This is a genomic window from Kitasatospora sp. NPDC059577 (assembly GCF_042735475.1).
In the GTDB taxonomy this organism is placed as follows: domain Bacteria; phylum Actinomycetota; class Actinomycetes; order Streptomycetales; family Streptomycetaceae; genus Kitasatospora.
The window spans coordinates 6044-63398 of sequence record NZ_JBHWBZ010000050.1; the positions used below are offsets into that span (position 1 = coordinate 6044).

The 57355-nt window shown below is 74.0% G+C and carries 48 protein-coding genes, 1 tRNA gene and 1 pseudogene (1 of these 50 only partly in view); 31 read left to right on the forward strand and 19 right to left on the reverse strand.

What is annotated here, in order from left to right; translation table 11 throughout:
* Positions 1-104: 104 nt before the first annotated feature.
* Positions 105-740 (reverse strand): TetR/AcrR family transcriptional regulator, encoded by a 636-nt coding sequence (locus ACFV0O_RS30020; RefSeq protein WP_380346791.1) that lies wholly within the window; start codon positions 738-740, stop codon positions 105-107.
* Between the two features lie 131 nt (positions 741-871).
* On the opposite strand from ACFV0O_RS30020, the gene ACFV0O_RS30025 reads away from it, so the two are divergent.
* A complete protein-coding gene (locus ACFV0O_RS30025) occupies positions 872-3070 on the forward strand; it encodes an MMPL family transporter (protein WP_380346793.1) in 2199 nt (732 codons plus the stop codon).
* Between the two features lie 889 nt (positions 3071-3959).
* Here the strand turns inward: ACFV0O_RS30025 and ACFV0O_RS30030 are convergent.
* The 5 genes from ACFV0O_RS30030 to ACFV0O_RS30050 form a co-directional block, all read right to left on the reverse strand.
* The gene (locus ACFV0O_RS30030; RefSeq protein ID WP_380346794.1) at positions 3960-6191 is read right to left on the reverse strand and encodes an MMPL family transporter; all 2232 of its coding nucleotides are present in this window, start codon (positions 6189-6191) and stop codon (positions 3960-3962) included.
* A gap of 154 nt (positions 6192-6345) precedes the next feature.
* Positions 6346-8382, reverse strand: a complete 2037-nt coding sequence (locus tag ACFV0O_RS30035; RefSeq protein WP_380346796.1) for an NHL repeat-containing protein — start codon at positions 8380-8382, stop codon at positions 6346-6348.
* A gap of 205 nt (positions 8383-8587) precedes the next feature.
* Positions 8588-9010, reverse strand: a complete 423-nt coding sequence (locus ACFV0O_RS30040) for a heme-binding protein (protein ID WP_380346797.1) — start codon at positions 9008-9010, stop codon at positions 8588-8590.
* Positions 9011-9108: 98 nt separating this feature from the next.
* Positions 9109-10311 (reverse strand): MFS transporter, encoded by a 1203-nt coding sequence (locus ACFV0O_RS30045; protein ID WP_380346798.1) that lies wholly within the window; start codon positions 10309-10311, stop codon positions 9109-9111.
* Positions 10312-10634: 323 nt separating this feature from the next.
* Positions 10635-11102 carry a MarR family winged helix-turn-helix transcriptional regulator gene (locus tag ACFV0O_RS30050; protein WP_380346800.1) on the reverse strand — a complete coding sequence of 156 codons (468 nt, stop codon included), beginning with the start codon at positions 11100-11102 and terminating at the stop codon, positions 10635-10637.
* 340 nt (positions 11103-11442) lie between these two features.
* Between ACFV0O_RS30050 and ACFV0O_RS30055 the strand changes: the two genes are divergently transcribed.
* The 7 genes from ACFV0O_RS30055 to ACFV0O_RS30085 all read left to right on the forward strand — a co-directional run bounded on the left by ACFV0O_RS30055 (position 11443) and on the right by ACFV0O_RS30085 (position 18273).
* Positions 11443-12033, forward strand: a complete 591-nt coding sequence (locus ACFV0O_RS30055; RefSeq protein WP_380346801.1) for a lytic polysaccharide monooxygenase — start codon at positions 11443-11445, stop codon at positions 12031-12033.
* Positions 12034-12263: 230 nt separating this feature from the next.
* Positions 12264-13361: a chemotaxis protein gene (locus tag ACFV0O_RS30060; protein ID WP_380346803.1), complete on the forward strand. Its 1098-nt coding sequence runs from the start codon at positions 12264-12266 to the stop codon at positions 13359-13361.
* Between the two features lie 136 nt (positions 13362-13497).
* On the forward strand, positions 13498-14064 hold the full coding sequence (locus ACFV0O_RS30065; protein ID WP_380346805.1) for a TetR/AcrR family transcriptional regulator: 567 nt from the start codon (positions 13498-13500) through the stop codon (positions 14062-14064).
* 134 nt (positions 14065-14198) lie between these two features.
* Entirely contained in the window at positions 14199-14639 is a 441-nt protein-coding gene (locus ACFV0O_RS30070) for an SRPBCC family protein (protein WP_380346806.1), read from the forward strand.
* Between the two features lie 85 nt (positions 14640-14724).
* Positions 14725-16083, forward strand: coding sequence for a carotenoid oxygenase family protein (locus ACFV0O_RS30075; RefSeq protein WP_380346807.1), 1359 nt, complete (start codon positions 14725-14727; stop codon positions 16081-16083).
* Positions 16084-16444: 361 nt separating this feature from the next.
* The gene (locus ACFV0O_RS30080; RefSeq protein ID WP_360249357.1) at positions 16445-17023 is read left to right on the forward strand and encodes a TerD family protein; all 579 of its coding nucleotides are present in this window, start codon (positions 16445-16447) and stop codon (positions 17021-17023) included.
* A 146-nt stretch (positions 17024-17169) separates the two neighbouring features.
* Entirely contained in the window at positions 17170-18273 is a 1104-nt protein-coding gene (locus ACFV0O_RS30085) for a DUF475 domain-containing protein (protein ID WP_380346808.1), read from the forward strand.
* 119 nt (positions 18274-18392) lie between these two features.
* Here ACFV0O_RS30085 and ACFV0O_RS30090 read toward each other — a convergent pair whose 3' ends face one another.
* On the reverse strand, positions 18393-19607 hold the full coding sequence (locus tag ACFV0O_RS30090) for a DUF2637 domain-containing protein (RefSeq protein WP_380346809.1): 1215 nt from the start codon (positions 19605-19607) through the stop codon (positions 18393-18395).
* Between the two features lie 506 nt (positions 19608-20113).
* On the opposite strand from ACFV0O_RS30090, the gene ACFV0O_RS30095 reads away from it, so the two are divergent.
* Entirely contained in the window at positions 20114-20863 is a 750-nt protein-coding gene (locus ACFV0O_RS30095; protein ID WP_360249366.1) for a Tellurium resistance, read from the forward strand.
* A 224-nt stretch (positions 20864-21087) separates the two neighbouring features.
* Here the strand turns inward: ACFV0O_RS30095 and ACFV0O_RS30100 are convergent, their stop codons facing one another.
* Complete coding sequence (locus tag ACFV0O_RS30100; protein ID WP_380346811.1) at positions 21088-22266, reverse strand: TerD family protein; 1179 nt, start codon at positions 22264-22266, stop codon at positions 21088-21090.
* Between the two features lie 357 nt (positions 22267-22623).
* Between ACFV0O_RS30100 and ACFV0O_RS30105 the strand changes: the two genes are divergently transcribed.
* The 3 genes from ACFV0O_RS30105 (at position 22624) to ACFV0O_RS30115 (ending at position 27691) form a co-directional block, all read left to right on the forward strand.
* A complete protein-coding gene (locus ACFV0O_RS30105) occupies positions 22624-23862 on the forward strand; it encodes an HpcH/HpaI aldolase/citrate lyase family protein (protein ID WP_380346813.1) in 1239 nt (412 codons plus the stop codon).
* 245 nt (positions 23863-24107) lie between these two features.
* The gene (locus ACFV0O_RS30110; protein WP_380346815.1) at positions 24108-26870 is read left to right on the forward strand and encodes a phosphoribosyltransferase domain-containing protein; all 2763 of its coding nucleotides are present in this window, start codon (positions 24108-24110) and stop codon (positions 26868-26870) included.
* Complete coding sequence (locus ACFV0O_RS30115) at positions 26870-27691, forward strand: HAD family hydrolase (RefSeq protein WP_380346816.1); 822 nt, start codon at positions 26870-26872, stop codon at positions 27689-27691. The genes ACFV0O_RS30110 and ACFV0O_RS30115 overlap by 1 nt, the downstream gene beginning before the upstream one ends.
* A 193-nt stretch (positions 27692-27884) precedes the next feature.
* On the opposite strand, the gene ACFV0O_RS30120 is transcribed toward ACFV0O_RS30115, so the two are convergent.
* On the reverse strand, positions 27885-28106 hold the full coding sequence (locus tag ACFV0O_RS30120; RefSeq protein ID WP_360249381.1) for a zinc ribbon domain-containing protein: 222 nt from the start codon (positions 28104-28106) through the stop codon (positions 27885-27887).
* A gap of 38 nt (positions 28107-28144) precedes the next feature.
* Complete coding sequence (locus ACFV0O_RS30125; protein WP_380346818.1) at positions 28145-29515, reverse strand: hypothetical protein; 1371 nt, start codon at positions 29513-29515, stop codon at positions 28145-28147.
* A gap of 206 nt (positions 29516-29721) precedes the next feature.
* Here ACFV0O_RS30125 and ACFV0O_RS30130 point away from each other — a divergent pair.
* Positions 29722-29793 (forward strand) — tRNA-Val (locus tag ACFV0O_RS30130).
* Between the two features lie 224 nt (positions 29794-30017).
* On the opposite strand, the pseudogene ACFV0O_RS30135 reads toward ACFV0O_RS30130, so the two are convergent.
* Positions 30018-30179 (reverse strand): annotated as a pseudogene (locus tag ACFV0O_RS30135) (site-specific integrase); the annotation flags it as partial.
* 1422 nt (positions 30180-31601) lie between these two features.
* Here ACFV0O_RS30135 and ACFV0O_RS30140 point away from each other — a divergent pair.
* From ACFV0O_RS30140 to ACFV0O_RS30185, 10 genes are all read left to right on the forward strand, one after another.
* Positions 31602-32177, forward strand: a complete 576-nt coding sequence (locus tag ACFV0O_RS30140) for a hypothetical protein (protein WP_380346819.1) — start codon at positions 31602-31604, stop codon at positions 32175-32177.
* Between the two features lie 310 nt (positions 32178-32487).
* Positions 32488-32736 (forward strand): hypothetical protein, encoded by a 249-nt coding sequence (locus tag ACFV0O_RS30145; RefSeq protein ID WP_380346820.1) that lies wholly within the window; start codon positions 32488-32490, stop codon positions 32734-32736.
* A 138-nt stretch (positions 32737-32874) separates the two neighbouring features.
* A complete protein-coding gene (locus tag ACFV0O_RS30150; RefSeq protein WP_380346821.1) occupies positions 32875-33489 on the forward strand; it encodes an HAD family hydrolase in 615 nt (204 codons plus the stop codon).
* A gap of 126 nt (positions 33490-33615) precedes the next feature.
* On the forward strand, positions 33616-34320 hold the full coding sequence (locus ACFV0O_RS30155) for a VIT family protein (RefSeq protein ID WP_380346823.1): 705 nt from the start codon (positions 33616-33618) through the stop codon (positions 34318-34320).
* A gap of 295 nt (positions 34321-34615) precedes the next feature.
* Complete coding sequence (locus tag ACFV0O_RS30160) at positions 34616-37150, forward strand: ATP-dependent Clp protease ATP-binding subunit (protein ID WP_380346869.1); 2535 nt, start codon at positions 34616-34618, stop codon at positions 37148-37150.
* Positions 37151-37248: 98 nt separating this feature from the next.
* The gene (locus ACFV0O_RS30165; protein ID WP_380346825.1) at positions 37249-38478 is read left to right on the forward strand and encodes a sensor histidine kinase; all 1230 of its coding nucleotides are present in this window, start codon (positions 37249-37251) and stop codon (positions 38476-38478) included.
* Positions 38475-39152 carry a response regulator gene (locus ACFV0O_RS30170; RefSeq protein WP_380346827.1) on the forward strand — a complete coding sequence of 226 codons (678 nt, stop codon included), beginning with the start codon at positions 38475-38477 and terminating at the stop codon, positions 39150-39152. Before ACFV0O_RS30165 ends, ACFV0O_RS30170 begins: the two co-directional genes overlap by 4 nt.
* A 376-nt stretch (positions 39153-39528) precedes the next feature.
* The gene (locus ACFV0O_RS30175; protein WP_380346829.1) at positions 39529-39816 is read left to right on the forward strand and encodes an SHOCT domain-containing protein; all 288 of its coding nucleotides are present in this window, start codon (positions 39529-39531) and stop codon (positions 39814-39816) included.
* Positions 39813-40568, forward strand: a complete 756-nt coding sequence (locus ACFV0O_RS30180) for an ABC transporter ATP-binding protein (protein WP_380346830.1) — start codon at positions 39813-39815, stop codon at positions 40566-40568. Before ACFV0O_RS30175 ends, ACFV0O_RS30180 begins: the two co-directional genes overlap by 4 nt.
* A complete protein-coding gene (locus ACFV0O_RS30185; protein WP_380346832.1) occupies positions 40565-43138 on the forward strand; it encodes an FtsX-like permease family protein in 2574 nt (857 codons plus the stop codon). Before ACFV0O_RS30180 ends, ACFV0O_RS30185 begins: the two co-directional genes overlap by 4 nt.
* A 120-nt stretch (positions 43139-43258) precedes the next feature.
* Here the strand turns inward: ACFV0O_RS30185 and ACFV0O_RS30190 are convergent, their stop codons facing one another.
* The 3 genes from ACFV0O_RS30190 to ACFV0O_RS30200 form a co-directional block, all read right to left on the reverse strand.
* Positions 43259-44143 (reverse strand): metallophosphoesterase family protein, encoded by an 885-nt coding sequence (locus ACFV0O_RS30190; protein WP_380346833.1) that lies wholly within the window; start codon positions 44141-44143, stop codon positions 43259-43261.
* Between the two features lie 139 nt (positions 44144-44282).
* Positions 44283-44633 carry a DUF4190 domain-containing protein gene (locus ACFV0O_RS30195; protein WP_380346835.1) on the reverse strand — a complete coding sequence of 117 codons (351 nt, stop codon included), beginning with the start codon at positions 44631-44633 and terminating at the stop codon, positions 44283-44285.
* A gap of 56 nt (positions 44634-44689) precedes the next feature.
* Positions 44690-44845, reverse strand: coding sequence for a hypothetical protein (locus ACFV0O_RS30200; RefSeq protein WP_360249413.1), 156 nt, complete (start codon positions 44843-44845; stop codon positions 44690-44692).
* A 112-nt stretch (positions 44846-44957) separates the two neighbouring features.
* On the opposite strand from ACFV0O_RS30200, the gene ACFV0O_RS30205 reads away from it, so the two are divergent.
* From ACFV0O_RS30205 to ACFV0O_RS30230, 6 genes are all read left to right on the forward strand, one after another.
* The gene (locus ACFV0O_RS30205) at positions 44958-45587 is read left to right on the forward strand and encodes a TetR family transcriptional regulator (protein ID WP_360249416.1); all 630 of its coding nucleotides are present in this window, start codon (positions 44958-44960) and stop codon (positions 45585-45587) included.
* A 153-nt stretch (positions 45588-45740) separates the two neighbouring features.
* Positions 45741-46568: a serine protease gene (locus ACFV0O_RS30210; protein WP_380346837.1), complete on the forward strand. Its 828-nt coding sequence runs from the start codon at positions 45741-45743 to the stop codon at positions 46566-46568.
* A gap of 245 nt (positions 46569-46813) precedes the next feature.
* Positions 46814-48307 (forward strand): S28 family serine protease, encoded by a 1494-nt coding sequence (locus ACFV0O_RS30215; RefSeq protein ID WP_380346839.1) that lies wholly within the window; start codon positions 46814-46816, stop codon positions 48305-48307.
* Positions 48308-48561: 254 nt separating this feature from the next.
* On the forward strand, positions 48562-49203 hold the full coding sequence (locus ACFV0O_RS30220; RefSeq protein WP_380346840.1) for a TetR/AcrR family transcriptional regulator: 642 nt from the start codon (positions 48562-48564) through the stop codon (positions 49201-49203).
* Positions 49187-50821: an acyl-CoA dehydrogenase family protein gene (locus ACFV0O_RS30225; RefSeq protein WP_380346841.1), complete on the forward strand. Its 1635-nt coding sequence runs from the start codon at positions 49187-49189 to the stop codon at positions 50819-50821. The genes ACFV0O_RS30220 and ACFV0O_RS30225 overlap by 17 nt, the downstream gene beginning before the upstream one ends.
* Complete coding sequence (locus ACFV0O_RS30230) at positions 50818-51738, forward strand: amidohydrolase family protein (protein ID WP_380346842.1); 921 nt, start codon at positions 50818-50820, stop codon at positions 51736-51738. Before ACFV0O_RS30225 ends, ACFV0O_RS30230 begins: the two co-directional genes overlap by 4 nt.
* Here the strand turns inward: ACFV0O_RS30230 and ACFV0O_RS30235 are convergent, their stop codons facing one another.
* Positions 51739-52545, reverse strand: a complete 807-nt coding sequence (locus ACFV0O_RS30235) for an inositol monophosphatase family protein (RefSeq protein WP_380346844.1) — start codon at positions 52543-52545, stop codon at positions 51739-51741.
* A 115-nt stretch (positions 52546-52660) separates the two neighbouring features.
* Between ACFV0O_RS30235 and ACFV0O_RS30240 the strand changes: the two genes are divergently transcribed.
* Together ACFV0O_RS30240 and ACFV0O_RS30245 are read left to right on the forward strand one after the other, a co-directional pair.
* Positions 52661-53653, forward strand: coding sequence for an Lrp/AsnC family transcriptional regulator (locus ACFV0O_RS30240; RefSeq protein ID WP_380346845.1), 993 nt, complete (start codon positions 52661-52663; stop codon positions 53651-53653).
* Positions 53654-53792: 139 nt separating this feature from the next.
* A complete protein-coding gene (locus tag ACFV0O_RS30245) occupies positions 53793-54224 on the forward strand; it encodes a hypothetical protein (RefSeq protein WP_380346846.1) in 432 nt (143 codons plus the stop codon).
* Here the strand turns inward: ACFV0O_RS30245 and ACFV0O_RS30250 are convergent.
* From ACFV0O_RS30250 to ACFV0O_RS30265, 4 genes are all read right to left on the reverse strand, one after another.
* Positions 54215-55105 (reverse strand): helix-turn-helix domain-containing protein, encoded by an 891-nt coding sequence (locus tag ACFV0O_RS30250; RefSeq protein WP_380346847.1) that lies wholly within the window; start codon positions 55103-55105, stop codon positions 54215-54217. The two genes, ACFV0O_RS30245 and ACFV0O_RS30250, sit on opposite strands and share 10 nt — an antisense overlap.
* A 95-nt stretch (positions 55106-55200) precedes the next feature.
* Positions 55201-55683, reverse strand: coding sequence for a hypothetical protein (locus ACFV0O_RS30255; RefSeq protein WP_380346849.1), 483 nt, complete (start codon positions 55681-55683; stop codon positions 55201-55203).
* 120 nt (positions 55684-55803) lie between these two features.
* Complete coding sequence (locus tag ACFV0O_RS30260) at positions 55804-56511, reverse strand: 4'-phosphopantetheinyl transferase family protein (RefSeq protein WP_380346851.1); 708 nt, start codon at positions 56509-56511, stop codon at positions 55804-55806.
* Between the two features lie 417 nt (positions 56512-56928).
* Positions 56929-57355, reverse strand: the 3' portion of a protein-coding gene (locus ACFV0O_RS30265; RefSeq protein WP_380346852.1) for a TetR/AcrR family transcriptional regulator. The gene runs 209 nt beyond the window's last position; the window shows 427 of its 636 coding nt (coding positions 210-636); the start codon falls outside the window, past its right edge — the gene reads right to left on this strand; the stop codon is at positions 56929-56931.

Sequence of the window (57355 nt, forward strand, 5' to 3'; positions counted from 1 at the left end):
TGGTTGCAGCGATAGCCCATTCAAACTTTTTCCTTCCGCGGAGCCCCCCCCCCCGCCGGCCCCCGGCCCGGGTGTAGGCGCCCCCCCCCGGCGGGGGCCGGGGTTCATCCCCGTCCGTCCGCCCCCTCCGCCCCGACGGCGCCGGTGAGGAGCGCGTGCACGGCGGCGGCCATGGTGTGCCGCGCCTGTTCGACGCTCAGGCCGCTGTCGCGCCAGTGGTGCCAGGCGCTCCAGGTGGTCACCGCGTCCAGGGCGTTGAGCAGGTCCGTGCGGGCGGGCCCGGGGAGCGGGTCGAGTTCCGCCGCGAAGACCTGTGCGAGCCGCAGGCGGGCGAAGTCCAGCATCTGCCGGACGGCCTCCAGGACCCGGGGGGACGGGTTCTCCAACCGCATGACGGCGAGCCTGGCCGGGGTGACGCCCTCCAGGATGCGCGCGCGCTGTTCGGTGATGGCCGCCACCCGCACTTCGCGCGGCCCCTCGGTGGGCAACGGCCTGATCTGGGCCGCGAGTTGTTCCAGGCGCCGGTCGACGGCGACTTCGGCCAGTTCGGCCATGTCCGCGAAGTGGTGGAACACCAGCCGGCGCGAGACGCCCGCCCGTTCGGCCACCTTGTCGGCGGGGAAGTGCGCCTGGTTCTCGTCGAGCAGCGACAGCACGGCGTCGGCGATCTTCTCGCGGGTCTGGCGCCCGCGTTCCGTGCGCCCGTCAGGGACGGGCGCGGCGGCCTCGGTCCGTTTCACGTGGGCTCCTCGCCCTCTCGTTGACATTGTTGCACCGTGAGTGCAAGTGTACGCGTTGCACTGAGAGTGCAATGAGTTTGGCGGGGGCCCGATCGCGCCTCCCGCCGCACGAGAAGGGCTGTCCGTCGCCGATGTTCACCACTGTGGGGCGCTGGTGCGCCCGCAGGCCCAAGCGGGTCGTCGCGGCCTGGCTGCTGCTGGCGGCCGCCGCGCTCACCGCCCTCGCGACGTTCGGGCGCGTCACCAGCGAGGCCGTCTCCATTCCCGGCAGCGACAGCCAGGCCGCGCGGGACCTCGCCGACCGCGCGTTCCCCGCCCCGGCCTCCGGCAAGCAGCCCGTCCTGCTCCACACCCCGGCCGGCGGCCCCGCCCTCACCGACCCGGCCACCGCCGCCGCGGTGCGCAGCGCGGCCGCGGCCGTCGCCGCCGTCCCGCACGTCGCCGCCGTCACCACGCCCTACGACCCGGCGGGCGCGGGCGCCATGAGCGCCGACGGCCACACCGCCTACCTCTCGGTCGAACTCGACGTCACCGGACGGGAGGTGACGCCCGCGACGACCGCTGCCGTGCTCGCCGCGGCGGCCCCGGCCACCGCGGCCGGCGTCGAGGTCACCCCCGGCGGCTACCTGGCCGCCGCGGTCGACAAGGGGAGCACCGGGCGCAGCGAGGCCATCGGCCTCGGCGCCGCCCTGGTGATCCTCACCCTCACCCTCGGTAGCCCCGTCGCCGCCGCACTGCCGCTGCTCGCCGGTGTGATCGGGCTCGGCATCGCGCTGCCCGTCCTCGGCCTGGCCGGGCACCTGATGGACGTGCCCGAGGCCGGCGAGACCATCGCCGCCATGATCGGCCTGGGTGTCGGCATCGACTACACCCTCTTCGGCCTCACCCGCTTCCGGGACCTGCGTGCCGCCGGGGCCGGCATCGAGGACGCCGCCGTGCGCACCACCGCCGGCTCCGGCAAGTCCGTCGCCTTCGCCGGCAGTGCCGTCGTCGCCGCGCTCGCCGGACTGGCCCTGGGCGGACTGCCGCTGCTGTACGCCCTGGCGCTCGCCCCCGCGATCGCCGTGGTCACGGCGCTGGGCGTGAACCTCACCCTCCTGCCCGCGACCCTCGTCCTGCTCGGCCGGCGGCTGACCCCCCGCGCGGCCGCCCCGGCCCCCGGCGGGCGCCCGCGCGGCTGGGGGAGGATCGCCGCCCTGGTCGCGGCCCGGCCCTGGCCCCTGCTGCTGGCCGGCCTGGCCCTGCTCGGCGCCCTCGCCGTCCCGGCCGCCCGCCTGCACCTCGGCCAGCTGGACGCCGCCAGCAAGCCCGCCGGGAGCATGAGCCGCACCGCCTACGACCGGATGGCCGAAGCCTTCGGCCCGGGCGCCAACGGCGTGCTCCAGGTCGTCGACGTCCTGCCCGCCCCGGCGCCCGCGGGCACCGCCGACCCCCGGACCGCGGCCGTGACCACCGCGCTGCGCGGGGCGGAGGGCGTCGCCGCCGTCAGCCCGCCCGCGCCCGCCGCCGACGGCCGCACCGTCCGCTGGCAGGTCACCCCGGCCACCGCCCCCGCCGACCCCGCCACCACCGCCCTGGTCCACCGCCTGCGCGCGCAGGTGCTGCCCGCCGCCACCGCGGGAAGCGGCCAGGTGCTGCACGTCGGCGGCACCCCCGCCGCCCAGGCGGACCTCAACGCGCGGATCGCGCAGCGCATGCCGCTCGTCGTCGGCTTCGTCCTCACCGTCGCGGGCCTGCTCCTGCTGCTGGCCTTCCGCTCGCCGGTCGTCGCGCTGAAGGCCGCCGTGATGAACCTGGTCTCGGTCGCCGCCGCCTACGGCGTGCTCACCGCGGTCTTCCAGCAGGGCCACGGCGCCCGGCTGATCGGCCTGGAGGGCGCCGTGCCCGTGCCCGGCTACGTGCCGCTGCTGATGTTCGCCGTGCTCTTCGGCCTGTCGATGGACTACGAGGTCTTCCTGCTCAGCGCCGTGCGGGAGGGCTACCTGAAGGAACGGGACAACCGCCGCGCCGTGGTGGCCGGACTCGCCGGCACCGGACGGATCATCAGTTCGGCCGCCCTGATCATGGTCGCCGTCTTCCTCGGCTACCTGCTCTCCGACGACCCGGTCGTCAAGATGTTCGGCATCGGCCTGGCGACCGCCGTCGCCCTGGACGCCACCGTCGTCCGCGGCCTGCTGGTCCCCTCCACCATGGTCCTGCTCGGCGACGGGAACTGGTGGCTGCCCCGGTGGCTCGACCGCCTCCTGCCGCACATCGACATCGAGGGCGACGGCTCCGGGGAGCACCCCGCCGCGCCGCACCCCGCCGACCCGTCACCCGCGACCCGGTGAGCCCCGCGGGCCGACGCCCGCCGGACCGCCCGGGCCCGCAGCCCCACCCTTCCCCGACCCGATCCACCCGCCAGGAGCAGTTCCCGATGCACCCGCACCCGCGCCGCCTGCCGGCGCTCACCGCCGTCGCCCTCACCGCCCTCACTGCCGGCGGCGCCGCCCTCGCGGCGCCCGCCGCCCACGCCGCCCCCGACTGCGGGCGCGCACCGCTCCAGTACTCCGTCGACGGCGGCGCCCACTGGACGAACAGCGCGACGATGCCCGCCGAGTCCGCCACCGTCCAGGTCCGACTGGCCGGAGAACCGGCCGCCGGCTGCGACTACCACGTCTCGCTGGGCTCCTACGAGGCCCAGGGCCCGACCTGGGCCACCTCGGGCCGCCAGACCTTCCTCGGCTGGGCGACCACGACGCTCACCCGCGAGCACTACCGCGACACCCTCGACGTCACCGGCCACCTGCCGCGCTGCTACGGCGAACTGGCCCTCTACGCGGTCGGTGAGAAGTACGACGGGAGCGACAGCGACCACCCGCTGCCGCACTACCCGGACGAGCCGTTCTCCGGCCTGGCGATCGCCTCCTGGAACGGCGGCACCGCCTGCGCCCCCACGCCCACGGCCGGCCCGACGTCCACCCCGACGACCCCCGCCCCGGTGCCGTCCACCCCGACGACCGCCCCGACCACCGCAGCCCCGACCACCGCGGCCCCGACGACGGCCGCCCCCGCCCCCGCGCCGTCCCCGACCGGGCCGGGCACACCGTCCCGGACCCCGACACCCGCCCCGACGCTGGCCGCCACCGGATCGGACGACGGCCTGCTGACCGCCGCCGCCCGGCGCGGGGCCGACGGCTCAGCCGGCGTCCGCAGCGGCGTCCACGGCCTGCCCGGCCGCTACGCCCGCTCGCCCTCGCCCTCGGTGTCGAGGTGCGGCAGGACCCGGTCCAGCCAGCGCGGCGTCCACCACGCCTTCGCCCCCAGCAGCGTCATCACCGCCGGCACCAGCAGCAGCCGCACGACCGTCGCGTCCACCAGCACGCTCACCGCCAGGCCCAGCCCCATCATCTTGATCACGATGTTGTCGCTGACGATGAACGCGGCGAACACACTGACCATGATCAACGCCGCGCAGGTGATCACCCGCGCCGTGATCTCCAGCGCGTGCGCCACCGCGTCCCGGCTGCGTCCCGTGCGCAGCCAGGCCTCGTGCACCCGCGACAGCAGGAAGATCTCGTAGTCCATGCTCAGCCCGAAGACGATCGCGAACATCATCATCGGCACGTAGCTCTCGATCGGCACCTTCCCCGAGACCCCCAGCGCCTGCCCGCCCCAGCCCCACTGGAACACCGCCACCACCACCCCGTACGAGGCCGCGATCGACAACAGGTTGAGCACCGCCGCCTTGACCGCGACCAGCAGGCCCCGGAAGACCACCAGGATGACCAGGAAGGCCAGCCCGACCACCACCGCGATGATCAGGGCCAGCCGGCTCGCCACGATGTCCAGGAAGTCGACCTGGGCCGCGGTGTTCCCGGTCACGTACGTCCTCGCCCCGGTGCCCGCCACCGCGTCCGGCAGCACCGTGTCCGACAGACGGTTGACCAGGTCGGTGGTGGCCCGGTCCTGCGGCCGGTCGGCCGGGACGACGGTGCCGAACAGCACCGCGCCGTCCGGACTGGTCTGCAACGGCGTGCTGCTCGCGGCGCCCGGCACACCCGTGAGCGACTGCTGCACCGCGGCCAGCACGGCCGGCCGCGACCCGGCGGGCACCGCGCTCTGGTCGACGACCACGGTCAGCGGCCCGTTCGACCCCGGACCGAACGCCGCGGACATCAGGTCGTAGGCACGCCGGTCGGTGAAGGAGGTGGAGTCCGCGCCGTCGTCGATGTGACCCAGCTGGATGGAGAACAACGGGATCGACAGCACCGCCAGCACCGCCACCCCCACGGCCAGGTACCGCCACGGGTTCGCCTCCACCCGCCGGGCGTAGCGGTGCCAGCTCCCGCCCTCCACACCCCCGTCACCGCCGGCCTCGGCGATCGGACGGCGCACGCACACCCGGTCCATCCGGCGCCCGATCGACCCCATCAGCGCCGGCAGCAGGGTCAGCGCCCCGAGCACCGCCGACACCACCGTCACCGCCGCCGCCGCACCCAGCTTGGCGATGAAGGAGATCCCCGACACCGACAGCCCGGACAACGCGATGATCACCGTGCAGCCGGAGACCAGCACCGCCCGCCCGCTGGTGGCCACCGCCTGCCCCGCGGAGGCCACCGGATCCACCCCGTCCATCAGGTTCTGCCGGTGACGGGTCAGCAGGAACAGCGCGTAGTCGATGCCCACCCCGATGCCGATCATCGTCGCCAGCGTCGGCGCGACCGTCGCGAAGGTGGACAGCGCCGCGATCAGCCCCAGCACCCCCAGCCCCACCACCGCCGCGAACAACGCCGTCAACAGCGGCAGCCCGGCCGCGACGACACTGCCGAACCCCACCAGCAGCACCACGATCGCCACCGCGAACCCGATCGCCTCACTGGCCCGGTCGTCCGGCGCCGGCCGGGCCAGCTCGCCCAGCGGCCCCCCGTACTCCACCTGCACCCCGGCCTCCCGCAGCGGCGCCACCGCCTCGTCCACCCCGGCCAGGTACTCGGTGCCCAGCAGCGTCGGCGCGGTGTCGAACCGGACGGTGATGTACCCGGTCGTCCCGTCGGCGGACAGCGGACCGCCCGGCGGGGACGGCTGACCCGGCGGCGGCAGCGGACTCTGCACCGACACCACGTGCGGCAACTGCTGGAGCGAGGAGACCGCCTGCGCGATCTGCGGCTGGAAACCGCCCAGCTGCGCCGGGTCGTGCAGCACCACCTGCGAACTGGTGCCCGCCGCGGCCGGCTCGTGCGCCTGCAGGACGTCACGGCCCTGCTGCGCCTGGGTACCGGGCAGCGAGAAGTCGTCGGAGTAGGTGCCGCCGATCGTCTTGTTGGCGGCCTGCACCCCGGCCAGGGCGACGATCCACAGCACGATGACGATCACCGTGTGGCGGGCGCACCACTCGCCCAGACGGCGCAGCGCCGCCCGCTCGGTCGGGCTCGCGGCGGCCGGAGGGGCTTGGCGGGCGGACGGCGGCATGGACGGCTCCCGGGTCTGCTGCGCGCTGGTGCGCCGGATCGGCGCAGTGTTCCCGACGGCGCGCCGCGGCCACCGGTACCGGCGGGTAGTCGCCCCTACGGCCCCGGCCCCGCAGTGGGGCCGGCGCCGCGGGGAACCGCAGGTCAGCGCCCGGTCAGGGCCGGGCGGGTCCGCCCTGCAGGGGGGTGCGGACGGGGGCGGCGGCGCCGACCAGGACGACCAGCTCGTGGCCGCCGGGGTTGGTCCGGACGGGCACGGTGCGCCAGTTGTTGGCCAGCCAGACGTTGCCCGAGGGGTCGATCTGCAGGCCGGTGTTGCGCTCCAGGCCGTCGCTCGGATACCCGGTGCCGGGCGGGGAGATCGGCTGGCCGGTGCGGAACCCGGGCGGACAGGCGGTGAGGTCGGTGCCGCACAGCCGGGCGACGCGGTGGCCGCCGAAGTTGGCGACCCAGACGGTGTCGTCCCCGTCGACGGCGACGCCCCAGGGCAGGAACAGGCCGCCGTCGGTGAAGGGTTCGGGGGCCGGGGTGCCGTCGGGCCCGATCAGGGTGACCGAGGCGCCCGGGAGCGGGCCGGAGCCGGTATCGGTGCCGACGGCGGCGGCGAAGTCGTCCGCGGTGGTGTTCCCGCAGGGCACCGGCAGGATGCCGCTGTTGCTGACCCAGGCGTAGCCCCTGCTGTCGGTGGCGACGGCCAGCGGGCGGCGCAGGCCGCCGCCGGTGACGGTCCGCTCCGGGGTGCCGTCGGCGGCCAGGACCTGGACGCTGTCGTTGCCGTTGCCGCTGACCCACAGCCGCCCGGCGGGGTCGACGGCGGTGCCGAAGGGCTTGCTCAGGGCGGGGGTGGGGACCTCCCGGGCGCGGGTGGCGTCGCCCTCCGGGATCCGGGTCACGCTGTCGCCGCCGCAATTGGCGACCCAGACCGTGCCGGCCCGGTCGGCGGCCATGCCCTGCGGCTGGACGATGCCGCCCCCGCGCCAGCCCTCGCGCGGGGAGAGCGCGGTGCCGTCCGCGGCGAACCGGGAGACGCTGCGCTCCAGCGGGGCCGGGTCGACGGGGCAACCGTCGCCCTGGAAGCCGAAGTTGCCGACCCAGGCACTGCCCCGGGCGTCGACGGTGATGCCGAAGCCGGCCCCGTACAGGCCGCCGCCGCGGTAGGGCGCGCCGGGGGCGTCCCGGCCGGCGGGGGTGAACTTCAGGACGGTGCGGCCGCCGCAGACCGGGACGGCGGGGTCGGCGCCGTAGCGGTAGTTGTTGCTGACCCAGGCGTTGCCGTCGGCGTCGAAGGCGATGTTGCCGGGGCCGTCGAGCTCCCGGCCGTTGCCGTCGTAGCGCAGGGCCACGGTCCAGGCGTCGGGGGCGGCGGGCAGGGCCGGCCGGTAGGTCGGGGTGGTGGCGGCGAGGTCGAAGAGGCCGACGGCGTTGTTCCCGGGGTCGTGGGCGATGTCGACGGCGGCGCGCAGGGTGTCGCGGGGCCGGTCGTGGCCGGGGCTGCGGGCCAGGTCGAACAGCCGGTCGCAGGCGCCGCCGGTGACGCAGGCGGCGAGCAGGTCGGCCAGGGTGTTGAACTCGGCCATGGTCGAGGTGAGGGCGCCGTTGGGCGGCGCGGCGAGCAGGGCGGCGACGTCGCCGGTGCCGGTGTCGGCCAGGTTGTGGGCGACGGCCGCGGCGTTCTGCAGCCCGGGGTGGGGGCCGGAGACGCCGTCCGGGCCGGTGAAGCGGGACAGAGCGTAGGCGACGGCGACGGTGGTGCGCTCGTTGACGACGAGTTCGGGCGGGGCGGCGGCGCCGCCGAGCACCGCGGCGAGCACGGCCGGCCCGCCCCGCCGGGCCCCGTCCGGCCCGGCCCCGTCCGGCGGCGCGCCCTGCGGGGCCCGGCCCGCGGGGCGCCCGAGGTCGGCGAGCACGTACAGCACGGCGCGCGGGTCGTGCGGACGGCGGTAGCCGAGGGTGAAGCGTCCGTCCTCGGCGCTGCGGGCACGGGCCAGCACCCGGGGCGCGGCACCCTCGCCGTCCCCGGCCTGGTAGAGCGTCACCTCGGCGCCGCCGAGCGGGGTGTCGCCGCTGCGCACCACCCCGCACTGGTCGGTGCTCTCCCACCCGGCGGGGGCGGGGGCCGCCGCGTGGGAGGGGCCGGCGGCGAGCTGGGCCAGGAGGGCGGCGGTCAGCAGGACGCCGTGGCGTCGGCGCATGGGGGCTCCGTTCGGTCGCGGGGGGAACGGCGGCCCGTGCGCCCGGCACGGGCGGGGCCGCCGTCCTCCTGCCTGCCACACCGGGGCGCCGCCGTGCGCGACCGGCCGCGGGACGCGGCGGAAATTGCCCGGTACGGGCGAGGCGGTGCGGCGGGAGGTGTCCCCGCCGCACCGCCCCGCCCGTGTCGTCCGGGGGCGCGGTGCCTCAGCGGAGTTCGGCCAGGGCGGCGGTGGCGAAGGCGTGGTCCTGCTCGGGGGCGCCGCCGCCGATGCCGATGGCGCCGATCAGGCGGCCGTCGCGGTGGACGGGGATGCCGCCGGCGATGAACAGCAGGGGGCGGTCCAGCGCGGTGGACAGGGAGTGGAACGGGCCGTCCGGCTTGACCAGGTCGACCAGGTCGGCGGTCGGGGCGTTCAGCTGGAGGGCGGTGTAGGCCTTGCGGGTGCTGGTCTCGCCGGAGATCAGCACGGCGCGGTCGTCGCGGCGGAAGGCGAGCAGGTGCCCGCCCGCGTCCAGGACGGTGATGCCGACCGCGACCCCGGCCGCCTCGGCGGCGGCGCGGGCGGCGGAGACGAGGGTCTCGGCGTCGGTGATGGTCAGCGGGGCGACGGCGGTGGTGGTGCTCATGGGTGGTTCTCCCGTGGTGCGGTGCGGTGCTCGGTGCGGGTGGTGGGGGTGGTGGTGCTCGGTGCGGGTGGTGCGGTGGGGGTGGTGCGGGGCGCCGGTCAGTGGTGCAGGGCGGCGGCGCGGGGCGCGGCGTCCGGGGTGACGGTCGCGGCGGCCCGGTCGCGGCGCTCCAGGGCGGCGGACCAGAAGGCGAGGACGAGCGCGGCGGCGGCGAGGGCGGCGCCGACCCAGTTCGGGGCGGTGTAGCCGAGGCCGGCGGCGATGACGGTCCCGCCGAGCCAGGCGGCCAGCGCGTTGCCGAGGTTGAACGCCCCGATGTTGACGGCCGAGGCCAGGGTGGGCGCGCCGTGGGCCTGGTCCAGGACCCGCTTCTGCAGCGGGGGGACGGTGGCGAAGCCGAGGGCGCCGACGAGCAGGATGGTGACGGCGGCCAGGACCTTGTCGTGCGCGGTGAGGGTGAACAGGGCCAGCACGACCGCGAGGCCGCCGAGGGTGGTGTAGAGCATCGGCATCAGCTTGCGGTCGGCGTACCTGCCGCCGAGCAGGTTGCCGAGGAACATGCCGACGCCGAACAGCACCAGCAGCCAGGTGACCGCGCCCTCGGAGTAGCCGGCGACGTCGGTCATCATCGGGGCGACGTAGGTGATCGCGGCGAAGACCCCGCCGAAGCCGAGCACGGTCATCGCCATCGCGAGGAGCACCTGCGGGTTGCGGAAGGCGGTCAGCTCGCCGCGCAGGTGGGCGCCTTCGGGGCGCGGCATCGCGGGCACCAGCCTGGCGATGCCCAGCAGTCCGAGCACGCCGAGCACGGCGACGCCGCCGAAGGTGGTGCGCCAGCCGACGGCCTGGCCGACGAAGGTGCCCAGCGGCACGCCGACGATGTTGGCGACGGTCAGCCCGGTGAACATGGTGGCGATGGCGCCGGCCTTCTTCCCGGGGGCGACCAGGTCGGCGGCGACGACCGAGCCGATGCCGAAGAAGGCGCCGTGGGCCAGGGAGGTCACGATGCGCCCGGCCAGCATCAGCGGGAAGGTCGGGGCGAACGCGGAGAGCAGGTTGCCGGCCACGAACAGGCCCATCAGCAGCATCAGCATCGTCTTGCGGTTGATCCTGGTGCCGAGCGCGGTCATCAGCGGCGCGCCGAGGACGACGCCGAGGGCGTAGCCGGTGACCAGCAGGCCCGCGCTGGGGATGGAGACGCCGAAGTCGCCGGCGATCCGGGGCAGCAGGCCCATGATCACGAACTCGGTGGTCCCGATCCCGAACGCGCCGATGGCCAGGGCGAGGAGAGCGAGAGGCATGGGCCGTCCCTTCTGTGCGGTTGCTTGAGTGGGCGCCTAGCGTGCTTTCACAATAGTTGCAGACGCGCGATAAGTGCAAACGCCGACAGGAGGCGTTCGCCATGGGGCCTGGTCGGGGGCGTTCCGGTCGGGGGTGTTCCGGTCGGGGGTGTTCCGGCCGGGGCGGTCGGGCCGGTGCCGGGCCCGTGTCGGTGGCGCCGGGGTCGGTGTCGGGGTGTCGGGGTGCCGGGAAACGCGACCGGGCCCGACGCGTCCGTGCCGCGGGGCGGCAGGGGCGGGTCGGGCCCGGTCGGGTGGGGGAGCGGCCGGCGGGCCGCCCGGGGTCAGCTGCGGGACGAAGCGGCGTCGACGGCCTCGACGGCCTCGACCAGTGAGGCCAGCTCGGGGTTGCGGGCGGCCTCGTCGAGCGCTTCCCGCAGGGCGGCGTCGTTGGTCGGCCGGGCCTCCTCCAGGAGCTTCAGGCCGTCCTCGCTCACGTTGGTGTAGATCCCGCGGCGGTCGGTCGGGCACAGGTAGCGCAGCAGCAGGCCGCGGTCCTCCAGCCGGGTGACCAGGCGGGTCGTGGCGCTCTGGCTGAGGACGACGGCGTCGGCGACCTGCTTCATCTGCAGGTGCCCGCCCTCCCCGTCGTGCTGGCGGCTGAGCACGTCGAGCAGCGAGTACTCCCGCACGCTCAGGTCGTGCCCGGACTGCAGGGCGCGCTCGATGTGGGACTCGATCCTGCCGTGCAGGAGGGACAGTGCGCCCCAGCCGTTGGCGAGGGCGGTGAGCGCGGGGTCCGTGGCGGTCATGGGGCCTGGTCTCCTTCCGGATGTGGATGTACTCCAGTCAGAATACGCCATGAAATGAAATATCGGCTAGAGCTTATATAAAGCTTGTGCAAGTATCTTTCCCCCGGAGTTCACGCGACGCCCTGACGTTCGCGCGGCACTCCGGCGGCCGTGCGGCACCCCGACGGCCGCACGGTGGCGCCGGAATGGTTCAGACCATTGACGCGCGGGAAGGCGGCTCCTACGGTGTCCGCAACCGGTCTGGCGCGAGCATGCCATGTCATGGCAGGGCCCCACGCGCACCCCCACGCGCACGCCCCGCGCCGGGCGCACACTCCATCCACCCCCACGGAGGAGCACCATGCGCACACGCCACCTGATCGCGGCCACCGCGGCCGCGATCGCCCTGCCGATCGCGACGGCCTTGCCCGCCCAGTCGCACGGCTTCGTCAACCAGCCGCCGAGCCGCTCCGCACTCTGCGGGGCCAACGCCGTCCCCTGGGACTGCGGCGACATCCAGTGGGAGCCGCAGAGCGTCGAGGGCCCCAAGGGCTTCCCGGGCCGCGGCCCGGCCGACGGCACCATCTGCGCCGGCGGGGACGCCCGGTGGGCGCCGCTGGACGACCCGCGCGGCGGCACCTGGCCCACCACCACGGTGACGGCCGGCCGGCAGCTCACCTTCACCTGGGAGATCGAGGCCCGGCACTCCACCACGAACTTCACGTACTACCTCACCAAGCCCGGCTACGACGCCTCCCGGCCGATCACCCGGGCCGCCCTGGACCTGACCCCGTTCCTGACCGTCCCCTACAACGGCCGCCGGCCCGCCGCCACCACCACCCACACCGCGACCCTGCCCACCGGCCGCACCGGCCACCAGGTGATCGTCGCCGTCTGGGAGATCGCCGACACCGGCAACGCCTTCTACTCCTGCACCGACGTCCGGTTCTGACCCACCGCCGCGTCCCGCCGCCGCCCGCCCCCGCCCGGGCGGCGCCGGCGGGGCGCCGCGCGTCCGGGGCCCCAACAGGCCCGGCCGGGGCGGTCCCGGCCGCGCGCTCCGGAGCCCTTTCCGCGCGCCGGAAAGCCGCAGATCTGTAGATTGAGGGCATTTGGGGGGAGCAGCGCCAGGCTTCGCGCGTCCACGCACAGAAGGCCGAACCGCCTTCGGAAAGGGTCTCCATGCACCCCGCCCTCAGCCCTGCCGTCCTCGCCGAACTGCGCCGGCCCCGGCCCTACCCGGTGGTGTCGATCCTGATGCCCACCCACCGCCGGGAGCCGGACAACGCGCAGGACCCGGTCCGGCTGCGCAACCTGCTGGCCGAGGCGAAGGAGCGGGTCCAGGCCGACCCGGCGGTGTCCCGGGCCGAGCGGATCGACGTGCTGGAGCAGCTCGACCGGGCCGCGGCCGAGGTCGACCTGGTGCACGCGGAGGACGGCCTGGCGGTCCTCGTCGCGCCCGGTGAGCACCGGGTCTTGTCACTCGGGCGCACCGCCCCCGCCCGGGTGGTCGTGTCCGACACCTTCCTCACCCGCAACCTGGTCGCCGCGCACGCCGCCGAGCGCCCGCACTGGGTGCTCGCGGTCTCCGCCGACCGGGTCGCGCTGTGGGGCGGCACCGGGGAGCGGGTCGTCGAGGAGACCGGCGACGGCTTCCCGCTGGTGCGCGTCCACGACAACCCCGACCCCGAGCGGCAGGAGCAGATCGGCGACACGCCCAGCACCTTCCGCGACGAGGAGACCAGGACCTTCCTGCGGCAGGCCGACACCGGGATCGGCAAAGTGCTCGCCGCCGACCCGCGCCCGCTGTACGTGGTCGGCGAGGCCGCCGCGCTCGCCCTGCTGGACGCCGTCGGCCCGATCGCCCAGCAGGCCGCCGCGCAGATCCCGCACGGCGGCCTCGCCCAGGCCGGCGCCGAGACCGTGCGCCGGGTGGTCGAGCCCGCCGTGCGCGCCCGGGCCGAGCGCGAGGTCACCGACGCCCTCGCGGTGCTCGACAAGGCCCGCGGCGGCAAGGGGTTCGCCGCCGGCCTGGACGAGGTCTGGCGGGCCGCCGGCGAGGGCCGGATCGACCGGCTGGTGGTCGAGGAGAACTACCGCGCCACCGTCCGCGACGACGGCGAGCACCTCGTGCCCGCCGAGTCCGACCAGTCCGGTGCCCGCGAGGACATCGTCGACGAGGTCATCGAGCGCGCCCTCGACACCGGCGCCACCGTCAGCTTCGTCCCCGACGACACCCTCGCCGACAGCGGGCGGATCGCCGCCGCCCTGCGCTACTGACCCGCCGGCGACCCTTCGCGGCCGCCCGCCGGAGCACCCCTCCGACGGGCGGCCGCGGTGCGTCCGGGGCGGTCGGGGTGGTCGGGGTGCGTCCGGGGTCTTGACGCCCCGTAAGTGTGAGTGGTTGAGTACTCACATGCAGACGGAACGCCGCCGACAGTTGTCCACCGCCGAGGAGCGCCGGGAGACGGTGCTGCGCACCGCGATCGGTGCCTTCGCCGCCCGTGGCTACTTCGGGACCACCACCACCGAGGTCGCCAAGGCCGCGGGCATCTCCCAGGCGTACGTCTACCGGCTCTTCCCGAGCAAGGAATCGCTCTTCGTCGCCGTCGTCGAGCACTGCTTCGTCCAGGTGCGCGCCAGTCTGGAGCTGGCCGCCGTCGAGGCGAAGGGCAGCTCGGCGGAGGTGGTGCTGCACGCGATGGGGGAGTCGTACGCCCGGCTGATCAGCGACAACGACCTGATGCTGATCCAGCTGCACGCCCAGGCGGCGGCGGTCTCCGAGCCGGCCGTGCGCGAGGCGGTCCGCCAGGGCTACGCCCGCCTGGTGGAGTACGTCCGCGGCGCCTCCGGCGGCGAGGAGCGGCAGATCCAGGAGTTCTTCGCCACCGGGATGCTCTGCCACCTGCTGGTCTCGATGGGCGCGGACGCCGTGGACGCGCCCTGGACCAGGACCCTGTCCGCGGGCATCACCCACTACTGACCCGCACCCGCCGCCGACCCGTTCGGCCCCGGACCCCGCACCGGCGGGGCGCGCGCCCGCTGCGCGCGCCCGCCGTTTCTTCGGCCACGAGTGTGAGTGGTCAACCACACATATATCTGAGAGGAAACCCCACCATGTACACCGTCGACCCCACCGCCCCCCTCGTCGTCCGCCTGTCCACCGTGATCGACGCCCCGCTCGACACCGTCTGGGCCCTGCACACCGACATCGGTGACTGGCCCGTCTGGAACACCGACATCGACCAGGCCCGCCTCCACGGCCCGCTCGCCGAAGGCGCCCTGTTCACCTGGCGCACCCACGGCATGACCATCACCTCGACCGTCCACGAGCTCGTGCCCGGCGAGCGGATCGTCTGGGGCGGCCCCGCCAACGGCATCGACGGCATCCACGTGTGGACCTTCGAGCAGACCGGCGGACAGGTCACCGTCCACACCGAGGAGTCCTGGAGCGGCGAGCCCGTCGACGCCATGCCCGAGGAACTCGGCCACGCCCTGCGCGCCTCCCTGGAGAGCTGGCTCACCTGCCTCAAGAACCGTGCGGAGAAGCGCCTCTGACGGAACATCACCGAATCCCGCCCCCCGCCATCCGATCCCGCCCCACCACCCGATCCCGCCCCACCGAGACTGCGAGGCCCCGACCATGACCGGCAAGCCCTATCTCACCGGCCACTACACCCCCGTCGCCGACGAGATCACCGCCACCGAGCTGACCGTCGAGGGCACCCTGCCCCCCGAGCTCACCGGCCGGCTGGTCCGCAACGGCCACAACCCCAAGCCCGGTGTCACCCCGACGCACTGGTTCAAGGGCAGCGGCATGGTCCACGGCGTCCGGCTGCGCGCCGGGCGCGCCGAGTGGTACCGCAACCGCTGGGTGCGCACCCCCGCCCTGGACGGCGCCCCGTACATGACCGAGCACGGCCCGGACCTGACCGCCAGCGTCGCCGGCACCCACGTCATCGAGCACGGCGGACGGCTGCTGGCGCTGTGCGAGGCCAACCTCCCCTTCGAGCTGACGCCCGAACTGGAGACCGTCGGGGCCTACGACTTCGGCGGGCGGCTGCGCACCGCGATGACCGCCCACCCCAAGGTCGACCCCGTCACCGGCGAGCTGCACTTCTTCGGCTCCTCGCCCGTCCCGCCGTACCTCACCTACCACGTCGCCGACGCGAGCGGAGAGATCGTCCGCAGCGTCGAGGTGCCCGGCGCGAGCGCCGCTCTCAAGCACGACTTCGGCCTGACCCGCAGCCACGTGGTCTTCGTCGAGGGCAACGTGACCTTCGACCCCACCGAACGCTCCGGCATCCCCTACGGCTGGAAGGACGAACAGCCCGCCCGGATCGGCGTGATGCCGCGCACCCCCGGCGGCGCCGGACGGATCCGCTGGTACCCGGTCCGGCCCGGCAGCATGCTGCACGCCGCCAACGCCTACGAGGACGCCCGGGGCCGGATCGTGCTGGAGGGCCCCACCGTCGACCGCGAGGGCTTCGAACGCTCCTGGAACTGGTGGACCGGCGCCCCCGGGCGCGGCAGCGAGCCGTCCTCCCGCTCCTTCAACCGCCGCTGGGTGATCGACCCGGACACCGGCACCGTCGACGAGGACACCGTGGACGACCTCGCCACCGAGTTCCCCACCATCAACGAGGACTACCTCGGCGCCGAGCACCGCTACCAGTACGCCGTCTCCTTCCCGGACGACGACCTCGGCGGCTACGGCATCGTCAAGTACGACCGCACCACCGGGGAACGCCACCTCCGCCCGGTCGGTGACGCCCGGCTGCCCAGCGAGGCCCTCTTCGTCCCCGCCGCCGGCGCCACCCGCGAGGACGACGGCTACCTCCTCACCGTCGTCTCCGACCTCAAGCAGGACACCTCCCGGCTGCTCGTCCTGGACGCCTCCGGCCTCGACCAGGTGGCCGCCGTCCACCTGCCGCGCCGCGTCACCGCCGGCGTCCACGGCTCCTGGATCCCCGACAACGGGCCCGACGCCGACCGGGACTGACCCCCAGGCCGGGCCCGACGCCGACCAGGACTGACACCCGCCGGGACCGGCACCACGCCACCCCCTCCCCGGCGCGGCGCGGGGGCCCCCCCCCCCCGCCCCGGTTTCGTACCGGCGCCCGCGGGGCCGCCGGGCCCGTGCCCGCGGCCGTCCGCGCGGGGTGTGCGGGCGGCCCCGCGCGCGGCCGTTCGTACGGACGGGCGCGGGCCGGTCGGGGGTTCGTCCGACCCGGTGCCGCGACGGCCCGGCGCGCTGCGAGGATGTGAGTTCAGGAAGTTCAGCCGACCGGAGCCGGTCGGCCGGGGCCGCGGGGGACTACACCTGGAAGGCGCCCCGGGAGAAGCAAGGGAGGAAGAACGTCATGGTGGTCACGCTCGCCAAGGGCGGCAACGTCTCGCTCACCAAGGCCGCGCCGAACCTGACGCAGGTCCAGATCGGCCTCGGCTGGTCCGCCCGTTCGACCACGGGCGCACCGTTCGACCTCGATGCGAGCGCCCTGCTCTGCGGTGGCGGACGAGTGCTCGGTGACGAGTACTTCGTCTTCTACAACAACCTCAAGAGCCCCGAGGGCTCGGTGGAGCACCAGGGCGACAACCTCACCGGTGGCGACGACACGGGTGACGACGAGGTGGTCCTGGTCAACCTGGACCTGGTCCCGGCACAGGCGGACAAGGTGGTCTTCGCGGTCTCGATCTACGAGGCCGAGGCGCGGCTGCAGAACTTCGGGCAGGTCCGCAACGCCTACATCCGGGTCGTCAACTCGGTCGACGGCCAGGAGATCGCCCGTTACGACCTGTCCGAGGACGCGTCCAGCGAGACCGCGATGATCTTCGGCGAGCTGTACCGCTACGCGGGCGAGTGGAAGTTCCGCGCGGTGGGCCAGGGGTACGCCTCCGGCCTGCGCGGCATCGCACTCGACTTCGGCGTGAACGTACAGTAAGGGCGGAAATCGGACCATCGCACCCGACCCGATCATGAGAACTGAGGGCAGTGCGGGGGTGACCTGATCGGGCGGGGCCCGGTCAGGGAGTCTCGGGGACGAGGCCGCCCCCGACACGGCCAGAACCCGAAAGGTAGCCAACTCCCGTGTTCCTCCGCACATTCGGCTGGTCGTTCGCGATCACCGCCATCGGCCTGATCGCGGCCGGACTGCTCTGGGGAGCCCAAGGCTTCGGCATCGTGCTGATCCTCTCCATCCTGGAGATCTCCCTGTCGTTCGACAACGCGGTGGTCAACGCCACGGTGTTGAAGCGGATGAACCCGTACTGGCAGAAGATCTTCCTGACCGTCGGCGTGCTCATCGCCGTCTTCGGCATGCGCCTGATCTTCCCGCTGCTGGTCGTCGGCCTCACCGCGAAGCTCAACCCCGCGACCGTCATCGACCTCGCCCTGCATTCCGACAAGACCCACGAGGGCCTCACCTACGGCCAGTACCTGGAAGCGGCCAACCCGGCCATCGCCGCCTTCGGTGGCATCTTCCTGCTGATGATCTTCCTGGACTTCGTGTTCGAGGAGAAGGAGCACAACTGGCTGAGCTGGCTGGAGCGTCCGCTGGAGAAGATCGGCAAGCTCGACGCCCTCTCCACCGTCATCGCCCTGGTCTCGCTGGTGCTGGCCTCCCGCTTCTTCGCCGCCGAGCACGCCGAAACCGTTCTGCTCGCCGGCGTCCTGGGCCTGATCACCTACCTGGCGGTCAACGGCCTCTCGTCGATCTTCGAGTCCGGCCTGGAGGAAGAGGCCGAGCGCGAGGAGGAGGCGGAGAAGTCCGGCAAGTCGGTCGTCCAGGTCGCCGGCAAGGCCGCCTTCTTCCTGTTCCTCTACCTGGAGGTCCTGGACGCGTCGTTCTCCTTCGACGGCGTGGTCGGCGCGTTCGCCATCTCCAGCGACATCTTCCAGATCACCCTGGGCCTCGGCATCGGCGCGATGTACATCCGCTCGCTGACCGTCTTCCTGGTCCGCAAGGGCACCCTGGACGACTACGTCTACCTGGAGCACGGCGCGCACTACGCGATCGGCGCCCTGGCGGCGATCCTGCTCGTCGGGATCAAGTACCACATCCCGGAGATCGTCACCGGCCTGATCGGCGTCGCCTTCATCGGGCTCGCGCTCGGCTCGTCGATCCTGCGCAACCGGCGCGAGGGCACGGACGGCGCGGACGAGGAACCGGAACTGGTCGGCTCCGGCAAGTAGCCGGGACGGCCGGCTCCGGCAAGTAACCGGGACCGGCGCCGAGTCCGCCGCACACACGAGAACGGCCGCCCCCGGGGTTTCCCGGGGGCGGCCGTTTCCCGTTCCTGCGGGAGGGGCGGTCAGCCGAGCTGCTGCTCGATCGCGCGCAGCTTGCGCTCCAGCGAGTCCAGCTTCGGCATCGACAGGGTGTCGTCGTCGGCCGTCAGGTCGATGGACGAGCTCCGCCGGGACGAGCCGAAGGCGTCGATCGACGAGGAGGCCGAGGACGAGGTCGACGAGGTCGAGGAGGAGGACGAGTACGTCGAGGAGGACGACGACGAGTACGTCGAGGGGGAGGAGTACGAGGAGTACGAGGAACCGACGGCGGCGCGGGCGCGGCGGCCGGTGTCCAGGGCGGCCGGCTCGTACGAGTCGGAGCTGCCCGCCGAGGTCCGCGAGGTCGAGGTGGTGGCGTCGGACTCCGCGGCTAGGGCAGGCTCCGTAGTGCTCGGGCCGTCTCCGGCAGCCGTGAGGGCGGGAACCTGGCGGCCGCCACGGGCCCGGGACAGCACGCCGCCGCCCTGGCGGGAGATGGCCTTCAGCTCGGCGCGCTCGCGGCGGTCGGCGGTGCGGGCGCGGACCTTGGCGTCCAGCTTCGCCTGCCGCTCCTCGCGCACCTCCTCGACCGCCTCGTCCAGGCTGCGGACGTTCTCCAGCAGCATCAGCGACCAGGCCGCGTAGGTCTCGCGCGGGGCGCGCAGCCAGCGGACGATGCGGATCTGCGGCAGCGGGCGGGGCACCAGGCCCTGCTCGCGCAGGGCGGCCTTGCGGGTCTGCTTCAGCGCGCGGTCGAACAGGATCGCCGCCGAGATCGACATGCCGGAGAAGAACTGCGGGGCGCCGGCGTGGCCGAAGCCGCGCGGGGCGTGCACCCAGTTGAACCAGGCCGAGGCGATCGCGAACACCCAGACCAGCAGGCGGGAACCGAGCGCGGCGTCACCGTGGCTGGCCTCGCGGACGGCGAGCACCGAGCAGAACATCGCGGCGCCGTCGAGGCCGAACGGGACGAGGTACTCCCAGCCGTCGGCCAGGCCCAGGTTCTCCTTGCCGAAGCCGACCAGGCCGTGGAAGGACAGCGCGGCGGCGACACCGGCGCAGCAGAACAGCAGCGTGTACGAGGAGATGCCGTAGATCATCTCCTTGCGGCGGCGGCGCTCCTCACTGCGCTCCCAGGAGTCGGTCGCCTCGTCCTTCTTCGAGTTCTTGAAACGCAGCGTCGCCATCAGGACGGCGACGAACAGCAGGGCTGCGCCGCCGACGACGGTCCAGACCAGCTGTATGGAGGTCAGGTTCATTGCGGGTCGGGCCTCGGGTTTCCGCAGGGGACAGGTACACAGTGCGACACAGGCGGTCAGGTCCCGCCGCGCGGGCACTGCCTGACGGATCGTTCGTCACCGCACGGCGTGCCCCACCGCGCCCGCGCAGGGGCGGACGGGACACCTGTGCGGCTAGACGATATCGCGTCCGAAGTGGCGGCATGTTACGGGAGGGCGGCTTGCTCCTGCCAATCGGCCCACCGGTTCGCCCGCGCTTCGCCCGTGGTTCGCCCGGTGGTCGGGGCCCCGCGCGTCCGGTGCTTCGGCCTTCGGCCGGCGGTGCGGCCCCGTGCGCCCGGCGGTGCGGGCCCCGTGCGCCCGGTGCTTCGCGCCTCGTGCGCCCGGCGGTCCGGCCGGTCGGTGACCGGTGGTGGCCGGACGGGGTAGGAGAGGAAGCGGACGGGGTATCCGTCGGCCGGGCCGATGCCCGATCATTGGTCGGCGGACCGTCAGATCGCCTGGCGGGAGCGGGGGGAGAGGACGGGATGGTCTCGATCTGGGAGTACCTGCGCGGGGACCGGAGCTACACCTTCGACAACCCGGGCGGTCAGCACAAGGTCATACTCACCAAGTCGGCCCCGCAGCACGCGATCACCGGGTCGGCCGCCACCACCGGCTACCTCTACGTCAACCTGCACTGGTCGATGCGCGCCGGTTCCGGCCGGCCGAGCACCCGGGACACGGTCAAGCGGTTCTTCAGCCCCCGGATCCTCAGCCCGCTGGAGCCGGACTCACCGCAGGGCAACGAGCCGATGAACGTCGACCTCGACCTGGCCTGCATGTACGAACTCTCCGACGGCTCCACGGGCGTGGTGCAGCCGCTCGGCGGCCTCTTCGGCGACCTCCAGAACGCGCCGTACGTCAAGCTCAGCGGCGACGACCAGTACGGGGCGCCCTCGGGCGAGACGATGTACGTCAACCTGGAGAAGAAGGACAAGTTCAAGCGGCTGTTGATCTTCGTCTACATCTACGACGGCACGCCGGCCTTCGAGCAGTCGCAGGCGGTCGTGACGATCGTGCCGCAGACCGGGCCGCGGATCGAGATCAAGCTGGAGGAGCGGGCCCGGGCGGCCCGCTCCTGCGCCGTGGTGCTGATCGAGAACGCGGGCGACAACCAGCTGACCGTGCGCCGCGAGGTGCGGTACGTCAACGGGTTCCAGTCGGACATCGACCGGCTGTACGGGTTCGGGATGCAGTGGCAGCGCGGCTACAAGGGGCAGTCGGGCGGCGACTGACGAGCCGGGCGGCGAGGGGCCGGGCGGTGCCCAGAGCGGGGGCGGGAGTCTCGGTGTCCGGCCCGGGGCCCACCGGGCCGCGTGGTGACCGGCCGGTTCCGGTCGCTGCGCGTCCGGGGCGTTGCGAGTTCGCGTCGCTCCGCGTTCGGGGCGTTGCGCCTTCCGGTCGCTGCGCGTCCGGGGCGGGACCGCCGCTGTCGGGCGGCCGCCGCCCCGGGCGGGCGTCAGCGGGGCTGGAACTGCGGGCCCTGCGGGGGCAGCGCGAACTCCTCGCCGGTGGGCGCGGGGGGCTGGGCCGTCGGCGGCTGCGGCGGGACGGGCGGCTGCTGGCCGGTGCCGGCCTGCGGGTAGCCGTAGCTGCCCGGGTGCGGCTGCGGCGGGACGGGCTGGTTCGGCTGCGGGTAGCCGTACCCGGTACCGGGCTGCTGCTGGTACGGCTGAGTGGGCTGCGGGTAGCCGTACCCGGTGCCGGGCTGCTGCTGCGGGTAGCCGTACCCCGTACCCGGCTGCTGCTGGGGGTAGCCGTACCCGGTGCCGGGCCGGTGGCCCGGGGGCGGCGTGGGCGGGGCCGGCGGGACGGCCGGGGGTGCGGTGGGCGGGGCCGACGGCGGGGCCGTGGGCGGCGGCGGGGTCGACGGAGCGCCCGTCGACGCGCCCGCGGTGGCGGCGGCCGGGACCGGGGTGGCCGGGGCCTGCGGCTGCGGGACGGCCGGGGCCAGGGTGAAGGTGCCCGGCTCGGGGGCGGTCGGGCGCCGGTCCGGCAGCGGGGTGCTGCGCGGGTCGACCGCGCCGGTCGGGGAGGCGGTGGAGGCGGGTGCCGGGAACTGTGCCGGGTCGGGAGCGGCGCCCGCCGCCTCGTCCTCGACGGTGATGCCGAAGTCGGTGGCGAGACCGATCAGCCCGGAGGTGTAGCCCTGGCCGATCGCCCGGAACTTCCAGGATCCGGACCGCCGGTACAGTTCGCCCGCGACCAGCGCGGTGACGCTCTCGGCGTCGCTGATCTCGAACTCGGCGAGCGCGGCCGCGCCCTCGCCGGCCGTGGCGTCGAACAGCAGCAGCCGCAGGCCCGGCACCGTGCGGAACGGCCCGCCCTCGGAGGAGCCCGCCAGCACCACGCGGTCCACGTCCGCGGGCAGCTTGCCCAGCTCGACCTCGATCGTGTCGATGATCTCGGCGCCGCCGGAGGTCTGCTGCTTGGGCAGGTGGCGGACCAGGCCGGAGGGGTGGCGCGGCTGGTTGTAGAAGACGAAGTCGGCGTCCGAACGGACCTTGCCGGTCGCGCCGAGCAGCAGCGCGGACGCGTCCACGTCCGGCGCACCGGGCGCGGCGCTCCAGCGCAGCACGGCGCGGACCGCCGCCGCCGGCAGTGCGATGTTGGCGCCCTTGGCCATCACGTGCGTCATAGCGGACCATCCTGCCTGTTCGCCACCCCTTCGGACAACGTGACCGGACCGGTTCGCGTCGGGTCGGACTTTGCCAAGACTTGCGCTTCCCGGGGTTTGTCGCCCGGGAGCCCATGATCGTCCAAGTGGACCGGGATGTTCCGGGAGTTCAGTGCCGGGGAACCGGGGGCGGCCGGATCCCGTCCGTACGATGGGCGGTCGAAAGGCCCCCGGGGGGTTCGACGGAGGGGCGTCCGAGGGTGACGCGTCCGGGGAACCAGGGCGCCCGGTCGGCCGGTTGACCAGGGTGTCGTCCGGTCGGCAGGAGCGTCGTCGGCAGGGGGCCGGAGGCCCGTCCACTTCCTGGAGGAGAGCACCTTGCGCCATTTCGGCCACCTCGCCGAGGACGTACGCGGCCGGCTCTTCGTGGAACAGCCGCGCGCGTTCACCGCGCAGAGCGAGCCCGAGGTGCTCGCCACCGCGCTCGGCGGCACCCTCTACAGCCCCGCCACCAGGCCCGCGCTCGCCGCCGACATCCGCAAACAGGCTGCTCGGGGCGTGGTCTCGATGGTGCTCTGCCTGGAGGACGCGATCGCCGACCACGAGGTCGACGCCGGGGAGCGGAACCTGGTCGAGCAGCTGAATGACCTGGTCAAGGATTTCACCGACTGCACACAGAGTCATCCCCTCCTCTTCATCAGGGTCCGTGCCGCCGCCCAGATTCCCGACCTCGCTGAGCGGCTCGGTCCGGCCGTCGAGCTGCTCAGCGGTTTCGTCCTGCCCAAGTTCACCCCGGAGAACGGCGGCGCCTACCTGGCCGCACTCGCCGCCGCCGAAGCCGCCACCGGACGGCGGCTGTTCGCCATGCCCGTCCTGGAATCGCCCGAGCTGGCCCACCTGGAGACCCGCCGCGAGCAGCTCTTCGGCATCGCCCGACTGCTCGCCGGGCACCGGGACCGGGTGCTCGCCCTGCGCCTCGGCGTCACCGACCTCTGCTCCGCGTACGGCCTGCGGCGCTCGCCCGACCTCACCGCGTACGACGTCGCGCTGGTCGCGGCGGTGATCGGAGACGTGGTCAACGTGCTCGGCCGGGCGGACGGCACGGGCCACACCGTCACCGGCCCGGTCTGGGAGTACTTCCCGGTGCAGGAACGGATGTTCAAGCCCCAGCTGCGCCGCACCCCGTTCGCCGAAGGCTCGTTCGCCGGCGGCGGCACGGTCGGCGGTGCCGCCGGCGGCAGCGGCGGCACCACCCGGACCTCCGGTGAGGAGGTCCGCCGCCGGATCATCGAACACGACCTGGACGGGCTGATCCGGGAGGTCGAACTCGACCGGGCCAACGGCCTGCTCGGCAAGACCTGCATCCACCCCAGCCACGTGCCCGCCGTGCACGCCCTCTCCGTGGTCACGCACGAGGAGTACTGCGACGCCCGCGACATCCTCCGGCAGGAGCAGGACGGCGGCGGGGTGCTGCGCTCCGCGTACACCAACAAGATGAACGAGGCCCGGCCGCACCGGGCCTGGGCGGAGCGGGTGCTGCTACGGGCGGAGGTGTTCGGAGTGGCCCGGGAGGACGTCAGCTTCGCGGAACTGCTGTCGGCCTGTTTGTGTGGTTGAGGCCCGGCCGTTCCCTCCGGTTCCCGTACGGCGGATAGGAAGCGGATAGGAAGCGGATAGGAAGGGGCACGGGCGGGGCGGGCACGCCGGGGAGGGGCGGGCATGCCGGGGAGGGGCGGGCACGCAGGGCGGGGCCGGGCTTGAGGGCTCGGCGGGCCGGGCACGCAGGGGAGGATGTGACCGTCCGGGCCCGGCGAGCCGGACAAGACGAACGCACCATCGCACCATCGAAGGCAGGACCAGCAGTGACAGCAACACCCCAGACGTGGACCGGCCGTTGGGTCGCCGACCGGACCGGGATCGCGCTGACCGGTTCCGAGCGCCTCCCCGAACTCGTCGGCCTGGCCCTCCGGGAGAACCGCAAGCGAGCCCACCTGCTGGTCTCCAACGTGCTCGGCAAACACGTGCCGCAGCGCCCCTCGGTGGTCCACGGCGCAGGACTCGACCTCGGCCGCAGGGTCCGCGAACTGCTCGGCGAAGAGGCGGCCGCGCGGGCCGTCGTGCTCGGCTACGCGGAGACCGCCACCGGCCTCGGCCACAGCGTCGCCGACGGCCTCGACGCCCCCTACCTGCACTCCACCCGCCGCCCGGTGCCCGGGATCCCCCCGCTCGGCGGCTTCGAGGAGGAGCACTCGCACGCCACCTCGCACCTGCTGCTCCCCGCCGACCCCGCCCTGTTCGCCGGGGACGGGCCGCTGGTGCTGGTCGACGACGAGTTCTCGACCGGACGGACGGTCCTCAACACCATCCGAGAACTGCACGCCCGCCACCCGCGCGACCACTACGTCGTGGTCGCCCTGGTCGACCTGCGTTCCGCCGCCGACCGGGACCGGCTCGCCGAGACCGCCACCGGACTCGGCGTCCGGCTGGACCTGGTGGCCACCGCGAACGGTGGCGTCGAACTGCCCGAGGACCTCCTGGACCGCGCCCAGCAGTTGATCGCGGAGATGTCGACCGCCGAGGCGGCCCCGGCCGGCGACGGCGCTGACCCGGCCGCCGACGGCGCCGCGCCGCTGGCCCGGGTCGCACTGGACTGGCCCGCCGGACTCCCGGACGGCGGACGGCACGGCTTCACCGCCCGTGACCGCGCCCGCCTGGACGCCGCCCTGCCCCGGCTCGCCGGGCAGCTCGCCGAAGCCCTGCCCGCCGAGGCACGGCGAGTGCTGGTGCTCGGCTCCGAGGAACTGATGTACACGCCGCTGCGCCTCGCCGACGCCCTGGCAGAGCGGCTCGGCGGAGACCGCGTCCGGTACTCCACCACCACCCGCTCGCCCGTCCTCGCGGTGGACGACCCCGGCTACGCCATCCGCACCCGGCTGGCCTTCCCCGCCCACGACGACCCGCAGGACGACGCCTCGCGCGAGCGCTACGCGTACAACGTCGCCCCCGGCAGCGACCCGGCACGGCGCTTCGACGCCGTCGTGCTGGTCGTGGACGACGTCGCCGACACCCCGGCGCTGCACCGGGGCGAGCGGGCGCTGCTCGGCCAGCTGCGGCAGGTCACCGACCGGGTGGTGCTCGCGGTGCTGCCCTCGCACCGTCCGGTGCCGTCGGCGTCCGCGCTGCCGACGCCGCTGTACGGGCCGGTGCCGTCGGCGTCCGCGCTGCCGACGCCGCTGTACGGGCCGGTGCCGTCGGCGTCCGCGCTGCCGGCGCCGCTGTACGGGCCGGTGCCGTCGGCGTCCGCGCTGCCGGCGCCGCTGTACGGGCCGGCGTTCTCCTCCTACCGGGCCGAGGAGGTGGCGTGGCTGCTCAAGGACCTCTCCGGGGTCGCACTGGAAGCCCCCACCGAGGAGCGCGAGGAGGCCGTGCAGAACGGCGGCGCGCACTACGCCGAGTCGCTTCCGGTCGAGTACCAGCCCAGTCCCGCCTACCAGGAGCTGTTCCACCAGGCCCTGCACGGCTCCGCCCGCCGGATCGCGCTCGCCGTCGCCACCGTCGCCGAGACGCTGCTGCGCGAACGCGGCCCCGGCCTGGTGCTCGCCTCGCTCGCCCGGGCCGGCACGCCCGTCGGCGTCCTGGTCCGACGCTGGCTGGCCTTCGCCCACGGCCTGTCCGTACCGCACTACGCCGTCTCGATCGTGCGGGGCCGCGGCATCGACCCGGTCGCCCTGCGGTACCTGGCGGCCCACCACCGCGCGCAGGACGTGGTGTTCGTGGACGGCTGGACGGGCAAGGGCGCGATCACCCGGGAACTCGCCGACGCGCTGGCCGGCACCGGCTTCGACCCGGACCTCGCCGTGCTCGCCGACCCGGGCCGCTGCGTGCGTACGTACGGCACCCGGGACGACTTCCTCATCCCGTCCGCCTGCCTCAACTCCACGGTGTCCGGGCTGGTTTCGCGCACCGTCCTGCGGGCCGGGCTGATCGGCCCGGACGACTTCCACGGAGCCAAGCACTACGCCGAACTGGCCGGGAGCGACGTCTCGGCGGTGTTCCTGGACGCCGTGGCCGCGTGCTTCGAAGAGGTCCGCGCACCGGCGGTCGAGGGCGCCGACCGGCTGGCCGCCGATCCGGACCGGGCGCCCGACTGGGCCGGCTGGGCCGCCGTCGAGCGGATCAGCGCCGAGTACGGCATCGACAACGTCAACCTGGTCAAGCCCGGCGTCGGCGAGACCACCCGGGTGCTGCTGCGCCGCGTCCCCTGGCGGATCCTCGCCCGTCGCGGCGCCGGCGCCGACCTGGACCACGTCCGGCTGCTCGCCACCCAGCGCGGCGTCGAGGTCGAGGAGGTGGACGGCCTGCCGTACACCTGCGTCGGCCTGATCCACCCGCGGTACAGCCGCGGGGCGACCGGGGCCGACGGACGGTCGGCGGGGCCGGCCAGGACCGACGGGTGGTCGGCGGAACCGGTGGGGTCCGGGGAACCGACGGTGTCGGCGGAACCGGTGGAGTCCGGGGAACCGGTGGAGTCCGGGGAACCGGTGGGGTCCGGGGAACCGGTGGGGTCCGGGGAATCGACAGTGTCGGGGACGCACGGGGCGTCCCCGAAGGGGAGGGAATCCTGATGGGTGTTCTGGTGGCCAGCGACCTCGACCGGACGCTGATCTACTCCGACCGGGCGCTCGCCCTGGACGTCCCCGACCGGCTCGCACCGCGGCTGCTCTGCGTCGAGGTGTACCAGGGGCGGCCGCTGTCCTACATGACCGAACAGGCCGCCGGACTGCTCGCCGACCTCGCCCGGCAGGCCCGCTTCGTCCCCACCACCACCCGGACGACGGAGCAGTACGAGCGAGTCAGGCTGCCCGGCCCGACGCCGGACCGGGTCCCCGAGTACGCGATCTGCGCCAACGGCGGGCAACTGCTGGTGGACGGCGTTCCGGACCCGGACTGGCGCGCCGAGATCACCGCGCGGATAGCCGCCGGCTCGTCCCCGCTGGAGGAGGTCGTCCGGCGGCTCGCGGTGTGCGCCGACCCGGAGTGGACGCACAAGCGGCGGGTCGCCGACGAGTCCTTCGCCTACCTGGTCGTCGAGCGCGCCGCACTGCCGGCCGGCTGGCTGGACGAGCTGACCGGCTGGTGCGCCGAGCGCGGCTGGACGGTCTCACTGCAGGGCCGCAAGGTGTACGCGGTCCCGGCGCCGCTCACCAAGAGCGCCGCCCTCACCGAAGTCGTACGGCGCAGCGGCGCGACCACCGTGCTCGCGGCCGGGGACTCGCTGCTCGACGCGGACCTGCTGCTCGCGGCGGACGCCGGATGGCGGCCCGGGCACGGTGAACTCGCCGACAGCGGCTGGACGGCCCCCGGCGTCACCGCCCTCCGGGAGGTAGGGGTGACAGCGGGGGAGGAGATCGTCCGGCGGTTCCTGGCGGGGGCCACGGCGAGGTAGTGGCGGGATGGCGGCGGGGTCGCGGCGGGTCGGATCCGGGCGCGCGTCCGGCCCGGCCCGGCCCGGCCGGGGTTCGGTTCCGGTTCCGGTCGGAGCCCGGTCGGTTCAGGCCTGATCCGGTCGATTCACGTCGGCTCCGGGCCGGTTCACGTCCTGCTCCGGCCGGTCCCTGTCCGACTCCGGGCGGGGCCGGTCAGCCGCAGCAGCCACCGCCGCAGCAGCCGCCTCCACCCCCGCCCCCCGCGGCGGGGGCCGGACGGCCGGCGGCCGCACCGGTGACGGCGACCGTGGACAGCAGCTTCGTGGTGTCCTCGTGCCCCTGCGGGCAGACGGCGGGGTCGTTCGCCTGCGCCATCGGGCGGCGGAGCTCGAAGGTGGCGCCGCAGGAGCGGCAGCGGAAGTCGTAACGTGGCATACCGGCAGAGTACCGAGAGAACCCCGCCGGGAAAGCGGTCAGTGGTGCCCGCCCAGGTCGCCGCGGATCAGCCCGATCACCCGCGCCGACGTGTCCCGCACCGCCGCCAGCTCGGTGAGGAAAGCCCAGTAGTCGGGGTGCCGGCCGGCCGCCTCCAGCGTCGCCACCGCACGGTCCAGCCGGGCCACCGCCTCGTCCAACGGGGCGGCGTGCCGCGGGTCCGGCGCGCTGCGCCCCGCCATCGCCAACCGCTGCGCGTCCCGGATGGCGAAGCGGGCGCGCTCGATCTCCCGGTTGGGGTCGTGCTGCACCTCGTTCAGCTGCCGCAGCCGGTCGTTCACCGCGGCCACCGAGCCGTCCGCGGTCTCCAGCAGCGCGCGGACCGTCCCGATCGCGCCGGTGGCGTCCGCCCAGCGCTGCTCGTCCCGGGCACGGGCCGCCTCGGCGAGCTTGCGCTCGGCGGCGCGCCCGGTCTCCGCGACCTGGTCCGGCACCCGCTGCAGGTCCTGCCAGCAGGCGGCGCTGAACCGGCGGCGCAACTCGCTCAGGGCCGGCTCCACCGTCCCGGCCTTGGTCTCCAGCGCCTGGATCCGGGTCCGCAGGCTCGCCACCCGCCGGTCGATCTCCCGTGCCCGCTCCGGCAACTGCGCGGCGTCGGCGGCGATCGCCTCCGCCCGCTGCCGCACGTCGTCCGCCCGCTGCAGGGTGCCGGCCACCCCGTGCCGCGCCGGGCCCTCGTTCAGCCGCCCCAGCTCCGGCGCCAGCTCGGCCAACCGGGCCGCCAGGTCATCCGCCCGCAGCCCGGCGCCGCGCGCCTCGTCCAACGCGTTCGAGGCGGTGAGCAGCGCGCGCTTGGCCTGCTCGACCGCCGGAGTGACCCGCATCAGCTGCTGCTCGGCGTGCTGGACGGTCGGCTGCAGACGGCTCAGGAAGTCGTTCAGCTCCGCCCGGGCGGAGCCCAGCTGGCCCTTCACGTCCTCCAGTTGGCGCTTGGCCTGCGCCGCCGCGCCCGCGTCCAGGGACTCGCTGTCCAGGTTGTGCGCGTCGAGGGCACCCAGGTAGTTCACGGTGACCTGATCGACCCGGCCGGAGATCGCCGCCAGATCGGCCAGCGCCCGCTGCACCGTCGGCCCGTCCTCCGCAGCGCGGACCGTCTCCACCGCGAGCTGCACCTCGCGCTGGGTCTCCTCCAGCTCGTAGAACGCCTCCTGCGCCGCGGCCCGGGCCTCCCTCGCCCCCGCCCGCACGCCCTCACCCGCGCCACGCCGACCCCACCAGCCGCCGGTCCCGGCCGACGCCAGACCGACCGCCCCCAACGCACCAGCCAGTACCACGGGCAACACCAGCGCGTCCGCCAGCGCACTCCCCGCCCGCCGCCGCCCCCGCCCGCTCCCGCCGGCCACCGTCACTGCGCGCTCCCTGCTCCGACCCGCTGATCCGGCCCCATTCTCCCCGATCACCCCACTCGCCCGTCACCCCCTCCCACCCCACCCGCCCGCACCATCACCACCCACCCGCACCACCCGCCCCACCCCCACCCGGACACCTGGCCCCACACCACCCCCCGGACCAGGTACCCTAGGCACTCGTCGTACGCCCACCAGGCCACGACAGGGGGCGCGTAGCTCAGTGGTAGAGCGCTGCTCTTACAAAGCAGATGTCGGCGGTTCGAAACCGTCCGCGCCCACAGACACGAAGGGCCAGTTCGGAGGAGTGATCCTCACGAACTGGCCCTCGGTCGTTTCCGGGTCTCAGTCTGGCCGTGCCAACCGGCGTGCCAGATGCCCCCAGGGCCAGCGTCTGGCGGACGGCTTCGCCCATGCGGTCGGCGATGGCGCGGTCCCGGTCGCTGGTCATGTGCTGGTAGATGAGCGCGGCCCGGCTGCTGCTGTGGCCCATCCTGGTCATGAGCTCCCGGGTGCTGGCCCTGTTCTGCGAGGCGAGGGTGTTCCCGGTGTGCCGCAGGTCGTGGAAGTGGGCGTCCGCGCTCACCCCGGCGGCCGTGCGGGCCCGGATCCAGTCGTCCCGGAAGTTGCTCCGGCGGAGGTTGCCGCCGCGGGGCCCGATGAACAGGTGCCCGTCCGGGCCGGGGCCGGCGAATTGGGCAAGGCGATCGCCAGGTCGGTCACGATCTCCGCAGGGAAGGCCACAGGGCGGAAGCCGGCGCGCCTCTTGGGCGCCTTGTCGGAGAGACGACCAGTGTTACCTAGCTGGATTTCCGGTGCCTTCACCTGGTCATGGCGGTAGTCATATCCAGCTAGGAAACTTGGCCAATGCCAGCCAGCGGCGGCAGGCACTGTGTGATGACCTCTGCCGCATTCGCGGGCGTGGGAACCCGCCGTGCCTCTGCAACTGCTACGAAGCACGCGCCGAAGTCAACGCCGCCGGCGGCACCCTCAAGAATCTCGCGGACATCGGGGTTGGCCAGCAGTCCGCCTTGTGCGGGTGGGAGCAGCGGACCGCATGAGGCCAGAACCGTTAGAACCAGCCGTGGCTGGTGCGTCGTGATGGCACCCGACAGCTCGGCCAGGCAAGCAGCCAGTGCGATGTTCTGCCGAACGCCAGGAACATTCAGGAGCCCACCCTGGTGGCCTAGATTCGGCCTGGCCGGCTGGTGGTCGATGGGTGGCGTCGAGGAATGATCGCCTGGTTCAGAGGACGACACAGGGGCCGGCTGCGTATGCGCGATCGTTGAAGTATCTGCGTGAGTCGAATTTGAGGCAAACGCCACACTGCTACTGCCAAGGGCGGCCGTGGCGGAGATGGCAGCCGTAGCCGCCAGCGCAACCCAGCGATTTCGAAGAGACATGATCTTTACCTCGGTTCGTGCTTCAACGAAGTGGCTGGAATGCGTGCTGGGCCAGCCAGCTCAGGGGGTGGATTGATCAGAGGCGGGTACTGCAGGTACCCATGTCGGTCCCGCTGCCCTCGACCGCCGATATTCGGGTGATGTTGCTTCAACGGATATCTCCAGGACAGCATGCGACTTCGGCTGGTGCATCTGGTGATGGCAGTCGATGGCCCTCTCCAGCAGCACAGTTGGTGACGGTGAGTGGTGTGAGTCAGCCTTTACACGTCGAAGCTCGCCGCAGTCCGATCACGTCGTCAGCCGCTACTGTCGGCAGGATCCGCGCCGGCAGCGGACCAAGTCGACTATTGGGCTGCAAATCTGCCGCAAAGTAGCGAGTCAGAGCAGATTCGAGGCTCGACCATGCAGCAGCCTGCAAAATCTGCTCCCCGGGCTGCTGGCGTCTCCCTCCGCGGCGGTCCGCGACATCAGTTGCTGACATCAACAGCGGCGAAAGCACCTGGCCGCCAAGTACCCCCTGGGATCGTTGACTGCCGTGCCGACGAAGACTCACTCCGCGCCCACAGATGCGAGGGTCAGTCAGGAGGAGTGATCCCCTGCTCCGCCACCACCAGGGCCTGGCCGGATCGGTAGCCTCGCACGAGATCACTTCGGACATCTGGGGGCTGCAGGCCAAACTGCGGCCGGTGCCGGTGATCCTCCTCGTGGACGAGGTGGAAGAACTGTTTCTCGTCGCCACCCGCAAGGACCAGGAGAAGCGCGACCACATGGTCACCCGGCTAATCTGGCTGGCCCAACTCGGCCGGGGTGCTGGGATGTTCGTGGAAGCATGCGGTCAGCACTTCGGCTCGGAGCCGGGCAAGGGCGCCACCATACTCCGCGCCCAGCTGTCGGGGTGCATGGTCCACCGGGCCGACGACCGCCCAGGACGGAACCACCCCGCTCAGCCTGAGTCATGCCGGCGGCGACCGCATGCAGTGGTGGACAGCCCGGGCGACCGCGCCCATCATCCCCTCATGGACCACAACAAGGCTCGCGATCTCGCCGTCACCAGGTTCGTGGCTTCCGGGACAAACCGCATTGAGGACTGGGAGGTCACAGGCCCAGAGATGGGGCCCGTGCGGACGATGAGCGGCGTGCAGGTCCACCTGATTTTCCACTTCCGGCCGCACGAAGGTGCCGAGACCGGCTGGGACCGTTCCTGGATCCCGCTCCGTGTCGCTGTGGATCCCAGCAATGGCCACACGGACATGCTGAGGTAGCGGCTGGAACGTTTCGACTGATCCGGGCGTGCCACAACCGTGCCGGAATGGGCGGAACGCGACGGACAATCGGGGGCGCTCACGAGCCGACGGCGATCCCGGAGGCAGGTACGGCAAGGCCCGGGTCAGAGTCGGTCCCACACGCCAAGCTTTACAAAGAAGATGTCGGCGGTTCGAAACCGTCCGCGCCCACCAGCGCAAAAGGCCCGCAGCGATCATGCTGCGGGCCTTTTGACTGCAGTGACTGACGGCAGCCGCTGATGTGAGTCGGCCGTCCGGCGTCTCCCTGTGGACCCTGGATGTCGATCGGATGCACCCCGACGACTACGAGAACGCCAAGGACGCCGCCGGTCCCGTTCTACTCCCGGCCACGGGCCGGAAGAACCTGCCGAAGGCCGTCTCGGCCGACGGGAAGAAGCTCCTGTTCCGTTCCGTCCAGGGCAAGCAGGAGACCGCGTTCGTCACCGACCTGACTCCCGGCGCCCAGCCCCAGCAGGTCACCGCCGACGAGGCCGCGACCTCGCTCGGTTACGTCGATGTCCCGCTGGAGTGGCGCTGACCACCCCGGCGGTGCCGCGCCGGGGCCCTGGTGTCCGGGGTCGCGCTCACCGGTGAGGGGAGGGCCGGGTGCGACCCGTCGGGCCGCCGGTCGCCCCCCGGGTGCCGGGGGGTGTGGTGGTGCTGGTAGGGAGAAGGGGTGACTACCAGGGCGTTTGATGCGGTGTTGTGTGATGTGGACGGTGTGATCCGGTTCTTCGACGGGGCCGGGGTGGCGGCGTTGGAGCGGGCGGCGGGTCTGGGGGAGGGCAGTACGGCGGGCGTGGGCTTCGCGCCGGAGAACGACCTGCCGTTGTTGCTGGGGCGGATCGGCAAGGCGGAGTGGGTGGAGTCGATCGCGCGCGGGCTGGCCGGGCGGGTGTCGGGGGCGCAGGCGCGCGGGTTGGCGGAGGCGTTCGCGAACTCGCCGTTCTGGGCGGACGAGGTCGCGGTGGGGATGTTGCGGCAGGTGCGGGAGCACTGCCGGGTGGTGTTGGTGACCAATGCGACGGTCTGGTTGGACGAGGACCTGGAGCGGTTGGGGCTGACGGACCTGGCGCACGAGGTGGTGAACAGTTCCGTGGTCGGCAGCGCGAAGCCGGAGCGTCGGATCTACGAGATCGCCGCGGAGCGGGCCGGGGTGGCGCCGGAGCGGTGCGTGTTCGTCGACGACCGGCAGGAGAACGTCGATGCGGCGGTGGCGCTGGGGATGACCGGGGTGCTCTACCGGGGGCCGGAGGACCTGCGGCGGGCGGTGGCGCCCCTGTTGGGGTAGGAGGCCGCCGGTGGCGTCGGCCCGGACGGTCGGCGCGTGCATGCGGGTGGCGGGCCTGCGGGGGCCGGGTGAGGATCGGGGGGACCGGTCGGGTCCTGCGGTCGGATACCCGGGAGCGGTGAACGGATGGCGGAGCAGGTCGGGGAGACGCGGGCGGAGTTGTCGGCGCGCCTGAACTGGCTGCGGGCGGCGGTGCTGGGGGCCAACGACGGTGTGGTGTCGACGGCGGGCATCGTGACCGGGGTGGCGGGTGCGACCGGTTCGCGGACGGCGTTGCTCGCGGCGGGGGTGGCCGGGCTGCTGGCGGGGGCGATGTCGATGGCGGCCGGCGAGTACGTGTCGGTCAGCACCCAACGGGACACCGAGCGGGCCGCGTTGGCGAAGGAGCGGCGGGAGCTGGCGGAGGACCCGGAGGGGGAGCTCGACGAACTCACCGACTACTACCGGGGCAGCGGGCTGGCGGACGACCTGGCGCGGGACGTGGCGGTGGCGCTGACCGAGCGGGACGCGCTCGCGGCCCACGCGCAGACCGAACTCGGCATCGACCCGGAGGCGTTGACCAATCCCTGGGAGGCGGCGCTGGCCAGTGCGGCCGCGTTCACGCTGGGCGCCCTGGTGCCGCTGATGGCGGTGCTGTTGCCGCCGGAGTCGTGGCGGCTGCTGGTGACTGTGGTGTCGGTGGTGGCCGCGCTCACCCTGTCGGGCTGGGCGAGTGCCCGGATGGGCGGGGCCGGGCCGGCGCGGGCGGTGGGGCGCAATGTCGCGGGCGGGCTGCTGGCGATGGCGGTGACGTACAGCGGTGGCGTGCTGTTGGACCACTTCACCGGCTGAGGGTGGGACGGCGGGACAGCGGCGAGGCGGGTAGGGGGCACGACGGCGCACGGCGCACGGGGTGCGGCTGCAGGTCGGCGGGGACGGCCCGCAGCAGGTCGGGACGGCGGGACAGCGGTGAGGCGGGTAGGGGGCACGGCGGCGCACGGCGCACGGGGTGCGGCTGCTGGTCGGTGGGGACGGCCCGCAGCAGGCCGGGACGGCGCCGCAGGGTGCCGGCCGGCTCGACGGGCGAGGTCGTACGGCCTGTGTTTGTGTGGCTGCAAACCGCTTGGGAGAGGTGAAGGCCGTGACCATGCCCCCGTTCGGATCGAACGATCCGTTCTCCGATCTGCTCAGCCGGTTCTTCGGGATGGGTCCGCTGGACTCCCCGCCCGCCGTGCAGAGGGTGCCGATCGGGCGGCTGCTCAGCGAGTCCTCGCAGGAGTTGTTGGCGCTGGCCGCGCAGCGTGCCGCCGAGGACGGTTCCCGTGATCTCGACACGGCCCACCTGGCCTGGGCGGCGACCCGGGTGGAGCCCTCGCGGCGGATGCTGGAGCGGGCGGGCATCGATCCGGACCGGCTGTCCGGCGACCTGGAGCAGGCCCTGCCGCCCGGTGCCCCGGGCGCGGTGGACGGGCGGCCGGCGCTCACCCCCTCGGCCAAGCGCGCGCTGCTCGCGGCGCACGCCCGTTCGCAGGCGGTCGGCGCTTCGTACATCGGTCCGGAGCACATCCTCGGTGCGCTGCTGGACCAGGAGCGTTCGGGGGCGGGGGTGGCGCTGCGCAACGCGGCGCCCTCGCAGGAGTCGTTGAAGTCGGTGCTGGACGAGCGTGGCCCGGGCGGCGAGCGGGGCGGTCCGGGTGGCCGGCAGAGCGGGACGCCGACGCTGGACGAGTACGGGCGTGACCTCACCGAGGAGGCGCGTTCGGGCCGGTTGGACCCGGTGGTCGGGCGGGCCGAGGAGATCGAGCAGACCGTCGAGGTCCTCTCCCGGCGGACCAAGAACAACCCGGTGCTGATCGGTGAGCCGGGTGTCGGCAAGACCGCGATCGTGGAGGGCCTGGCGCAGCGGATCGTCTCCGGGGACGTGCCGCAGAGCCTCAGGGAGAAGCGGGTGGTCACCCTCGACCTGACCGCGCTGGTGGCCGGCTCCAAGTACCGGGGCGAGTTCGAGGAGCGGCTGAAGAGCGTGATCGACGAGGTCACGGCGGCCGAGAAGAGCGTGATCCTGTTCCTGGACGAGCTGCACACCGTGGTCGGTGCGGGTGGTGGCGGCGAGGGTTCGATGGACGCCGGCAACATCCTCAAGCCGGCGCTCGCGCGCGGGGAGTTGAGCGTGGTCGGCGCGACGACGCTGGACGAGTACCGCAAGCACGTGGAGAAGGACGCCGCGCTGGAGCGCCGCTTCCAGCCGGTGCTGGTGCCCGAGCCGAGCGTCGAGGAGACGATCGAGATCCTGCACGGGCTGCGCGACGCCTACGAGGCGCACCACCAGGTGCGGTTCGGGGACGAGGCGTTGGACGCGGCGGCGACGCTCTCCGACCGGTACGTCAGCGACCGGTTCCTGCCGGACAAGGCGATCGACCTGCTGGACCAGGCGGGTGCCCGGGTGCGGCTGCGCAGCCTGAGCGGGTCCACCGAGGCGACCGGGGTGCGGGACCGGATCACCAAGTTGAGGCGGGAGTTGGAGGAGGCCGTCACGGACGAGGAGTTCGTGCGGGCCGCCAATCTGAAGACGGAGCTGCGGCAGACCGAGGACGAGCTGGCGGCGATCGCGGAGTCCCGCGAGGAGGTCGTCGACGTGACGGCCGACGACATCGCGCAGGTGCTGTCCTCCCGGACCGGCATCCCGGTCGCCGAGCTGAACGCGACGGAGAAGGAGCGGCTGCTCAAGCTGGAGGACCACCTCCACGAGAAGGTGATCGGCCAGGAGGAGGCGGTCACCGCCGTCGCCCGGGCGGTGCGCCGCGGCCGGGCGGGGATGAGCGACCCGGAGCGGCCGACCGGCTCCTTCCTCTTCCTCGGGCCGACCGGGGTCGGCAAGACCGAGCTGGCGAAGGCGTTGGCGGCGCTGCTGTTCGGTGACGCGGACCGGATGGTCCGCTTCGACATGAGCGAGTTCCAGGAGAAGCACACCGTTTCCCGGCTGGTCGGCTCCCCGCCCGGGTACGTCGGCTATGACGAGGCCGGGCAGCTGACCGAGGCGGTGCGTCGCAAGCCGTACGGCGTGTTGCTCTTCGACGAGGTGGAGAAGGCGCACCCGGACGTCTTCAACCTGCTGCTCCAGGTGTTGGACGACGGGCGGCTGACCGACTCCCAGGGGCGTACGGTCGACTTCCGCAACACCGTGGTGATCATGACCAGCAACATCGGCTCGCAGCGGATCCTGGACCACGCGGGGGACGTGTCGCAGATCAGGGACGACCTGATGCGCGACCTGCGGCAGCACTTCCGGCCGGAGTTCCTCAACCGGATCGACGAGGTGATCGTCTTCCACGCGCTCACCCGGAAGGACCTGCTGTCGGTGGTGGACCTGCTGCTGGAGCGCAGCCGGCGTCGGCTGCGGGCCCAGGACGTCCGGCTGGAGGTCACCGACGCGGCCAGGGAGTTCCTGGTCAACCGCGGGTACCAGCCGGAGTTCGGGGCCCGGCCGCTGCGCCGGACGATCCAGTCGGAGCTGGACAACCGGATCTCCGACCTGCTGCTGGGCGGAACCGTGCGGGAGGGGGACACGCTGATCGCGGACGTGAGCGACGGGGAGTTGGTGGTGACGCTCGCGCGGCCGGAGGCGTCGGCGACCTTCGAGGAGGCCGAGGAGAAGGCGGGGGCTTCCGCCGCGGACCGCTGAGGGAAGCAGGGCGGCTCCGGGCGTACTCCAGCGGGAGTACGCCCGAACGCCACTGGTGGAGGACGCGCGCGGGCGGGGCGCGGGTCTAGCTTGTGGGCATGATGCCGCCCACGTCCCAGCCGCCGGAGCCGTCCGGGGAGGCGCCGCCCGAGCCGTGGCGCCCGCCGTGGGTGCGCGGGTCCGGGTCGGGCCTGCCGCTGGGGCTGGCGCCGGCGGTCGCGGTGGTCCAGGTGCTCGGCTCGACCTTCGCCGCGCACAACCAGCCCGGGCGGGCCCCGCTGGACGCGTTCGGCTACGTCCTGCTGTTGCTCGGGCCCGCCCTGCTGGTGCTGTGCCGGCGCCGCCCGGTCGCGGTGGTGGCCGGCACCTCGGCGGTCACCGCCGGGTACCTGGCCGCCGGGTACCCGTACGGGCCGGTGTTCCTGAGCTGGCTGATCGCCTGCTGCGTCGCGATCGCCGCCGGGCACCGCCGGGCGGCCTGGGCCGGCCTGGGCGGGGTCTACCTGGTGCACGTGCTGGTCACCTTCGTGCTGCCCGCGGACTGGCAGCGCGCCGCCCCGCCGTCCGGCACCGTCTGGCCGCAGGAGGTCGGGCTGCTGGCCTGGCTGCTGCTCGTGATGGCGATCGCCGAGATCGTCCGCTTCCGGCGTGAGCGGATCGCCGCCCACCGGGCCTACCGGCAGCAGCTGGAGGAGCGCCTTGCCGACGAGGAACGGCTCAAGATGGCACGGGAGTTGCACGACATCCTGGCGCACAGCCTGTCGCTGATCAACATCCAGGCGGGCGTCGCGCTCGCGCTGCTCGACCGGCGGCCGGCGGAGGCCCGCACCGCGCTGGTCACCATCAAGTCGACCAGTAAGGAGGCCCTCGGCGAGGTCCGCCAGGTGCTCGCGACGCTGCGCGGGCCCGGGGCGGCGCCGCGGGGTCCGGCCCCGGGGCTGGACCGGCTGGACGAACTCACGGAGCAGGCCGACCGGGTGGGCCTGGAGGCCGAGGTGCAGGAGCTCGGCGAGCGGCGCGCGCTGTCCGCGACCGTCGACCTCACCGCCTTCCGGATCGTCCAGGAGGCGCTCACCAACGTCATCCGGCACTCGGTGGCCCGGCAGGCGGTCGTGGTGCTGGACTGGAGGGACCCGGCCCGGCTGGTGGTCCGGGTCGAGGATCCGGGGCCGGCCGTGATCGCCGACGCCGGCGGGTCCGGGAGCGGGCTGGTCGGGATGCGGGAACGCGCGGGCGCGTTCGGTGGCACCATCGCGGCGGGACCGCTGCCCGGCGGCGGTTTCCGGGTCCGGGCGGAGCTGCCGACACCGAAGGCGGGGAGCGAGTGATCCGGGTACTGCTGGCGGACGACCAGCTGCTGGTCAGGGCGGGCTTCCGGGCCCTGCTGGACCTGGAGGACGACCTCACGGTGGTCGGCGAGGCGGACGACGGGGAGGCGGCGCTGCGGCTCGCCCGCGAACTCGTGCCGGACGTCGTGCTGATGGACGTCCGGATGCCGCGGATGGACGGCCTGGAGGCGACCAGGAGGATCGCCGAGGACCCGGCGCTGTCCTCCGTACGGGTGGTCGTGCTGACCACCTTCGAACTGGACGAGTACGTCTTCGAGGCGCTGCGGTCGGGGGCGGCGGGCTTCCTGGTCAAGGACACCGAACCGGCCGACCTGCTGCGGGCGATCCGGGTCGCCGTCGCCGGGGACGCGCTGCTCTCACCGGGGGTCACCAGACGGCTGATCGGCGAGTTCGCCGCGCGGTCGAAGGCGCCCGAGGCGGGGCCGGAGGGGCTGCTCGACGTCTCGGCGCTGACCGAGCGGGAGCGCGAGGTGCTGGCGCTGGTCGGGATGGGGCTGTCCAACGAGGAGATCGCCCGGCGGCTGGTGGTGAGCCCGTTGACGGCGAAGACGCACGTCAGCCGGGCGATGGTGAAGCTCGGCGCGCGTGACCGGGCGCAACTGGTGGTGCTGGCCTACGAGTCGGGGCTGGTGCGGCCGGGCTGGCTGGGCTGAGGGGGGCGTTCGCGGGAGCTGCCGTGCCCGTGCGGCGGCTCCTGCGCGGTTGCCCCCCGTGCGGCTGTTCCTGCGCGGTCGCCCCCGTGCGGCTGCTCCGGTGTGGTCGCCTGTCCGGCCGCCCCTGAACGGACACCCCGTGCGGGTACTCCCGCGCGAGTACGTCGCGGGCCGGGCCCGCACGCGGTCGTCGGTCCGCTACCGTCCCGCCCGGCTACTCCCGGCCCGGCGTGTCCCCGGTCGTCCGTACTCTCCGGGGAGTATCCCGACTGCCGCTGCTGGGAGGACGCGTGAGGAGACCCCTCGGCGGGACGCTCAAGGCACCTCGGGAACCGCCCGAGGTCCTGGAGGCCCCCGGCCGAGGAGATGACCCACCATGTACACGCAGCTGGCCGACTGGCACGGGCCCGGGCCGTGGATCCTGCTGATCCCACTGGTCTGGATCGCCGTGGTGTTCCTGGTGATCGCGGTGCTGCGCCGCACGGTCTGGCGGCGCCGCGGCTGCGGCTTCGGGTACGGCGCCGGATCCGCCGCGGAGCACCCGCTGGCCGTCCTCGGCCGCCGCTACGCCGAGGGCGACATCGACGCCGAGGAGTACCGCGCCAAGCGGGCCGTGCTCACCGAGCCGACCCCGGACGACGCCCGGGGAGGTGGCGCCAGGTGACCACCCTCGACGTCGTTCGCGGCGCCGCCGCGCGGGTCGCCGACGCCGTGAAGATCCACGGCGTCGGCGGCACCGAGGTCCGGGCGCTGGACCACGTCACGGTGGAGTTCCCGGCGGGGCGCCTCACCGCGATCATGGGTCCCTCCGGCTCGGGCAAGTCCACCCTGATGCACTGCGCGGCCGGGCTGGACACGCTCACCGCGGGCAGCGCCTGGATCGGGGAGACCGAACTCGGCCCGCTGAGCGACCGGCGGCTCACGCTGCTGCGCCGGGAGCGGGTGGGCTTCGTGTTCCAGGCCTTCAACCTGGTGCCCACGCTCACCGTCCGGGAGAACATCACCCTCCCGCTCGACCTGGCCGGGGCCGCTCCCGACCGGGCCTGGCTGGAGACGCTGATCGACGTCGTCGGCCTCGGCGACCGGCTGGGGCACCGCCCGAGCGAGCTCTCCGGCGGCCAGCAGCAGCGTGTCGCGGTGGCGCGGGCGCTGGCCGGGCGGCCGCAGGTGGTCTTCGCCGACGAGCCGACCGGCAACCTCGACTCCCGCAGCGGCGGTGAGGTGCTCGGCCTGCTGCGCCGCTCGGTGGACGAGATGGGGCAGGCCGTGGTCATGGTCACCCACGACCCGACGGCCGCCGGGTGGGCCGACGAAGCGCTGTTCCTCGCCGACGGCCGGCTGGTCGACCGGATGGAGCGGCCCAGCGCCGGACTTGTGCTGGACCGGATGAAGGCCTTCGAACGGGGGCGGTCGTGAACTCCGTGACGCTCCGGCTCGGCCTGCGCTCGCTGCGCGCCCACAAGCGGCGACTGGCCGGCACCCTGCTGTCCGTCCTGCTCGGGGTGAGCTTCCTGACCGGCACGATGGTCCTGGGCGACACACTGCGGGCCAACTTCGACACCCTGTTCGCCGACGCCAACGCGGGCACCGACGTCGTGGTCCGAAGCGCCGACGTGCTGGACTCCCCGGGCACGGCCGGCGGGGTGCGGGCGCCGGTGGAGGCGGCGCTCGCCGACCGGCTGCGCACCGTCCCGGGCGTGGCCGCGGCCGAGCCGTCGGTGCAGGGCGCGGGCCAACTCATCGGCAGCGACGGCAAACCGATCGGCGGCCAGGGACCGCCCACGCTCGCGGGCAACTGGCTCACCGACGGCCGGCTCAACCCGTACCGGCTGGCCGAGGGGCGGGCGCCGGCCGCCCCGGGCGAGGTCGTGGTGAACCGCGGCGCGGCCAGGGCGGGCGGACTGCACCTCGGCTCGACCACCGTGCTGCGCACCCCCGATCCGGTGGCGGTCACCGTCGTCGGCATCGCCACCTTCGGGACGAGCGCGGACGGCATGGGGCCGAGCACCTTCACCGCGATGACCTTCGCGGATGCCGAGCGCCACCTCACCCCCAGGGGCGAGGGGCAGGCCGCCTCGGTCCAGGTCCGTGCGGCGGGCGGGCTCTCCCAGCGGGAGTTGGCGGAGCGGATCGCCCCGCACCTGCCCCCCGGCGTCGAGGCGGTCACCGGCGCGGCGGCCACCCAGGAGTCCACCCAGCTGGTGTCCGGGCGGTTCCTGACCATGTTCACGACGCTGCTGCTGGTCTTCGCCGGGATCGCGCTCCTGGTCGCGACGTTCACCATCCACAACACCTTCGCCATCGTGGTCGCCCAGCGGAGCCGGGAGAACGCGCTGCTGCGGGCGCTGGGCGCGGTCCGCGGCCAGGTGCTCGGGGCGACGCTGGCAGAGGCCCTGGCGGTGGGCCTGCTGGCCTCGATCGGCGGGCTGCTGGGCGGGATCGGGGTGGCGACCGGGCTCAAGGCGCTGTTCTCGGCGCTCGGCTTCGCCCTGCCGACCGGCGGCATGGTGATCAGTGCGGCCGCCGTCCTGCTGCCACTACTGGTCGGGACGCTGGTCGCGGTGGGCTCGGCCCTGCTGCCGGCCGTCCGGGCCGGGCGGACGGCTCCGCTGGCGGCGCTGCGGGACACCGGCGTCGACCGGGCCGCGCAGGGGCGCGCGGGCACCGTCCGGGTGGTGCTCGGCGGACTGCTGTCGGCCGGGGGCGTACCGGTGGCCGTGCTCGGCGCGACCGACGGCCCGTCCGTCCTGCTGACGGCGGCCGGGGCGCTGGCGGTCCTGGCCGGGACGCTGGTGCTCGGGCCGGTCGCCGCCGCCCTCGCGGTCCGGGCGCTGGGCGCACCGCTGCCCGGGCTGCGCGGGGTCTCCGGGCTGCTGGCCCGGCGCAACGCGGCCCGCAACCCACGCCGGACGGCGGCCACCGCGAGCGCGCTGATGATCGGGGTCGCGGTGGTCACGCTGTTCACCGTCTTCGGCGCGTCGATCAAGGCCACCCTGGACGACACGGTGAGCAGGTCCTTCGCGGGCGACCTCGCCGTCACCACCGCCTCGTTCGGGGCCGGCGGCAGCGGGATCAGCCCCGGGGTGGCGGCCGCCGTGGCCGGGCTGCCCGAGGTGCGGCAGGCGGTCGGGCTCGGCCGGGGCGTCGCCCGGATCGACGGGCAGGGCCGGACGCTGGACGTCACCGACCCGGCCCGGTTGCCCGGCATCGTCGACCTCGGCCGGGTCGACGGATCACTGGAGGGCCTCGGTACGGACGGGCTGGCGGTGTCCCGCAGCGAGGCCCGGCAGCACGGCTGGAGCCTCGGGCGGACCGTCACCGTGGGCTTCGCCGACGGCACGAGCGGCCCGTTCACGATCCGTGCGCTCTACGGGGGAGGCGGTCTGGCCGGGGACTACCTGATGACCCGGCAGGCCTGGGCGCCGCACCGGGGCCAGGACGCCGACACCCTGGTCGCGGTCGGGCTGCGCGACGGTGTTTCGCCGGGCGCGGGCAAGGCGGCGGTCGAGAAGGCGCTCGTCCCCTTCGGGAGCCCACAGGTCCAGGACCGCGCCGAGTACGCCGCGAGCGCGGCCTCCGGCGTCGACATGATGCTCTCGGTGGTCTACGCGCTGCTGGCACTGGCGGTGCTGATCGCGCTGCTGGGCATCGCCAACACGCTGACGCTGGCGGTGCACGAGCGGACCAGGGAGCTGGGGCTGCTGCGGGCGGTCGGCCAGACGAGGGCGCAGTTGCGCGGCATGGTGCGCTGGGAGTCGGTGCTGGTGGCGGCGTTCGGGACGGTCGGCGGGCTCGGGCTCGGCGCCTTCCTCGGCTGGGCCCTGGTGCGGGCCTCGGACAGCGCCGGGACGGGGTCGTTCGCGATACCGGCCGGGCAGCTGGCCGTGGTCCTGGCGGCCGGGCTGCTGGCGGGCGCGGTGGCCGGCCTCCGACCGGCGGGCCGGGCAGCGCGGCTGGACGTCCTGCGGGCGATCGCGACGGAGTGAGGGGGAGCGGGATCGGAACGCGACGGAGTGAGCGGGAGCGGGAAGAGAGGGGGTGCGGGAAAGGAAGGGGCGTGGGACCGGGGACCGGGAGGCGGAACGAGGGATCCGGGGAGCCGGAGGTCAGCCCGCGGCCGGCGGGAACACGTCGCGCAGCAGCGGGTCCGGCAGGCCGCGCTTGCGCCACTCGCGCGGGTAGCCCAGCGAGACCTCCTCGAACGGCACGCCGTCGTAGGTGGTCTTGCGGGGGATGTGCAGGTGGCCGTAGATCATCGCAGCGGTGTTGAAGCGGCGGTGCCAGTCGGCGGTCAGCTCGGTGCCGCACCACTGGGCGAATTCGGGGTACCAGAGGATCTCGGTGGGGTGGCGGACGAGCGGGTAGTGGTTGACGAAGACGAGCGGGACGTCCGGGTCGCAGGCCGCCAGGCGCTCCTCGGTCAGCCGGACGCGCTCGCGGCACCAGGAGTCGCGGTCCGGGAACGGGTCGGGGTGGAGCATCCGCTCGTCCGCGCAGACGATGCCGCTCTCGTAGGCGGCCGCCAGGGACTCCTCCTTGGTGGTCGTGCCCGGGGCACGGAAGGAGTAGTCGTACAGGAGGAAGAGCGGGACGATCCGGACCGGCCCGTCCGGGCCCTGCCAGACCGGGTACGGGTCTTCGGGGGTCACCACGCCGAGGCCGCGGCAGAGTTCCACCAGGTGCTCGTAGCGGGCGACGCCGCGCAACTGGACCGGGTCCTCGGGGTGGGTCCACAGCTCGTGGTTGCCGGGCACCCACACCACGCGGGCGAAGCGCTCGGCGAGCAGGCCGAGGGCCCACTCGATGCTGGTGGTGCGCTCGGCGACGTCACCGGCGACGAGCAGCCAGTCGTCGGGGTGGGTGGGCTGGAGCTTCTCCACCAGGTCGCGGTTCTCCTGGTAGGAGATGTGCAGGTCGCTCACCGCGAGGAGCCGTCCGCCGGTCGGGGCGGGTCGCGCCGCCTCTGCGTCGCTGCGGTTCTCCGTGGTCACTCCTGCCCCCTGAGGTCGTCCGGCCGATGTGGCCACCCTACGTGGCGGGCCCGGGGAGCGGGGCGGGTTGACGGGATCAGTTGTTCGACCGGTCCGGAGTGCCGCCGGTCCGGAGTGCCGCCGGGGAGTTGAGGGCGGCTCAGGAGCTGAAGTCCATGAGTACGCCGTGCGAGGTGGCGGTGGTGACGGCGAGGATCACCAGCGAGGCGGTGCCGATGACCAGGCCGAGAACGGCGCGGCCGCGGCGGCTGGTGCCGCGGACCAGGGCCAGGGTGGCGAGGGTGATGGCGAGCGGGCCCAGGACGATGTTGAAGAGCAGGAGGCCGGGGAGGCCGAGGAGGAAGGAGGCGACGGCCAGGCCGTCGGCGTCGGCGGTCTCCCGCGGGCCGGCGGTGCGGCGGCCGGTGTCCTGCGGGCCGGCGCTCTGCCGGTCGATCTTCCGGTGGCTGGTGTCCTGGCGGCCGTACTGGGGGGTGGCGGCGGTGCTCATGGCGGTGCGGGTCCTCTCTGGGAGTGGACGCGGGTGCGGTCCGGGGAGCTTCCGGGTCAGCGGTGGCGCAGGCGGGTGATGCCTTCGCGGGCGCCGAAGGCGAGCAGCCAGGCGGTGATGGCGGCGGAGGCGGTGAGGAAGACCGGGAGCGAGGTGTGGGCGGCGGTGCCGATCAGAACGGCCATGGCGACCAGGGCGGAGAGCAGGATCACGGCTGACTCCTTCGGATGTGGCTGTGCCGGTTTCGGTTGACAAGTGTTCACTGACTTGCCATCACTGTACCCCGGCTGGCCAAGTTCGGCAAACGACTGTTTACTGAATGGCGTGAGTCACACCGTAGGGGCCAGACAGGCCCAGAAGCAGCAGAGTCGGCGGGCGTTGCTGGACGCGGGGTTGCACCTGCTGGCCGATCAGAACCTGGCGAGCCTCGGCGTCCGCGAGGTCACCCGGGAGGCCGGGCTCTCCCCCGCCGCGTTCTACCGGCACTTCCCGGACCTCGCCGCCCTCGGGGTCGCGCTGGTCGAGGAGTCGCTGGCCAGCCTGCACGTCATGATCCGATCGGTGCTCGCCGAAGCCGGTGGCGCCGAGGAGCTGATCGACCGCGCGGTGGACGTGATCGAGCGCCACGTCCGCGAACACCGCTCGCACGTCCGCTTCCTGGCCCGCGAGCGGCACGGCGGGGTCCGGCGGGTGCGCGAGGCGATCGACGCCGAGCTCGGCCGCTTCGCCGCCGAGGTGGGGGCCGCACTGGCGCTGCAGCCGGTCTCGCGGGGGTGGAGCGAGCAGGACCTGCGGATGCTCGCCGAGTTGTACGTGGACCACATGGTGTCGACGGCCTCCGCCCTCCTGGAGGCGCAGGAGGGCGACCCGGCCCGGGAGCGGCGGATCGCCGCCACCGCGCGCCTCCAGCTGCGCCTGATCAGTCTGGGCCGGCGCCACTGGCAGGGGAGTTGACCCGGTGGCGTAGGGGACGTGCGGGTGCCCCGGCGGCGGTGGGGGTGGTAACCGGCCATTGCGATCGGGATGGTTTCTTGGTCTTGCCTTGACTCTTGACAGGGGGTCATGTCCGCGACAGCTTTGGTGGACCCCCACACCGAGAGGTCTCTCATGAAGAAGCCGCTCATAGGCATGCTCGCCACGGTCCTGGCCGCCGGCGCCGGCGCCCTCGCCGGCGCAGCCCCCGTCCAGGCCGCCCCCTCGGCCACCGTCAACTTCGCCGGAACGGTCGCGCTCAGCAACTGCTCCGGCTCGCTGGTGCGGATGCCCGGCTCGACCGCGAGCGACCCCGCGCTCGTGCTCTCCAACGGCCACTGCCTGGAGTCCGGTATGCCCGGCCCCGGCCAGGTGGTCGTCAACCAGCCGTCCAGCCGGACCTTCACGCTGCTCAACGCCTCCGGCGGCAGCCTCGCCACGCTGCGCGCGACCAAGGTGGTCTACGGCGCGATGACCGACACCGACGTGTCGATCTACCAGCTGAACACCAGTTACTCCTCGATCCAGTCCCGGTACGGGATCGCCCCGCTGACCATCGCCGCCGGCCACCCCGCCCAGGGCACCTCGATCAAGGTCGTCTCCGGTTACTGGAAGAAGATCTACTCCTGCTCGATCGACGGCTTCGCCTACCGGCTGAAGGAAGCCGACTGGACCTTCAAGGACTCGGTCCGCTACACCTCGACCTGCAACGTGATCGGCGGCACCTCCGGCTCGCCGGTGGTCGACGCCTCGTCCGGCCAGGTGGTCGCCGTGAACAACACGATCAACGAGAACGGCGAGCGCTGCACCCTGGACAACCCCTGCGAGGTCGACCAGAACGGTGCGGTGACGGTGCGCCGGGGCATCGGCTACGCCCAGGAGACGTACGGGATCCCGGCCTGCTTCGCCGCCGGCAACCGGCTCGACCTCACCCGCGCGGGCTGCGCCCTGCCCCGCCCGTAACCCCGCCCGCGCCGCATGTGCACCTGCACCCGCGACGCACCCCGCACCCGCGCCGCATCCTGTGCCCGCGAGGCACCCGCCGGCAGGGCGGCGCAACCCCAGTGACCAGCACCTTTACCCCGATGGGCCATCCACCGACGGCGGATGGCCCATTCGGCCGTCCACCGGGCGGCCGAAGCACCACCTGCACCGCAGAGTTGTGCCCACGAGGCGGCAGTCATGTCCTTTGACCAGATGGAGAGTTGATGACCACCACGCTGAGAAGGCTGTTGGTTTCCACCCTGCTGATACCGCTGCTCGCGTTCGGCGGCCTGGCGTCCCCGGCGCTGGCCGCCGACGCCGACGGCGCCCGGGCGGCCGGGGCGGCCCACGGCCGGAGCCCGGCCGACGACCCGAACGCCGACATCAAGGATCGGCTGGCGGCGATCCCCGGGGTGACCATCACCGAGGAGAAGCCGACCACCACCGGTCACCGCTACTTCATCGCGACCTACACCCAGCCGATCGACCACTCCCGTCCCTGGCTGGGGACCTTCCAGCAGCGCTTCAGCCTGCTGCACCGCGGCTACGACCGCCCGACCGTCTTCTACACCAACGGCTACACCCTGGGCACCAGCCCGTCCCGGACCGAGCCCACCCGGCTGGTGGACGGCAACCAGGTCTCCATCGAGTACCGGTTCTTCACCCCCTCCCGCCCCGAACCGGCGGACTGGTCCAAGGCCGGCATCCGTCAGGCGGCCGCCGACTCGCACCGGCTGGTGACCGCGCTCAAGCGGATCTACCAGCAGGAGTGGCTGTCCACCGGCGCCAGCAAGGGCGGGATGTCCTCCACCTTCTACCGCCGCTTCTACCCGGACGACGTGGCCGGCACGATCGCCTACGTCGCGCCGAACAACACCGACGTCAACGACTACGCGGCCTACAGCGAGTTCTTCCGCACCGTCGGCACCCCCGAGTGCCGGGACCGGCTGAACGCCGCCCAGCGCGAGCTGCTGGTGCGCCGCGACCGCCTGGTGGCCCGCTACACCGCCGACAACAAGGCGGCGGGCTCCACCTTCAACACCCTCGGCACCCCGGACCGCGCGTACGAGGCGGGCGTGCTGGACGTGGTCTGGGCGTTCTGGCAGTACAGCCTGGAGGCGGACTGCGCCAAGGTCCCGGTGGCCGCCACCGCGACCGACGACGAGCTGTACGCCTGGTTCGACGCGCAGTCGGGCATCACCGGCAACAGCGACCAGTCGCTGGCGAAGTACACCGCGTACTACTACCAGGCCGCCACCGAGCTGGGTGCGCCGTTCTTCGACGTCTCGTACCTGAAGGACCTGCTGCACTACGACTACAAGGACCTCTACTCGGCCCGGAGCTACGTGCCGAAGGAGATCCCGACCACCTTCAACCGCAACGCGATGCCCGACATCGACCGCTGGGTGAAGCGCGAGGGCGAGCGGATCATGTACGTCTACGGCGGCAACGACCCGTGGGGCGCCAAGCCGTTCCACCTCGGCCGGGGCAGTGAGGACAGCTACGTCTACACCGTGCCCGGCGGCAACCACGGCTCCAACATCGGCAAGCTGCCCGCCGAGCAGTCGGCGGAGGCCACCGCCAAGGTGCTGGAGTGGGCCGGGCTGGGCGACCAGGACGCCGCCCGTTCGCTCGCCAAGTCGCCGCAGCTGCTCCCGGCCTTCGGGCCGCTGGACGTCGAGGGTCAGCGGCTGGAGCAGGAGCGCCGCCCGCTGTAGCGCCGTCCCCGCTGCCGTGCCGTGCCGTCCGCCGTGGCGCGCCGGCCGGCAGCGCCCCTGATCGGAGGAGGCCGCCCCGCTGCCCGGGGCGGCCTCCTCCTGCTGTCGGCGGGGTCGGCCGCCCTCGGCGCAGGGGGCGGAAGCGGCCGCAGGAGGTGGAGGCGGCCACCGGGGGTGGAAGCGGCCGCCGGGGGTGGAGGAGGAGCCCCCGGACCCCCTCCCCGAAGGAGTGAATCAGTGCTTCAATGCTTTCCATGGCCTACCGACGCACGCCCGCCGTACAAGCCCGCCTGGATGCCCAGCGCGAGGCGGTACTGCAGTCGGCGGTCCTGCTGCTGGCCGAGCGCGGCTACGGCGGCTGCACGATGGCCGCCGTGGCGGACCGCGCCGGGATCGCCACCGGCAGCCTCTACCAGCACTTCGCCAACAAGGCCGAGCTGTCGGTGCAGCTGTTCCGGCGGGTGGTCACCCGCGAGATCGACGCGGTCAACGCGGCCGTCGCCCGGCGGGACACCCCGCAGCGGCGGATCGCCGCCGTGGTCGAGACCTTCGCGGCCCGTGCCCTGCGGGTGCCCCGGCTGGCGTACGCGCTGCTGGTCGAACCGGCCGACGCGGTGGTGGACGGCGAGCGCCTGGTGTTCCGCCGGGCGTTCCGCGACGTGATCGCCACCGAGATCGCCGCCGCCGTGGCGAGCGGCGAACTGCCCGAGCAGGATCCGGTGCTGACCGCCGCGGCCCTGGTCGGCGCGGTCGCCGAGGCGCTGGCCGGCCCGCTCGCGGCCAGACCCGAAAGCAACGGGGTCACCGATCCTCGGGCGGCCGCCGCCGAGGTCGTCCCCGCCCTGGTCTCCTACACCCTGCGTGCCCTGGGAGGACGCGATGACAGCGACGCATGAGGTCACCAACCAGGTGCCCCTGCCGTACGGACACGACACCGCCGCCGACCCCGCCCTGCTCGCCGCGCTGCGGCGGGCCGGTGCCGGCTGGGCCGAGCCCGAACTGCGCGAGCTGGGCCGGCTGGCCGGCTCCGAGCAGGCCGCCGAATGGGGCCGGCTGGCCAACGAGAACCCGCCGGTGCTGCGTACCCACGACCGCTTCGGCCACCGCGTCGACGAGGTCGAGTTCCACCCGTACTGGCACGAGCTGATGCGCACCGCCGTCTCGTACGGCCTGCACGCCGCGCCCTGGCGGGACGGGCGCCCCGGCGCCCACACCGCCCGCGCGGCCAAGTTCTTCGTCTGGGGGCAGGTCGAGGCCGGCCACACCTGCCCGATCTCGATGACCTACGCCGCCGTCCCGGCGCTGCGCGCGAACCCCTCCCTGGCGGCGGAGCTGGAGCCGCTGCTGGCCTCGAAGGAGTACGACTTCGGGCTGCGCGAGCCGCGCACCAAGCGCGGGCTGATCGCCGGCATGTCGATGACCGAGAAGCAGGGCGGCTCGGACGTCCGCAGCAACACCACCGCCGCGGCCCCGCAACCGGACGGCACCTACCGGATCACCGGCCACAAGTGGTTCACCTCGGCGCCGATGTCCGACCTCTTCCTGACGCTCGCGCAGGCGCCGGGCGGGCTCAGCTGCTTCGTGCTGCCGCGCGTCCTGCCGGACGGCAGCCGCAACCGCCTGCACCTGATGCGCCTCAAGGACAAGCTCGGCAACAAGTCGAACGCCTCCGCCGAGCTGGAGTACGACGGCGCGGTCGGCTGGTTGGTCGGCGAGGAGGGGCGCGGCGTGCCGACCATCATCGAGATGGTCAACATGACCCGCCTGGACTGCACCATCGGCGCGGCCTCCGGGATGCGCTACGGCGCCACCCGCGCCGTCCACCACGCGCTGCACCGGCGGGCGTTCGGCAAGGCGCTGGTCGACCAGCCGCTGATGCGCAACGTGCTGGCCGACCTGGTGGTGGAGTCCGAGGCGGCCACCACGGTCGCCATGCGGCTCGCCCAGTCCACCGACCTGGCCCTGGCCGGGGACGAAACCGAGTCGCTGGTGCGGAGGCTGGGCCTGGCGGTGGCCAAGTACTGGGTGTGCAAGCGCGGTCCGGCGCACTCCGCCGAGGCGCTGGAGTGCCTGGGCGGCAACGGCTACGTGGAGGAGTCCGGGATGCCCCGGCTCTACCGCGAGGCGCCGCTGGTGTCGATCTGGGAGGGCTCCGGAAACGTCGCCGCCCTGGACGCGCTGCGGGCCATGGCCAGGCGCCCGGAGAGCGTGGAGGCGTTCCTCGGCGAACTGGACGCCGCCGCGGGCGCGGACCGCCGGCTGGACGCCGCCGTCGCCGCGCTGCGCAAGGAGCTCGCCGACCTGTCCGACCTGGAGTACCGCACCCGCCGGCTGGTCGAATCGATGGCGCTGGCCTTCCAGGGCTCGCTGCTGGTCCGGTACGGGGATCCGGCCGTGGCCGACGCGTTCTGCGCGAGCCGGCTGGCCGGCGACCGCGGTACGGCCTTCGGCACCCTGCCGTCCGGGGTCGACACCGGGGCGATCATCGACCGCGCCCGCCCGGTGACCGCATGAGCGCCCTCCACGGGAACGGCCACCCGGACCGCGGCCGGGAGGCGGCGGGCGTAAGGGAGTTCTGGCGGGCCCTGGGGCTGCCCGGCCTGATCGACGTGCACACCCACTTCATGCCGGAGAACGTCCTCGACAAGGTGTGGGCCTACTTCGACGCGGCCGGCCCGCTGATCGACCGGCCCTGGCCGATCACCTACCGCGAGGCCGAGGCGGAACGCGTCGCCCGGCTGCGGGAGTTCGGTGTCCGGGCGTTCACCTCGATGCTCTACCCGCACAAGCCGGGGATGGCCGCCTGGCTGAACGCCTGGTCCGCCGACTTCGCCGCCCGCACTCCCGACTGCCTGCACACCGCGACCTTCTTCCCCGAGCCCGGGGCCGCCGGGTACGTCGCCCGCGCGATCGGGGACGGCGCCCGGGTGTTCAAGGCGCACCTGCAGGTCGGCGGCTACGACCCGACGGACCCGCACCTGGACGAGGTCTGGGGGCTGCTCGCCGAGACCGGCACCCCCGTGGTCTCGCACTGCGGGTCCGGGCCGGTGGCGGGCCCGTTCACCGGTCCCGGCCCGATCGGCGAGGTGCTGGAGCGCCACCCCGGGCTGGTCCTGGTGGTCGCCCACCTCGGCATGTCGGACTACCGCGCGTTCCTCGACCTGGCGGAGCGCCACCCGGCCGTCCGGCTGGACACCACGATGGCGTTCACCGACTTCGTGGAGGCCGACGACCCGTTCCCGCGCGGGGAACTGCCGCGGCTGCTCGGGCTGCAGGACAGGGTCCTGCTCGGCAGCGACTTCCCCAACATCCCGTACCGCTACGTGCACCAGCTGGAGGCGCTGGCCGGTCTGGGCCTGGGGGAGGACTGGCTGCGGGCGGTCTGCCACGACAACGCCGCAGCGCTCTTCGGCATCAAGCCCGAGGACTGATCACCGCACCGTCCGCAGCACCCCCAGCGCTTCGGCGTGCAGCCCGGGCGCGGCGACCAGGAAGCTGTCGGAGCCGGCCGTCCAGGCCGCCCCGGTGGCGTCCGTCACCGCCGCGCCCGCCTCACCCGCGATCAGCGCGCCGGGCAGCAGGTTGCCCGCGTCCATCCCGTACTCCCAGAACAGCGCCAGGTGCCCGGAGCCGACCTGCGCCACCTGCAGCGCGGTCGGGCCGAGGTTGCGCACCGCCAGCACGGCGCCCGCCATCGCGGACAGTGACTCGCCCGCCCGGCGCAGCGCCACCGGGTCCTCGGCGACCCGCGGCGGCTGGCTGGTGGCGGCGACGGTGACCGCCGTCGCGCGCTCCAGCGGGGCGATCGGCCGTCCGTCCAGCTCGGCGCCGCCGCCCAGCACCGCCCGGTAGGTCCGCCCGCGGTCCAGCTCCGGGGCGTGCACCACGGCCAGCACCGCGGCGCCGTCCCGGACCAGCGTGACGGTGACCGCCCAGTGCGGGTGGCCGAGCAGGTACTGCACCGCGCCGTCGGTCGCGTCACAGAGCCACCACTCGCCCTCGGCGGGCAGCGAACCGTCCAGGGCCTCCGGTGCCCAGCCGGCCTGCGGGCGCAGCGCGGTCAGCCGCCGTCGCAGTCCGGCGACGGCCGGGCCGTCCAGCTCGGCGAAGCGGGCCCCGGCCTCCTCGACGGTCCTCGCCGTGACCGGTTCGGTGGACCGGCGGGCCGCGAGTTCGGCGCCGATCTCGTGCACCGCGGCCTCCACGCCCTCAGCCAGCGCCCACAGTTCGCTCGTCACGGTGACCCTCCTCCTGCTCCGGGGCCGGTCCGCTCCGGCCCGCCGGGACAAGGAGTACCGTGTTCACGGCCGAACGGGACGCTCAAGCCGCCGGATACGGCGGAGATCGGACACCATGGACCTCACTGCTGCGGATCCGGACACCGTGCTGGACCCCCTGGATCGCCGTCTGGTCTGCGCCCTCCAGGTGGACGGACGGGCCGAGCCCGGCCGGATCGCCGAGGTGCTGGGCGTCTCCGCCCGTACCGTCACCCGCCGGTTGGCCCGGATGCGGGAGGCCGGGGTGCTGCGGGTGGTCCGGCTGTCCGACGTCGAGGACGCCGCCGTGGGTGCGCTGCTGCTGCGGATCCGGGTGCTGAGCGGCCGGGTGGACGCCGTCGCGCAGGCGCTGGCCGACCGCCCCGACGTCCCCTTCGTCGACGTGATGCTCGGCGGCCACGAGGTCGGTGCGGTCGTGCTGACCGACGCCGGATCCCGCGACCGGCTGCTGTACGGGCAGTTGCCCGCGACCACCGCCGTCACCGAGACGACCACCCACGCCGTGCTGCACGCCTTCGCCGACGCCGGGCAGTGGCGGGCCGGTCACCTGACCGCGGAGGAGAGCGCCGCGCTCGCCCGGCCCGTCGTCCCGCGCCCCGCCGCGCCCCCGCCGCTGGACGGCCTCGACCGCGCGCTGCTGGAGCGGCTGGGCGAGGACGCCCGGCAGTCCCACGCCGTCCTGGCCGCGGCCGTCGGCGCGCCCGAGTCGACCGTGCGCCGCCGGCTGCACCGGCTGGACGGGCTCGGACTGCTGCGCACCCACGCCACCGTCGACCCGCGGCTGCTCGGCATGGCGGTCGACGCCAACCTCTGGCTGGACGTGCCGCCCGGCCGGATCGCCGAGGTCGGCACCGCGCTGGCCCGCCATCCGCAGGTGCACGGCGTGTTCGCCACCAGCGGCCCGACCAACCTGCTGGCCACGCTGTTCTGCGCGGACCACGGCGAGCTGTACCGCTTCCTCACCGACACCCTCGGCCCCCTCGGCGCCGCCCGCGTCGAGACCACGATCACCGCCCGCGCGGTGAAGCGGGCGGGCGTCCTGCTCCGGCAGCCGCCCCGGCGGCCGTAGCGGCCGTTGCCCGCGGGGCATGGGAGCGGCCGTTACCTGCGGGGTAATCGACGCCCGGCGGCGGGCCGGGCAGGGTGGGGTCGACCCGGTGCGGCCGCGACGGCCCCGGGCTCCCACCCCCGACAGGAGGCGATCCGCCGTGTCCGCCCACGCGAACCCCCGCACCCCCGCCCGGCCGGGCCCCGCCCTCGCGCCGTGGACGGTGCGCGGCGCCCTCACCCTGGACGCCCTGGTCACCGGCGCCAACGGCCTGGCCTACCTGGCCTTCGCCGGCCCGCTCGGCGACCTGCTCGGCATCGGCCGCGCCACGCTGTTCGAGCTCGGGCTCCTGCTCACCTGCTACGCGGTCGCGGTGGGTGTGCTGGGCGCCCGCCGGCAGCCGCCGCGGTCGGGGGTGCGGGCGGTGATCGGCGTCAACCTCGCCTGGGTGGTGCTCAGCCTTGTCGCGATCGAGGCGTGGTTCGAGCCGACCACCGCCGGGTTCGCCTGGATCCCGCTGCAGGCCGCGGCGGTGGGCCTGTTCGCCGTCCTGCAGGTCACCGCGCTGCGCCGCGACGTCCGCTACGGCTGAGGCTCCGGCCCGACCGTGGTCTGCAGGAACCGCGCGGTCTCCGCGTCGGCCGGCAGGAAGGTCTCCATGGCCAGTTCGGAGACGGTCACGTCCAGTGGCGTGTTGAAGGTCGTGACGGTCGAGAGGAAGGAGAGCACCTGCCCCCGGTGGCGGATGCGCATCGGCAGCGCGAACGGGAAGCCGTCCTCGGCGGGGCCGTTCGCCGGGCCGTCCGCGTGACCGTCCGCGGTGCTGCCCGCCGGGCCGCCCGCAGAGCCGCGCGCAGGGCCGTCGGCCGGCTCGGGGTAGCTGCGGACCTCTTCGTACAGCCGCCGCAGCGGCTCGGCGGGGACCAGCTCCATGCGGCGCTCCATCCGCTCCAGCAGGTGCCGCCGCCACTGCCGCAGGTTGACGATGCGCGGCGCCAGCCCGTCCGGGTGGAGGGTGATCCGGACGGCGTTGAGCGGCGGCTGCAGCAGGCGCGGGGCGACCCCGTCGAGGAGCAGACCGAGCGAGCGGTTGGCCGCCAGCACCCGGAAGCCGCCGTCGAGGACGAGCGCCGGGTACGGGTCGTGGGCGGCCAGCAGCCGCTCCACGCCGCCGCGCAGCGCGTCCATCGTGGGGTCGTCCAGCGGCGTCTCGGGGTACTGCGGGGCGTAACCGGCGGCGAGCAGCAGGGTGTTGCGCTCGCGCACCGGGACGTCCAGCTGTTCGGCCAGCCGTAGCACCAGCTCGCGGCTCGGGCGGGAGCGGCCGTTCTCGACGAAGCTGAGGTGGCGGGCCGAGGAGTCCGCCCGCAGGGCCAGTTGGAGCTGGCTGAGCTGCCGTCGTTCCCGCCAGCCGCGCAGCAGCGGGCCGACGCCGGTTCCCGTCGGGCTGCCCATGCCCGCCATGATCGTCATGGCCCAGGACGGTACTCGAACGAGCCCGGTCCGCGGGAGGTGACGAACGCGGACGAAGGGGACGCGGGGGGCCGGGGACCCGGGCGGGCGGGGGATCAGACGCCGGTGCTGGAACCCGGCCGGATGACCATGAGGACCACGACCACGGCCCACAGCAGGTTGAACACCCCGGCCGTCATCGGCAGCAGGCGCAGGCCGTTGACGGCCTTGGTGCGCTGCTCGTCCGCCAAATCGAGGGCGAGCGCGTCCACGGCGGCCTGCTGGCCGGGCAGGACGAAGAGCAGGAGCGAGAGCGCGGCGATCGCGGTCAGCACCATGGAGACGATCACCCAGGACTGTCCCATCACGTCCATCACCTGGGCCAGGCCGATGCCCAGCACCGGTACCGCCACTCCGAGCAGTGCGTAGACCTGGGTGATCCGGTGCAGGACGCGCAGCACGCCCGCGTCGGAGGCCTGGTCCGGTCCGTCGGCCAGCGCGGCCTTCGCCCGGCGCGGGAACATGCTGACGGCCACCGCGACCGGGCCTATGAACAGGACCGACACGAGGACGTGCAGGCTCAGCAGGAACTTGGCCATGGCGGGGCACCCTTTGGATCCGGTGGGCAGCTGGGGAGCGGGCGCGCGATCGGCGGGCCCACGACCAGGCACGCTAACACCGCTTATCCCCGGGGCTCCGGGCGCGGGTGCCTCCGGGGCTCAGCCCGCGGCCGTCAGCTCCACGATCCGCGGCGCGGCGGTGCTGACCGCCGCGACGGCGGCGCCGTGCTCCGGGTCGGTCCAGTCGATCAGGTGCAGGTCCTCGTGGCGGCCGCGCAGCGGGGTGCCCGGCGGCACGGCCAGCGGCAGGGCGGAGAGGTCGATCCGGCCGAGGGTGTCCAGGGTGGCCCGCCCGATCTTGATCAGCGACTCCTTGCGCACCCAGAGCCGCAGGAACGCCCGGTCCGGTTCCGGGTCCGCCTCGACCAGGGCGAGTTCGGCCGGGGCCAGCACCCGGCGGGCGACCGCGCGCAGCGACCCGCCCCGGGCGGACAGTTCGACGTCCACGCCGACCGGCTGGTGGCCGGCGCCCGCGGCGACCACGCCCCGGGTGTGCGACAGGCTCACGTGCACCCCGGGGTGGTCCGGCAGGTACGGCTTGCCGTGGTCGGCGAGCCCGCAGTCCGGGCACTGCTGGGCGAGCACCAGGCCGGCCGCCGGGACACCGAGCAGCCGGGCGGCGCAGAGCCGGACCAGCAGGTGGCCGGCGGTGAAGTCGGTCCGCCCGGACTCGTGCCGGAAGCGCGCGGCGCGCTCCCGTTCGAGGTCGGTCAGCAGGTGCTCGCCCGCCTCGGGGTGCCGCAGCACGGCGTCGGCGGACGCGACGGCGACGAGCGGGGCGCTCTGGTCCTGGGCCTCGGTGGTCATGACTCCAACCTAGCTCCACGCCGGAAGCCGTCGGCGGGGGGAGCGTCACCGCGCCGGCGCCCGGGCGCACCGGGGCGTCGCCGAGCCGTTCGCGGGAACTCCGGATCCGATCCGATGGTCCGCCAGGTGTGAACAGGCCACCGCGACCGGCACCGTCGACCACTCCGCCGGCGAGGCGACCCTCACCGGCGGCGGCACCAGCGCGAAGCAGGTCCTCAACGTCGCGCGGAACCTCGCCCGGCCGCCGCGGCCACCACAGCTGACGGCCGGTCCGGGGCTGCCGGTACGGGGCCGCCGGACCGCAGCGGGCCCGAACGGCGGAGGGCCTGACGCCCGAGAGCCTGAGCAGCCGGTCCACGCCGCGGGCCGCCCGAGCCGAGCCGACCGGGCGGCCCGTGCCGGTCCCGGGTGCCGCTCCTACGCCTGCCGCCCTGCCGGGTAGTCCGAGAGCCCTGCGGCCAGCAGGTCGAAGGCCTGTTCCACCGCGGGCCCGACCCTGGCCCGGACCGCCTCGACCGGTTCGCCGGCCACCACGGCCCGTCGGATCCCGCCGAGCACGGCCCGGTGGGCCCCGGCGATGGCCCCGGCCACCACGTGGGGGAGCGGGTCGTCCTCGGCGGCCCCCGACTCCTCGGCGAGGGCGGCCGCCAGTGCGGCCTCGGCCCGCTCGCCGAGTTCCAGCAGCCGGGCCCGCAGTGCCGGGCTGTCGGCGACGATCCGCCAGAACGCGGCCATCCGCGGGTTCAGCCCGATGGTCGGCTCCCCGTCGGCGACGGCGGCCAGCAGGTCGGCCCGGACGGCTGCCGCGGCGGAGCTGCCGGCCGGGCGGCGGCGGACCACGTCG

Excerpts from the sequence above, each read along its gene's own strand:
- ACFV0O_RS30025 (WP_380346793.1), top strand. The coding sequence starts at position 872 with ATGTTCACCACTGTGGGGCGCTGGTGCGCCCGCAGGCCCAAGCGGGTC.
- ACFV0O_RS30030 (WP_380346794.1), bottom strand. The coding sequence starts at position 6,191 with ATGCCGCCGTCCGCCCGCCAAGCCCCTCCGGCCGCCGCGAGCCCGACC.
- ACFV0O_RS30060 (WP_380346803.1), top strand. The coding sequence starts at position 12,264 with ATGCACCCCGCCCTCAGCCCTGCCGTCCTCGCCGAACTGCGCCGGCCC.
- ACFV0O_RS30065 (WP_380346805.1), top strand. The coding sequence starts at position 13,498 with ATGCAGACGGAACGCCGCCGACAGTTGTCCACCGCCGAGGAGCGCCGG.
- ACFV0O_RS30100 (WP_380346811.1), bottom strand. The coding sequence starts at position 22,266 with ATGACGCACGTGATGGCCAAGGGCGCCAACATCGCACTGCCGGCGGCG.
- ACFV0O_RS30115 (WP_380346816.1), top strand. The coding sequence starts at position 26,870 with ATGGGTGTTCTGGTGGCCAGCGACCTCGACCGGACGCTGATCTACTCC.
- ACFV0O_RS30045 (WP_380346798.1), bottom strand. The coding sequence starts at position 10,311 with ATGCCTCTCGCTCTCCTCGCCCTGGCCATCGGCGCGTTCGGGATCGGG.
- ACFV0O_RS30230 (WP_380346842.1), top strand. The coding sequence starts at position 50,818 with ATGAGCGCCCTCCACGGGAACGGCCACCCGGACCGCGGCCGGGAGGCG.
- ACFV0O_RS30255 (WP_380346849.1), bottom strand. The coding sequence starts at position 55,683 with ATGGCCAAGTTCCTGCTGAGCCTGCACGTCCTCGTGTCGGTCCTGTTC.
- ACFV0O_RS30070 (WP_380346806.1), top strand. The coding sequence starts at position 14,199 with ATGTACACCGTCGACCCCACCGCCCCCCTCGTCGTCCGCCTGTCCACC.
- ACFV0O_RS30195 (WP_380346835.1), bottom strand. The coding sequence starts at position 44,633 with ATGAGCACCGCCGCCACCCCCCAGTACGGCCGCCAGGACACCAGCCAC.
- ACFV0O_RS30240 (WP_380346845.1), top strand. The coding sequence starts at position 52,661 with ATGGACCTCACTGCTGCGGATCCGGACACCGTGCTGGACCCCCTGGAT.
- ACFV0O_RS30215 (WP_380346839.1), top strand. The coding sequence starts at position 46,814 with ATGACCACCACGCTGAGAAGGCTGTTGGTTTCCACCCTGCTGATACCG.
- ACFV0O_RS30095 (WP_360249366.1), top strand. The coding sequence starts at position 20,114 with ATGGTCTCGATCTGGGAGTACCTGCGCGGGGACCGGAGCTACACCTTC.
- ACFV0O_RS30050 (WP_380346800.1), bottom strand. The coding sequence starts at position 11,102 with ATGACCGCCACGGACCCCGCGCTCACCGCCCTCGCCAACGGCTGGGGC.
- ACFV0O_RS30055 (WP_380346801.1), top strand. The coding sequence starts at position 11,443 with ATGCGCACACGCCACCTGATCGCGGCCACCGCGGCCGCGATCGCCCTG.
- ACFV0O_RS30090 (WP_380346809.1), bottom strand. The coding sequence starts at position 19,607 with ATGAACCTGACCTCCATACAGCTGGTCTGGACCGTCGTCGGCGGCGCA.
- ACFV0O_RS30210 (WP_380346837.1), top strand. The coding sequence starts at position 45,741 with ATGAAGAAGCCGCTCATAGGCATGCTCGCCACGGTCCTGGCCGCCGGC.
- ACFV0O_RS30040 (WP_380346797.1), bottom strand. The coding sequence starts at position 9,010 with ATGAGCACCACCACCGCCGTCGCCCCGCTGACCATCACCGACGCCGAG.
- ACFV0O_RS30035 (WP_380346796.1), bottom strand. The coding sequence starts at position 8,382 with ATGCGCCGACGCCACGGCGTCCTGCTGACCGCCGCCCTCCTGGCCCAG.
- ACFV0O_RS30225 (WP_380346841.1), top strand. The coding sequence starts at position 49,187 with ATGACAGCGACGCATGAGGTCACCAACCAGGTGCCCCTGCCGTACGGA.
- ACFV0O_RS30145 (WP_380346820.1), top strand. The coding sequence starts at position 32,488 with ATGCACCCCGACGACTACGAGAACGCCAAGGACGCCGCCGGTCCCGTT.
- ACFV0O_RS30165 (WP_380346825.1), top strand. The coding sequence starts at position 37,249 with ATGATGCCGCCCACGTCCCAGCCGCCGGAGCCGTCCGGGGAGGCGCCG.
- ACFV0O_RS30120 (WP_360249381.1), bottom strand. The coding sequence starts at position 28,106 with ATGCCACGTTACGACTTCCGCTGCCGCTCCTGCGGCGCCACCTTCGAG.
- ACFV0O_RS30075 (WP_380346807.1), top strand. The coding sequence starts at position 14,725 with ATGACCGGCAAGCCCTATCTCACCGGCCACTACACCCCCGTCGCCGAC.
- ACFV0O_RS30260 (WP_380346851.1), bottom strand. The coding sequence starts at position 56,511 with ATGACCACCGAGGCCCAGGACCAGAGCGCCCCGCTCGTCGCCGTCGCG.
- ACFV0O_RS30080 (WP_360249357.1), top strand. The coding sequence starts at position 16,445 with ATGGTGGTCACGCTCGCCAAGGGCGGCAACGTCTCGCTCACCAAGGCC.
- ACFV0O_RS30175 (WP_380346829.1), top strand. The coding sequence starts at position 39,529 with ATGTACACGCAGCTGGCCGACTGGCACGGGCCCGGGCCGTGGATCCTG.
- ACFV0O_RS30250 (WP_380346847.1), bottom strand. The coding sequence starts at position 55,105 with ATGACGATCATGGCGGGCATGGGCAGCCCGACGGGAACCGGCGTCGGC.
- ACFV0O_RS30155 (WP_380346823.1), top strand. The coding sequence starts at position 33,616 with ATGGCGGAGCAGGTCGGGGAGACGCGGGCGGAGTTGTCGGCGCGCCTG.
- ACFV0O_RS30160 (WP_380346869.1), top strand. The coding sequence starts at position 34,616 with ATGCCCCCGTTCGGATCGAACGATCCGTTCTCCGATCTGCTCAGCCGG.
- ACFV0O_RS30220 (WP_380346840.1), top strand. The coding sequence starts at position 48,562 with ATGGCCTACCGACGCACGCCCGCCGTACAAGCCCGCCTGGATGCCCAG.